41 protein-coding genes are annotated in these 44,068 nt (G+C 53.6%); 18 read left to right on the top strand and 23 right to left on the bottom strand.

The features are described 5' to 3' along the window. From IAE27_RS28025 to mdh, 9 genes are all read right to left on the bottom strand, one after another. On the bottom strand, positions 1–296 hold a 296-nt coding region (locus tag IAE27_RS28025; protein WP_196548453.1), incomplete at its 3' end, for a sodium ion-translocating decarboxylase subunit beta. Between the two features lie 15 nt (positions 297–311). Then, positions 312–2,087, bottom strand: coding sequence for a sodium-extruding oxaloacetate decarboxylase subunit alpha (gene oadA, locus IAE27_RS28020; RefSeq protein WP_200093236.1), 1,776 nt, complete (start codon positions 2,085–2,087; stop codon positions 312–314). 15 nt (positions 2,088–2,102) lie between these two features. Next, positions 2,103–2,357, bottom strand: coding sequence for an oxaloacetate decarboxylase subunit gamma (locus IAE27_RS28015; protein ID WP_004106216.1), 255 nt, complete (start codon positions 2,355–2,357; stop codon positions 2,103–2,105). Positions 2,358–2,630: 273 nt separating this feature from the next. Beyond that, positions 2,631–3,248 (bottom strand): L(+)-tartrate dehydratase subunit beta, encoded by a 618-nt coding sequence (gene ttdB / locus IAE27_RS28010; RefSeq protein ID WP_004106218.1) that lies wholly within the window; start codon positions 3,246–3,248, stop codon positions 2,631–2,633. Next, entirely contained in the window at positions 3,248–4,147 is a 900-nt protein-coding gene (gene ttdA / locus IAE27_RS28005) for a L(+)-tartrate dehydratase subunit alpha (protein ID WP_004106220.1), read from the bottom strand. Before ttdA ends, ttdB begins: the two co-directional genes overlap by 1 nt. 32 nt (positions 4,148–4,179) lie before the next feature. Then, positions 4,180–5,448: an SLC13 family permease gene (locus IAE27_RS28000; RefSeq protein ID WP_017145340.1), complete on the bottom strand. Its 1,269-nt coding sequence runs from the start codon at positions 5,446–5,448 to the stop codon at positions 4,180–4,182. Between the two features lie 211 nt (positions 5,449–5,659). Further along, the gene (locus IAE27_RS27995; RefSeq protein ID WP_070555392.1) at positions 5,660–6,325 is read right to left on the bottom strand and encodes a GntR family transcriptional regulator; all 666 of its coding nucleotides are present in this window, start codon (positions 6,323–6,325) and stop codon (positions 5,660–5,662) included. Next, positions 6,297–6,941: a GntR family transcriptional regulator gene (locus IAE27_RS27990; protein WP_004106223.1), complete on the bottom strand. Its 645-nt coding sequence runs from the start codon at positions 6,939–6,941 to the stop codon at positions 6,297–6,299. The genes IAE27_RS27995 and IAE27_RS27990 overlap by 29 nt, the downstream gene beginning before the upstream one ends. Before the next feature lie 132 nt (positions 6,942–7,073). Next, the gene (gene mdh / locus IAE27_RS27985) at positions 7,074–8,012 is read right to left on the bottom strand and encodes a malate dehydrogenase (RefSeq protein ID WP_070555395.1); all 939 of its coding nucleotides are present in this window, start codon (positions 8,010–8,012) and stop codon (positions 7,074–7,076) included. 411 nt (positions 8,013–8,423) lie between these two features. Here mdh and argR point away from each other — a divergent pair, with 411 nt between their 5' ends. From argR to yhcN-B, 3 genes are all read left to right on the top strand, one after another. Continuing rightward, on the top strand, positions 8,424–8,894 hold the full coding sequence (gene argR / locus IAE27_RS27980) for a transcriptional regulator ArgR (RefSeq protein WP_004106225.1): 471 nt from the start codon (positions 8,424–8,426) through the stop codon (positions 8,892–8,894). A 354-nt stretch (positions 8,895–9,248) separates the two neighbouring features. After that, the gene (gene yhcN, locus IAE27_RS27975) at positions 9,249–9,512 is read left to right on the top strand and encodes a peroxide/acid stress response protein YhcN (RefSeq protein ID WP_004106226.1); all 264 of its coding nucleotides are present in this window, start codon (positions 9,249–9,251) and stop codon (positions 9,510–9,512) included. Between the two features lie 102 nt (positions 9,513–9,614). Then, positions 9,615–9,881 (top strand): DUF1471 family stress response protein YhcN-B, encoded by a 267-nt coding sequence (gene yhcN-B, locus IAE27_RS27970; protein ID WP_004106229.1) that lies wholly within the window; start codon positions 9,615–9,617, stop codon positions 9,879–9,881. Positions 9,882–9,931: 50 nt separating this feature from the next. Here yhcN-B and IAE27_RS27965 read toward each other — a convergent pair whose 3' ends face one another. The 4 genes from IAE27_RS27965 to aaeX all read right to left on the bottom strand — a co-directional run bounded on the left by IAE27_RS27965 (position 9,932) and on the right by aaeX (position 13,466). Next, positions 9,932–10,210 (bottom strand): barstar family protein, encoded by a 279-nt coding sequence (locus IAE27_RS27965; protein WP_023321690.1) that lies wholly within the window; start codon positions 10,208–10,210, stop codon positions 9,932–9,934. Positions 10,211–10,349: 139 nt separating this feature from the next. Continuing rightward, entirely contained in the window at positions 10,350–12,317 is a 1,968-nt protein-coding gene (aaeB, locus tag IAE27_RS27960; protein WP_004106233.1) for a p-hydroxybenzoic acid efflux pump subunit AaeB, read from the bottom strand. A 5-nt stretch (positions 12,318–12,322) separates the two neighbouring features. Next, entirely contained in the window at positions 12,323–13,255 is a 933-nt protein-coding gene (gene aaeA / locus IAE27_RS27955) for a p-hydroxybenzoic acid efflux pump subunit AaeA (protein WP_004106235.1), read from the bottom strand. Between the two features lie 7 nt (positions 13,256–13,262). Next, positions 13,263–13,466, bottom strand: coding sequence for a p-hydroxybenzoic acid efflux pump operon protein AaeX (gene aaeX, locus IAE27_RS27950; protein ID WP_004106237.1), 204 nt, complete (start codon positions 13,464–13,466; stop codon positions 13,263–13,265). Between the two features lie 131 nt (positions 13,467–13,597). Between aaeX and aaeR the strand changes: the two genes are divergently transcribed. Then, positions 13,598–14,527 carry an HTH-type transcriptional activator AaeR gene (gene aaeR / locus IAE27_RS27945; protein WP_004106239.1) on the top strand — a complete coding sequence of 310 codons (930 nt, stop codon included), beginning with the start codon at positions 13,598–13,600 and terminating at the stop codon, positions 14,525–14,527. Here aaeR and fucR read toward each other — a convergent pair. From fucR to csrD, 9 genes are all read right to left on the bottom strand, one after another. Next, positions 14,524–15,270, bottom strand: a complete 747-nt coding sequence (fucR, locus tag IAE27_RS27940) for an L-fucose operon activator (protein WP_064373941.1) — start codon at positions 15,268–15,270, stop codon at positions 14,524–14,526. The two genes, aaeR and fucR, sit on opposite strands and share 4 nt — an antisense overlap. 58 nt (positions 15,271–15,328) lie before the next feature. Continuing rightward, positions 15,329–16,774, bottom strand: coding sequence for a metalloprotease TldD (gene tldD / locus IAE27_RS27935; RefSeq protein ID WP_004115906.1), 1,446 nt, complete (start codon positions 16,772–16,774; stop codon positions 15,329–15,331). Between the two features lie 88 nt (positions 16,775–16,862). Then, positions 16,863–20,660 carry an AsmA2 domain-containing protein YhdP gene (yhdP, locus tag IAE27_RS27930; protein ID WP_154022666.1) on the bottom strand — a complete coding sequence of 1,266 codons (3,798 nt, stop codon included), beginning with the start codon at positions 20,658–20,660 and terminating at the stop codon, positions 16,863–16,865. A gap of 78 nt (positions 20,661–20,738) precedes the next feature. Next, complete coding sequence (gene rng, locus IAE27_RS27925; RefSeq protein ID WP_004106246.1) at positions 20,739–22,208, bottom strand: ribonuclease G; 1,470 nt, start codon at positions 22,206–22,208, stop codon at positions 20,739–20,741. Positions 22,209–22,210: 2 nt separating this feature from the next. Beyond that, complete coding sequence (locus IAE27_RS27920; protein WP_154022665.1) at positions 22,211–22,792, bottom strand: Maf family protein; 582 nt, start codon at positions 22,790–22,792, stop codon at positions 22,211–22,213. 7 nt (positions 22,793–22,799) lie between these two features. Further along, complete coding sequence (gene mreD, locus IAE27_RS27915; protein ID WP_004106250.1) at positions 22,800–23,288, bottom strand: rod shape-determining protein MreD; 489 nt, start codon at positions 23,286–23,288, stop codon at positions 22,800–22,802. Next, complete coding sequence (mreC, locus tag IAE27_RS27910; protein ID WP_004106252.1) at positions 23,288–24,274, bottom strand: rod shape-determining protein MreC; 987 nt, start codon at positions 24,272–24,274, stop codon at positions 23,288–23,290. The genes mreD and mreC overlap by 1 nt, the downstream gene beginning before the upstream one ends. A 70-nt stretch (positions 24,275–24,344) precedes the next feature. Continuing rightward, entirely contained in the window at positions 24,345–25,388 is a 1,044-nt protein-coding gene (gene mreB, locus IAE27_RS27905) for a rod shape-determining protein MreB (RefSeq protein ID WP_002918653.1), read from the bottom strand. A 305-nt stretch (positions 25,389–25,693) separates the two neighbouring features. Beyond that, a complete protein-coding gene (gene csrD, locus IAE27_RS27900) occupies positions 25,694–27,634 on the bottom strand; it encodes an RNase E specificity factor CsrD (protein ID WP_154022664.1) in 1,941 nt (646 codons plus the stop codon). A 219-nt stretch (positions 27,635–27,853) separates the two neighbouring features. Here csrD and IAE27_RS27895 point away from each other — a divergent pair, with 219 nt between their 5' ends. The 11 genes from IAE27_RS27895 to fis all read left to right on the top strand — a co-directional run bounded on the left by IAE27_RS27895 (position 27,854) and on the right by fis (position 37,915). Further along, positions 27,854–28,828: an MDR family oxidoreductase gene (locus IAE27_RS27895; protein WP_004106258.1), complete on the top strand. Its 975-nt coding sequence runs from the start codon at positions 27,854–27,856 to the stop codon at positions 28,826–28,828. A 78-nt stretch (positions 28,829–28,906) separates the two neighbouring features. After that, on the top strand, positions 28,907–29,908 hold the full coding sequence (gene msrP / locus IAE27_RS27890) for a protein-methionine-sulfoxide reductase catalytic subunit MsrP (RefSeq protein ID WP_154022663.1): 1,002 nt from the start codon (positions 28,907–28,909) through the stop codon (positions 29,906–29,908). Continuing rightward, positions 29,908–30,507 carry a protein-methionine-sulfoxide reductase heme-binding subunit MsrQ gene (msrQ, locus tag IAE27_RS27885; RefSeq protein ID WP_004106263.1) on the top strand — a complete coding sequence of 200 codons (600 nt, stop codon included), beginning with the start codon at positions 29,908–29,910 and terminating at the stop codon, positions 30,505–30,507. The genes msrP and msrQ overlap by 1 nt, the downstream gene beginning before the upstream one ends. A 393-nt stretch (positions 30,508–30,900) precedes the next feature. Beyond that, positions 30,901–31,374 (top strand): acetyl-CoA carboxylase biotin carboxyl carrier protein, encoded by a 474-nt coding sequence (accB, locus tag IAE27_RS27880; RefSeq protein ID WP_004106265.1) that lies wholly within the window; start codon positions 30,901–30,903, stop codon positions 31,372–31,374. Between the two features lie 10 nt (positions 31,375–31,384). Further along, a complete protein-coding gene (gene accC / locus IAE27_RS27875; protein WP_004106267.1) occupies positions 31,385–32,734 on the top strand; it encodes an acetyl-CoA carboxylase biotin carboxylase subunit in 1,350 nt (449 codons plus the stop codon). Positions 32,735–32,844: 110 nt separating this feature from the next. Beyond that, positions 32,845–33,087, top strand: a complete 243-nt coding sequence (locus IAE27_RS27870; RefSeq protein WP_154022662.1) for a YhdT family protein — start codon at positions 32,845–32,847, stop codon at positions 33,085–33,087. Beyond that, positions 33,077–34,528 carry a sodium/pantothenate symporter gene (gene panF / locus IAE27_RS27865; RefSeq protein ID WP_004106270.1) on the top strand — a complete coding sequence of 484 codons (1,452 nt, stop codon included), beginning with the start codon at positions 33,077–33,079 and terminating at the stop codon, positions 34,526–34,528. The genes IAE27_RS27870 and panF overlap by 11 nt, the downstream gene beginning before the upstream one ends. An 11-nt stretch (positions 34,529–34,539) precedes the next feature. Further along, a complete protein-coding gene (gene prmA, locus IAE27_RS27860) occupies positions 34,540–35,421 on the top strand; it encodes a 50S ribosomal protein L11 methyltransferase (protein ID WP_004115921.1) in 882 nt (293 codons plus the stop codon). Between the two features lie 138 nt (positions 35,422–35,559). Beyond that, entirely contained in the window at positions 35,560–36,300 is a 741-nt protein-coding gene (locus IAE27_RS27855) for a carbonic anhydrase (protein ID WP_064343913.1), read from the top strand. Positions 36,301–36,628: 328 nt separating this feature from the next. Further along, entirely contained in the window at positions 36,629–37,594 is a 966-nt protein-coding gene (gene dusB, locus IAE27_RS27850; protein ID WP_016808190.1) for a tRNA dihydrouridine synthase DusB, read from the top strand. A 24-nt stretch (positions 37,595–37,618) separates the two neighbouring features. Further along, the gene (gene fis / locus IAE27_RS27845) at positions 37,619–37,915 is read left to right on the top strand and encodes a DNA-binding transcriptional regulator Fis (protein ID WP_000462905.1); all 297 of its coding nucleotides are present in this window, start codon (positions 37,619–37,621) and stop codon (positions 37,913–37,915) included. Between the two features lie 73 nt (positions 37,916–37,988). On the opposite strand, the gene envR is transcribed toward fis, so the two are convergent. Beyond that, positions 37,989–38,630: an acrEF/envCD operon transcriptional regulator gene (gene envR, locus IAE27_RS27840; protein WP_154022661.1), complete on the bottom strand. Its 642-nt coding sequence runs from the start codon at positions 38,628–38,630 to the stop codon at positions 37,989–37,991. 378 nt (positions 38,631–39,008) lie between these two features. Between envR and IAE27_RS27835 the strand changes: the two genes are divergently transcribed. The 3 genes from IAE27_RS27835 (at position 39,009) to IAE27_RS27825 (ending at position 43,774) form a co-directional block, all read left to right on the top strand. Beyond that, positions 39,009–40,148 carry an efflux RND transporter periplasmic adaptor subunit gene (locus IAE27_RS27835; protein ID WP_004115928.1) on the top strand — a complete coding sequence of 380 codons (1,140 nt, stop codon included), beginning with the start codon at positions 39,009–39,011 and terminating at the stop codon, positions 40,146–40,148. Between the two features lie 13 nt (positions 40,149–40,161). Next, on the top strand, positions 40,162–43,272 hold the full coding sequence (locus IAE27_RS27830; protein ID WP_200093233.1) for an efflux RND transporter permease subunit: 3,111 nt from the start codon (positions 40,162–40,164) through the stop codon (positions 43,270–43,272). Between the two features lie 280 nt (positions 43,273–43,552). Next, complete coding sequence (locus tag IAE27_RS27825; protein WP_004106283.1) at positions 43,553–43,774, top strand: membrane protein; 222 nt, start codon at positions 43,553–43,555, stop codon at positions 43,772–43,774. Positions 43,775–44,068: the final 294 nt, after the last annotated feature.

Raw genomic sequence — 44,068 nt, 5'->3', positions numbered from 1 at the left:
GCCAGCGCCTCTTTGATGGCGTGGACGTCCGGCGCGCAGTTGAGCTTCGCCGCAATCACCGCCAGCTGCCCGGCGTCGTGGTGGGCCAGCAGGCTTTCCAGCGCGGTCAGCGCCAGCCCGGCCTCCGGAATGTTCGACAGCAGGCCACCGAAGCCAATCGGCAGCAGCAGCAGCGGCTCGAACTTCCTGGCGATGGCCAGCCACAGCAGCAGCAGGCTCACCAGCAGCATGACGGCCTGGCCGGCGCCGAGGTGCATCAGCCCCATGCCCTGAATCAGGGCGTTCAGACTTTCCATTTCGCGTCCTCTTCCTTACGCCAGGCTCAGCAGGGTGTCGCCCACCGCCACCGCATCGCCGGATTTCACCGCGATACCGCGCACGGTCCCGGCCTGTGCGGCGCGGATTTCGGTTTCCATCTTCATGGCTTCCAGAATCAGCAGCACGTCGCCTTCGGCCACCGTCTGGCCTTCCGCGGCAATGACCTTCCAGATAGTGCCCGCCAGCGGCGCGGTCACCGGCGTGCCGGCACCTGCCGGGGCGGCCGCCTGAGCCGGGGCGGAAGAGGCAGCCGGCGCGGCCGCCGTCAGCTGGCTGATATCGCCGCCGTCGCTGACCTTCACCACAAAGGCTTTGCCCTCCACTTCCACGGTGTAGACGCCGGAGGCCGCCGGTTTAGCGGCTTTTGCCGTCGGTTTGACCTCTTCAGCCTGCGGCACCGGCTCGAACGCCGCCGGGTTATTGCGATTCTCCAGGAACTTCAGGCCGGGTTGCGGGAACAGCGCCACGGTGAGCACGTCATCGATGGCGTTCTCCGCCAGAACGATGCCCTTCTCCTGCGCCTGACGTTTCACGTCGGCTTCCAGCTGCGCCAGCTCCGGCTTCAGCAGGTCCGCCGGGCGGCAGGTGATGGCTTCTGCCCCTTCCAGCACGCGGGCCTGCAATGCCGCATTCACCGGCACCGGGGTGTGGCCGTATTCGCCCTTCAGAATGCCGGCAGTCTCCTTCGCGATGGTTTTGTAGCGCTCGCCGGTCAGCACGTTCAGCACCGCCTGGGTGCCGACAATCTGCGAGGTCGGGGTGACCAGCGGGATAAAGCCGAGGTCCTCACGCACGCGGGGGATTTCCGCCAGCACCTCATCCAGACGGTGGGCGGCGTTCTGCTGCTTCAGCTGGCCCTCGAGGTTGGTGAGCATCCCGCCCGGCACCTGGGCCACGAGGATACGGCTGTCGGTGCCCTTCAGCTGGCCTTCGAAGGCGTGGTATTTCCTGCGCACCTCGCGGAAGTACGCCGCGATGCTCTCCAGCCTGAGGATATCCAGCCCGGTGTCGTGCTCAGTACCCGCCAGCGTCGCCACCAGCGCCTCGGTGGCCGGGTGGCCGTAGGTGGCGCTCATGGAAGAGATGGCGGTATCAACGCCGTCAACGCCCGCCTCGATGGCCTTCAGCAGGGCCATCTCCGCCATCCCGGTGGTGGCATGAGCATGCAGGTGCAGCCTGACGTCATAGCGCTTCTTGATTTCGCTGACCAGCGCAAAGGCGGCCCCCGGGGTGAGAATGCCCGACATGTCTTTAATCGCGATGGAGTCGACGCCGGTCTCCAGCAGCTGTTCAGTCAGGTCAAGCCAGGTCTGCAGGGTGTGGGCCGGACTGGTGGTGTAGGAGAGCGTCCCCTGGGCGTGGGCGCCGTGGCTGCGCACCGCCTGCAGGGCGGCTTTCATGTTGCGCGGGTCGTTCATGGCGTCGAAGACGCGGAACACGTCCATGCCGTTTTTGACGGCGCGCTCAGTGAAGCGCTCCACCACGTCATCGGCGTAGTGGCGGTAGCCGAGGAGGTTCTGGCCGCGGAGCAGCATCTGCAGGGGGGTCTTCGGCATGGCCTTTTTGAGCTCGCGCAGGCGGACCCAGGGGTCCTCGCCGAGGAAGCGGATGCAGGCGTCAAAGGTGGCGCCGCCCCAGCACTCAAGGGACCAGTAGCCCGCGTCGTCGAGCTGAGCGGCGACGGGGAGCATATCGTCGAGGCGCAGGCGGGTGGCGAAAAGGGACTGGTGGGCGTCGCGCAGGACGACATCGGTAATGGCAACGGTCATGGATTCCTCCGTGAATTAAGGGTTAAGTCGGCGATGGTGGTGGAGAGCGGCGGCAATCACCGGCTTTAAGCGGGCGAAATCGTCAGCGTGCGCGGCGGCGGGCGCAGGTGCCGCCTTCGGCGCGACAGCCGGTTCGGGGAAGAAGCGGTTGACGGCGGCGGACATGCCCTGGATGGCGAAAATCAGCAGAAACAGAAACGCCAGCACGAACCCCATGCCGAGGAACATCAGGGTGAAGCCTTCGCCTAATAGCAGTGCTGCATCAGTCATAGAATAGCCTTCGAGCAGGAGGCACGATAATGATGTTATTTATCCCCGTCGTCTTTCAAGTTGCGTCTTTGTTGGCTACGTTCATTCACCCCAGTCACTTACTTGAGTAAGCTCCTGGGATTCTCTCTTGCCGTCTCAAAGCAACTCAAAATCCATGGGGTATATAACGAAAATAATAAGGGTGGATTTCCCTGAACCGCCCCGGTCAGAGTCCCTGTTTATTACCGTCATAAACATAACGCCATCATTATCGTGCGAATGATATAAATCAGATTATTTGATAAAACTTACGTTCTGGCATATTTCATCAGCGACAATCTCTTTACGCTGATTGAAAATAACTTTGTTCTGTTCAAACAGGTTATTACCATGCGTATCAATAGAAACAATTAACGGGCCAAACTCTTTCACCCGGCATACCCACAGCGTTTCCGGCATTCCCAGATCGCGCCACTGCGCATCTTCAATCTCTTCCACGCATACTGCCGCCACTACCGCACAGCCTGCCGGGAATACGCAGTGCAGCGCTTTATGCTCCGCACAGCCCTCTTCGGTGCCTTTCCCCATTCCGCCTTTACCAACGATTAATTTCACACCCGTTTTGGCAATGAATTCTTTTTCGAATTTTTCCATGCGCATACTGGTGGTTGGACCAACGGAGACCATTTCAAACTTATCGTCTTCGCCTTTAATTGGGCGGACGATTGGACCAGCGTGCAAAATAGCGCCACCGTTAACGTCTACGGGTAATTCGCGGCCACCTTCAATTAAGCGACGGTGCGCCACATCGCGACAGGTAACAATATGGCCATTGAGGTAAATAATATCGCCAGCTTTAATATCGGCTAAATCTTCATCTTTAATTGGCGTGGTAAGAATTTTTTTAGTCATCAGAAATTCACTCCGCTGTGAGACGTAATGGTGTAGTTCAAGTCTTTATCAAAAACGATATGCCCTTTACGGTGCGACCAGCAGCCGACGTTCACCGCCACTCCAATGGTGGATGGATGGCGCGCGGTGTTTTCAATATTCACGCCCATAACGGAAGTATTACCGGACATGCCCTGCGGCCCGAGGCCAATTTTATTGATGCCGTCTTCAAGCATTTTTTCCAGCGAAGCTGCACGCTCATTCTCATTATGCGAACCAATCGGACGCATCAGCGCTTTTTTCGACAGCAGCGCCGCCGTTTCAACGGAAGTCGCCACGCCCACGCCCACCAGCAGCGGCGGACACGCGTTCAGACCATAGCTGGTCATCACATCGAGGACAAAGCGAGTGACGCCTTCATAACCCGCGCCCGGCATCAGCACCATCGCTTTCCCCGGCAGGGAGCAGCCGCCGCCCGCCATATAGGTATAAATGCTGCACTGGTCGGAATCCGGGACAATCTCCCAGAATACCGTCGGCGTCCCTTTACCCACGTTTTTGCCGGTATTGTATTCATCAAAAGTTTCGACGCTGTTATGGCGCAGCGGAGAATCGACGGTCGCTTTGATCACCGCTTCACGCAGCAGCGCTTCCAGTTCGCCGATCAGCGGGAAGTTCGCCCCGCACTCCACCAGAAACTGAATCACCCCGGTATCCTGGCAGGAAGGACGATCCAGCTCTTTCGCCAGGCGCTGGTTCTCAATCATGGTCGTAAAGATGACGTCGGCCAGTTTACTGGTCTCTTTTTTATGCAAATCTTCCAGTTTTGCAGTGACGTCATCGGGCAAGACTTTGCCGGTGTATCCCACAAACTTGGCCATAATATTGGTCATATGGGATATCTGTTCACTTTTGCTCATAAATGCTCCTTAGTCAGAACAGCTTCCGTGAGTTACGGATGAAACGGGAAAAGGATTGGCAGCAGAATCAGGCTGACAATGGTGGAAACGATAATCAGAGGGATGCCGGATTTGGCGTAGTCGACAAACTTATATCCACCTGCCGACAGCACCATCATGTTGGCAGGCATACCGATTGGGGTGGCATAGGCGCAGGAACTGCCAATCACCGTGGCCATTAGCACGGCGCGCGGATCGGCCCCCATACCCGCAGCAATCGACAGGCTCACCGGTACCAGAAGCGCAACGGTCGCAGTATTGGACATAAAGTTGGTCATAACGACGGATAGAGCGAAAACCACCACCAGCAGCATGAATGGCGAAGAGTTGTTCCCCAGCATGCCGATAACCTGATCGGCAACCAGCTTTCCGGCACCGGTCATTTCCAGCGCTTTTGCTAACGCCAGGGTGCCGCCGAAGATAAAAATAGTTTGTGAATCAATGGCTTTATAGGCCTGCTTTTCGCTCAGCACCCCGGTGACTACCAGCACCAGCGCGCCAATACAGCCCGCTACCGCCAGGCTAATACCGGTCTGTTTTTCGAAAATCATGCCCAGGATCGTGGCAATCAAAACGACCAGCGACAGGATCTGCTTCCAGCGCGGAACATGGCTGTAATCGCGCTGTTCACCAATGCTGCCGACTTCGCTGCTATTCGGGTTATTGGGCAGAAACTTATAGCCAATCGTCAGGAAATAAATGATGCCGCAAACCAGCATCGGTAGACCCACTTTGGCATATTCAAAAAATCCGAAACCGCTGCCGATATTCTGCAACGCCGATTGTGCAATCAGATTGCCCGGCGCGCCGATCAGCGACAGGTTGCCGCCAAGCGCTGCGGCAAAAACCAGCGGCATCAGCAGACGAGAACGGGTAAAGCCAGATTTCGCCGCCACGCCGATGACGACGGGGATCAATACTGCGGCAGTACCGGTATTTGAAAGAAAGCCGGACATCACGCCGACCACCACCATAATCGTGAAAATCAGCTGCTTTTCAGTTTTGGCGAAGTGCGTAATCACGCCGCCAACTTTATTCGCCATCCCGGTTTCAAATAGCGCGCCGCCGACGATGAACATAGCGACGAAAAGAATAACGTTGGTGTCGATAAAGCCGGAAAAAGCCTGTTTGAGGTCAAGTACGCCGGTGAGAACCAGCGCTACGCAAACCACCATCGAAGTGACCGCAAGGGGTATTTTCTCCCACACGAACATGGCGATAGCAAACACCAGCAAACATAGAGTAATGGTAATCGGTTCCATATTTATAATTGTCCCATCAATGATATATGATATTGTATCCAATATTGACGAGAGGGAAATTATTCCCATGCAAAGAGTAAGTCAATGCGTTTTTCAGGAAAGCGTCAGGAGTGCGATCTTTATCAAAATATCGCAAAAGCAGTCACTTAGCGTAATTAATTGAGCAGATAAATAAGTAAGACGCCTGTAGCGATCGTACAGGCGGGGGGCGTCAAGCGCCGGGATCGTCAACGTAGCGCGTCAGCATATTCTCCATCGAACGGATAATATGTTCGCGCATTCGCAGGCGCGCCAGCTCTTCATCATGCAGCTCCAGAGCCTGTAAAATGCCCTTGTGCTCGCGTATCGAAATGGAAGCGTACTCTTCCTCAGTGACCTTATGTCCCATCGACAGCCCGTTCCACATATTGCTGAGCAAGAGCTTCATTTTAGCATTTCCGGCCGCATTCCATATCTCCATATGAAAGGCCTGATTCATGTCGGAATATTCAGCCGAGTTATTTTCGGCCAGCGCTTTTTCTGCCGAGTAGTGCACTTCGGCAATTCGCGAAATGTCCGTCCCGGGACGAGAGGCTTTAGCGACCGCTTCACTCTCCAGCAGCGCGCGAATCTCATAATGCTCGCGAATCGTTTGTTCGTTGATCCCCAGCACGACCGCCCCTTTATTGGGCCGGACTTTAATCAGCCCATCCGCGGCCAGAATCTGAAATGCTTCACGCACGGGCATACTGGAGACGCCGACCATGCTGGCGATCCCTTCAAGGGTAATTTCTTGCCCTTCAACTAAATCGCGCGACAGTATAGCTTTACGTAATACTGCCGCGACCTGCTCTTTCGCTGAAAGAAGCTTAATTTTCCCTAATCGAGGCTTCTGCACTTTCCCAATCCTTCATGTGTTGACGCATTATTTCTGCCAGAGAGAGGAAATAACGCTGCGTTTCCTGCGCGATCTCATCACCATCGCCCCGACGGATAGCGTCCATCAGAGAGCTGAGTATCTGCGCCGATTCCTGATTATCCTCTTTCAGATACAGAATGACATAGCTGATATAGCCATCCAAAAACTGCTGATAAATCTTTTGCAGATAGCGGTTATCAATATATGAAATTAGCGTCTGGTGGAACGCCAACTCCCGCGACCGCTCACCCGGATGCGCCAGCGCGCGCGCGCGCGCAGCGAGCGATTCGCCTGCCGCCGCGGGCACCAATAAAAAAAGCTCCGTGGCCATCACCGCAATTGCCCGAAAAATGTGGCTGACATGGTCAGGCTCCAGTTTCGCGACCTGCATATGGCGGTTTGGCAAGCGCACCAGAAACCCTTCCTGCTCAAGGGCCTGTAGCGCTTCCCGAACCGGCATACGAGAGAGCCCCAGCTGTTCCGCAATACTTTCCTGCGCAAGCTCCTCTCCGGGTTTCATCCCACCGGAAAGGATCTCATAACGGATCATCTGAGTAATGTGGTCCCTGGTCTGCTTTCTTTCAATTTTTTTCACGATGTCCTCATTTGTTGCCGCTTAAGACGCGGGGGAGTTTAGCAGATTTACCAGGCGGGAGAGTCATTCAGAGGCAGGAGAAAACCATAAAAAAGCCGGAACCCAGGTCCCGGCTTCTCTTTTTATGCCAGATTATTTATTCACAAAATCTTCGCCAAGGGCGATATCTTTCTGCAACGTATCCAGCATCCCTTCAAGCGCCTGTTGCTCAAACGCACTGAGTTTACCAATAGGCTGACGCTGCTCTACGCCATTTTTCCCCAGCAGTAGCGGCTGAGAGAAGAAACGGGCATATTGGCCATCACCTTCCACGTAGGCGCATTCCACCACCCCGTTCTCTCCCTGCATGGCGCGAACTAAAGAGAGACCAAATCGGGCTGCAGCCTGACCCATCGACAGGGTTGCTGAGCCGCCGCCAGCTTTGGCTTCAACGACTTCAGTACCGGCGTTTTGAATACGTTTAGTCAGATCCACCACTTCCTGCTCGCTGAAGCTCACGCCTGGAATTTGTGATAATAAAGGAAGAATAGTTACGCCTGAGTGGCCGCCGATTACCGGAACCTCAACATCGGATGAAGATTTGCCTTTCAGTTCCGCCACAAAGGTATTCGAGCGGATAATATCCAGCGTGGTTACGCCAAACAGCTTGTTCTTGTCGTAAACGCCGGCTTTTTTCAGCACTTCTGCGGCAATCGCCACGGTGGTATTTACCGGGTTGGTGATAATCCCGACGCAGGCCTGCGGGCAGGTTTTAGCAATTTGCTGAACCAGATTTTTCACAATACCGGCGTTAACGTTAAATAAATCGGAGCGATCCATACCGGGCTTACGCGCTACGCCCGCGGATATCAGCACCACATCCGCGCCTTCGAGTGCAGGGGTGGCGTCTTCGCCGGAAAAACCTTTGATTTTTACATCGGTAGGGATATGGCTAAGATCAACCGCCACGCCCGGAGTTACCGGAGCGATGTCGTACAACGAGAGTTCTGAACCTGAAGGCAGTTGGGTCTTAAGTAGTAGGGCAAGCGCCTGGCCAATTCCACCAGCGGCGCCGAGGACTGCAACTTTCATCCTAAACTCCTTATTATGGTTAAAATAATCTTTCGTTACTCCGTCGCCTGGACCTTAATTCACAAGATGAACAATTACAATAAGTATGGCTGAAGAATGCGTGGTCGTGCGCAGCGATGCAGCAGCTTCGCATTTTCCTCCCTGAGACTGACCATCCAGCAAAGTAGTACCGGATCGACTATTGGTTACAATACACCCAGCGTATTGAGCAGAACAACATCATTTAATAACATTTCATTTACTTTTGTAGCAACTCACACGCCGTGACGAAGGCATGTTCCTTATTAGAGTTTTTTGCTAAAATATGCGCCCTTCATAACATTATTTACGCTTCTCCCCTGTGGATTATTTGCATAAAAATGCATTGTTATGCATAATGATGTTGTTTTTACCACCATAATTGGGTGACTTATGCGAAGTTCGGCAAAACAAGAAGAACTGGTTAAAGCGTTTAAAGCGCTGCTTAAAGAAGAAAAATTCAGCTCTCAAGGTGAAATCGTCCAGGCACTACAGGAAGAAGGCTTCGATAATATCAACCAATCGAAAGTCTCACGTATGCTCACCAAATTTGGCGCTGTACGCACGCGCAACGCCAAAATGGAAATGGTTTACTGCCTGCCCGCCGAGCTTGGCGTCCCGACGACCTCCAGCCCGCTGAAAAATCTGGTGCTGGATATCGATTATAACGATTCAGTCGTGGTCATTCACACCAGCCCTGGCGCGGCACAGCTTATCGCCCGGCTTCTCGACTCGCTTGGCAAGGCTGAAGGCATCCTCGGGAGTATTGCTGGTGATGACACCATCTTTACCACCCCGGCCAGAGGTTTTACCGTTAAAGAGCTGCATGACGCCATTCTCGTTCTGTTTGAGCAAGAACTCTGATCCCCTCCCCTCTGGTTAACACCAGAGGGGAACCCTTCAAAAAATTATCATTCCTTTAACATTTTGTGTGTTTTTCCGCTTCTATACATTCATTTACTTGATGAAATTAACGTAAGCGCACAAAAGATCAAATTATCCTATCTTCATGATTTAAAAAGCTATAAAAGCAATCCATGTCGAAAAAATGACATTTCTAATACTTATACGTTATAAAAACGACGTTTCTTTGTAATTATTTACATGAACAACAATTAGCAAGGTATTAATATTTTCAGTTATTAGTGTATACTTGATTTTGTGATGAGGGTCACGAAACAAAAGACCTCAACAAAAAGATTCGACGAGGTGAACATCATGAAAATCAAAACCACTGTAGCAGCATTGAGCATCCTTTCCGTTCTCTCCTTTGGCGCCTTTGCCGCTGACTCTATCAACAGCGAACAGGCTCAGGGCCGTCAGGCAATCGGCACCGTTTCCGTCGGCGCGGTAAGTTCTTCCCCGATGGATATGCATGAAATGCTGAACAAAAAAGCGCAGGAAGAAGGTGCTTCTTCTTATCGCATTATTGAAGCACGTACCGGTGACCACTGGCACGCAACGGCTGAACTGTATAAATAAGATTTAACGATTGTCGGGCATTAACTAAACAGAATCTCTTCAGCGGCCTCAAGTTGATTACAACTTTCCGCCGCTGAAAATATGAAGGTTGGAGAAAAGATTATGAAAAGCGCAATTATCATCGCATCCCTGGGTCTGGCTTCCGTTCTCTCTTTCGGTGCAAACGCCGCCGTTAATCAAGTGAACGCAGAACAGGCGCAAAATTTACAGTCCATGGGCACCGTTTCCGTTTCTCAGGTAGGCAGCGCACCGATGGATATGCGTCAGGAGCTGGCGGCTAAAGCTGAAAAAGAAGGCGCCAGCAGCTACCGCATCATTGAAGCCCGTACCGGCGATAACTGGCACGCTACGGCTGAACTGTACAAATAAACCCTCGTCGTCTTATCCGACGACTTGCCCCCGCTCTGTCGGGGGCTTTTTTATGAATGCCGCACATTAAAACGAAGCTCTCCTTCCAGCTCCTCTTCCGCCTCATCAAAAAGCAGAATTAATGCGCCGAATCGGCGTCGCTGATTATCGCTTAAATGAATAAATTCAATCTCCAGCGGTAGCGGCAGCAACCCGGCGGTCACCGCATCCCATAGTGAATCAAGGTTGTTCACTTTCTCACGCTCTAAGTGAAAAGTACGTGAAAACTCGCGATAAAAATCCTGCTGCTCAGCTATTTCGTCAAAATCAAAGGTATAGGTAGTCGTCATTGCCCGCATCCTGTCCACACGTGCAGCTCGTCTTAGCCCGATATTCCGGCGTATCGTCCCACTCTGCTGGAGGAATTCGTTTTCTGACGATTAAGTATAGCGATAAAAAAACCGACGCTTCAGGCGTCGGTTATGGATGCTAGCTGTTGGTGAGTACGTGCTGATACTTATGCAGCATATCCACCAGCCTTCGTACCGGCTCGGTCACCTGGGAAGAGGCTTCCCAGTGCTGTAATTTTTGCTGATAGATATCCAGTTCATCAAGCAAACGGGCAAAATAGTAGCGACGCTTATCATCGCTCTTCGCGGAAATGACGCGATCCGCCGTGCGACGCAGCTGCCGGTGAAAGGCGGACAGATCGTCGTTTATCGGTACCGGTGCATCGCGCAGCCGCTGATGGGCAATAATCAGGGTTAATGCCAGACGAAAGCGCGCGATGTCGCCAGGAAACTTATTCAGCAATAAAAAAAGCTGACGATACAGAGCGGGCAAATGGTTCTCTTTACGTCGCGCCGTATTGGTGGTCAACGATGATACCGCTGCCGAGACAAACTGGTTAAGCAGCACGCGTCCGGTACGAGCCTGGGAGTTATCACGCACCAGCAGGATCACCATCAGCGCGAGGAAGCATCCTACGATCTGACCTAAGGCGCTATCAAGAAACTGGTTGAATTCAAACTTCATCGGGTTGTCAAGCACCAGGATATTAATCGTGCTGGCCAGCGCGCCCAACGACCCCAGGCGCCGCTTCTGTACCTCGATGCCGATAAAAAATGCCATCACCGCAAGGCTAATGCACAGCAGCAGCATACTTTGCTGCGTCGCAGGCATAATCACCAGGAAAAACAGCGCGCCCAGAGGTAAAGCCGCCAGCGTGCCGTAAAGGAAATCAATAGCCACCATCCGCGGATTTGGCAAACGCATCGCCAGAGCCGTAACAACCGCAATCATCACCATCGCCCCGCTTCCCGAAGTCCAGCCGGTCCATAGCCAGAACAACGTACCGAGGATACAAGAGATAGAAGTTCGCCAAAAGTTCACCATCGCATGATGGCGCTCGGCGGATTCTGCCTTCACCACCACTTCGCCCTGCAGTACTTCCTCTTCAATACGGCTGATTTTGGTATTGCCGACCACGCCCCGCTTCAAAAGCAGATAGCGCGTTGCAGCACCTACCCAGCTGTAGATCGTCACCGGCGTATTATGCTCCCCCTTCCAGGTCAAAAAGCGGCGCATACGTTTTAGCTGACGGTGCACGTCCTGCACGGTCTCAACCGGTTCAGCAAAGAGCTCCCGATAGTCATCCGTCACTATCTCAGGCCGGGTGTTCTGAATCAGAAAGGTTTCACAGGCCTGAGTAATCAGGGTCAAAGAGAGGGTGTTGATCGCCTTCAGGCGTTGATTCACTTTAGCCCAGCGCGAAGACTCCATGATCAGGTTGGCGCGCATCCCCTCCAACCCGTTGGTACGGCGGACCAGGGCGCTCCAGGCCTTATCGACCTCATCTTTATCGCCATGGGCCACGCAAAGCTGCATCAGGCGATATTGATCGATCAGCAGGTTATCCAGCTCAAGATCGATCTCTTTTTTTATCGATCGCGGAGAAAACAGCAGATCGGCCACAATGGCGCTGACGATACCGATGACAATCTCACTGCATCGTTCGACGGCGAACTGCGGCGCCAGCATCGGCTCTTCGTGAATAGTGATAATAATGATGAGCGCGGTATAACCCGCCAGACCCCACGCATAGGAGTTCTCAACCCGCACCAGCGAGGAGATCCAGGTACAGAAGCCCGCCCACAGGCAGCAAACCAGTACCATCAGCAACGGGGCGCGGATCATCAGGATGATAATCGCCAGTGCGGCGATACAGCCGATGAAGGTACCGACGATACGCAGCATCCCGCGATAGCGAATGGCGCCGGAGTAAGGCTCCCCGCCTGCGGCAAATGCCGGACCGGCAGCAACGATCGCTGCGGTAAGCACCGCCCAGCGCGGAGTTTCCAGCTGAAAATGAAAACCGACGAATAACGCCAGCACCACCGCGCAGGCTAACTTAACGGCGAAGCGGAGATGCCGGAGTTCGATGGTGAAGATCCCCATGGCGATTAACCGAACTCACGCAGGCGCATCGCCAGTTTCTGGAAGAAGTTTGCCTGACTGGTATCGCGATCCTCTTTACCCGTGATCACCACCGTCGCCGTGGTGCCCGCTGGCCAGAGATTGCCCTGCTGCTGATCAAGGCGAATACGTACCGGTACCCGCTGCGCCAGGCGCACCCACTCAAGATTAGAATCAATAGAGGCCAGCCCTTTTGAATCGCTGCTGCTGCTGGCATTGGTGACGCCAGCAGCGATGCTGTCGACGGTCCCCCTGAGGGTATGTACGCTTCCCAGAGGGGTAATTTCAGCACGAAACCCGGGGCGCACACCTTCAAGCTTGGTCTCTTCAAGATAGGCCATGACATAGAAGGTATTTTGCTTCACCAGCGCAACCGCGGTGGAACCTCGGGTGATAAACTCGCCGCGGTACACGTTCAGGTTGGTCACCCAGCCATCGGCCGGAGCGCGAATCACCGTCCGTTCAAGGTCAAGCTTCGCCAGATCGCGACTCGCCGTCGCTTTGGCTAATTGATGTTCAACGGTTTGCAGGACGTTATTCGCCTGGTCTATCTCTTCCCGGGACATGGCCTGGACGCCAAGACGGTTACGACGACCGGCTTCCACGCGCTTCTCCTGCGCCAGAGTCTGGTAATAGGAGACATCGGCTTCGGCCTCTGCTAACGCTTTCTGGTAACGCGGTTGGTCAATGACGAACAAAACCTGGTCTTTCTTAACCAGTTGGTTATCCTTGATATTCACCTGCGAAATCAGGCCGGAAACATCGGGAGCAATGGCTACAATATCCGCACTAAAGCGCGCATCGCGCGTCCAGGGCGATGCGGTGTAGTACACCCATGCGCGAAAAATCGCCATAAATGCAAGGATAACCAGTATCACAGTGATTGCGGTACGGAGGATATTTCTTGTTAGTGTTTTCACATCAACCTCAAACGAACAAACGTGATATCAGATAAAACAAGCAGCAATATAGCGCGGTATTGAACAGTGCCGGGTGCCAGACAAAATCATAGATGCCCGTTGGAACCAGCAGGCGGTGCACCAGCCAGAAGACGGCGAGCGACAACAGCAACTCAAAGAAGATCGGCGGAAACGACAAGCCGAAAATCACAATGACAGGAAACAGACTCATGATGACCTTGATAAGAAGCGTGCAGGTGATATGCGCAATGCGTTTATTATTTAGCTAACTATATAGTACCGTAACAATTGCAGCCTTATCTACAATGTGTGATCTAAATCACTTTTAAGCCAGAGTGAATAATGGAACGATTAAAACGCATGTCCGTTTTTGCCAGAGTGGTCGAATTAGGGTCATTTACCGCCGCGGCTCGCCAGCTCCAGATGAGCGTTTCTTCCATCAGCCAGACGGTAGCCAAACTGGAAGATGAGCTGCAGGTTAAGCTGCTCAACCGCAGTACGCGTAGCCTTGGCTTAACAGAAGCGGGAAAAATCTACTATCAAGGCTGTCGGCGAATGCTGTTCGAAGTCCAGGATGTCCATGAACAGTTGTACGCGTTTAACAATACGCCCATCGGTACCCTGCGCATCGGCTGTTCTTCAACTATGGCACAGAATGTCCTTGCGCGCATAACGGCGGACATGCTTAAAGAGCACCCCGGACTATCGATAAATCTGGTCACGGGCATCCCCGCTCCGGACCTGATTGCGGACGGTCTGGATGTGGTTATTCGCGTGGGGGCGCTGCAGGATTCCAGCCTCTTTTCCCGCCGCCTGGGTTCGATGCCGATGGTGCTGTGCGCGGCGAAAAGCTATCTCCAGCATGCCGGCTGTCCGGAAAAACCAGCAGATCTCGCCAGCCACTCCTGGCTGGAATACAGCGTCCGGCCGGATAACGAATTTGAAATCATCGCCCCGGAAGGGATCTCAACCAAACTGATCCCTCAGGGCCGATTTGTCACTAACGATCCAATGACGCTGGTCCGCTGGCTGACGGCAGGCGTCGGCGTGGCTTATGTTCCGCTGATGTGGGCGATCGACGAGATCAACCGCGGCGAACTGGAGATCCTGCTGCCGAGCTACCAGTCCGATCCGCGCCCGGTTTACGCGCTGTATACCGAGAAAGATAAGCTGCCTCTGAAAGTACAGGTATGCATTAATTATCTGACGGAGTATTTCGTCGGGGTGGCAAAAATTTATCAGGGCATGCACGGTCGGGGGATTGCCCGCTAGCCGTCCGAATCAGCCAAAGAGGGCATTAACTCATTATCAGGTCCGGCATCGGAAATGATTTGCGTCACTTCGCTGAGATTTCCGATGCGCACCTCGCCGGCACGATGAAATTTACTTTTGTCGATAAGCAATAGCGACTGCGCCGCCCGTTTCAGGAGCAAGGATTTGTACGCGGCATTGTTAACGCTGGAATCCCAGAGTACGCCATCGTTATCGATCCCTTCGCAGGAAAAAATAAACAGATCGATCTCCAGCGATTTGACCTGCGATAACAGCGCGGGGTTAACGTAATAGCCATATTGACGCAGAAGCTGACCACCGGCGCTAATTAACTGGATCCGCTCGCGGCGGCCAAGTTCAACGCAGACCGGGTGGCTATTGGTAAATACCGTCAGGTTAATATCCGGCAGCTGACGCGCCAGAAACCAACAGGTTGAGCTGGCATCCAGCGCGATCGTCATGCCTGCATCAATCCACGCCAGCGCCGTACGCGCAATATCGGATTTATGGGCATAGTGGCTTTTCACGCGACGATGAAAAGGCTTCTCGCCGTGATGATTATCGCGTTGAAGAACTCGCGCCCGCCCGTGACTACGCTGAATGCTCCCCTGCCTCTGTAGCTCACTCAAATCGCGGCGAATGGTCTCAATGCTGACCTGCAGAAGATGGGACAACGCTTCGGTGGTTAAAGTGTGATGCTGATTGAGTAACTCAACTATCTGCTGCTGACGCGCGGCTTTCATCGCGACCCCGCGGAGGTAATTTGCGCTTTCGCGGAATGCGAAAGCGCATGATGAGGGATCAGGCGGTACCGCCGACGGTGAGTTTATCCACTTTCAGCGTGGGCTGACCGACGCCAACCGGCACGCTCTGGCCCTCTTTACCGCAAACGCCGACGCCGCTATCCAGCTTCAGATCGTTCCCCACCATCGAAATCTGCTGCATCGCTTCAATGCCGGAGCCGATAAGCGTTGCCCCCTTCACCGCTTTGGTCACTTTCCCTTTCTCAATCAGGTAGGCTTCCGAGGTAGAGAAAACGAATTTCCCGGAAGTGATATCTACCTGACCGCCGCCGAAGTTCGGCGCATAGATACCGTAATCGACCGATTCGATAATTTCCTGCGGCGTGGATTTACCCGCCAGCATGTAGGTGTTGGTCATACGCGGCATAGGCAGATGCGCGTAGGATTCGCGGCGACCGTTACCGGTTGGCGCCACGCCCATCAGCCTAGCGTTGAGCTTGTCCTGCATATAACCTTTCAGAATCCCGTTTTCGATCAGCACGTTATACTGCCCAGGCGTACCTTCATCGTCAATGGCGACGGAGCCGCGACGGTTGGCCATGGTGCCGTCATCCACAACGGTACATAGCTCAGAGGCCACCAGTTCCCCCATATGACCGCTGAACACCGAGGTTCCGCGACGGTTAAAATCGCCTTCCAGGCCGTGACCAACGGCTTCATGCAGCAGCACGCCAGGCCAGCCAGCACCCAGAACAACCGGCAACATCCCGGCAGGCGCTGCGACGGCGGTCAGGTTGACCAGCGCCATACGCACGGCTTCTCTCGCCCAAACATCAGCGCGCACTTCTCCCTCCAGCGAGGCCAGGAAATAGTCGTAGCCAAAGCGGCCGCCGCCGCCGCTGGCGCCGCGCTCGCGTTTGCCGTTTTCTTCCACCAGCACGCTGACGGAAAGACGAACCAGCGGACGAACGTCAGCCGCTAGCGTGCCGTCGGTGGCGGCAACAAGAATTAACTCATAGACACCGGTCAGACTGGCGGACACTTCCTGCACGCGTTTATCGGCCGCGCGGGCGGTTTTATCGACCCGGCGCAGAATATCCAGCTTCTCTTCGCGGCTCATGCTCTGCAGCGGGTCAATGCTGGTATAGAGGGAGCTGTACTCCACCGCTCCAAGAGTATGAACTTTACCATCACCGCGATCGCGCACGATGGTGCGTGCCGCCTGCGCGCTCTGTTCCAGCGCCAGCCGGCTAATCTGATCAGCGTACGCAAAGCCGGTTTTTTCCCCGCTCACCGCGCGAACGCCGACGCCCTGGTCGATATTGTACGAACCATCTTTAATGATGCTGTCTTCCAGAACCCAGGACTCGTGATAGCTCGACTGAAAATAGAGATCGCCGTAATCCAGACGACGCTCGGCCAGCTGGCCAAGAATGGTAAACAGATCCTGATGATTCAGGCCGTTTGCCGACAGTAATTGTTCACTTACCAGGTTCAGACTCATCGTTATGCTACTCGTTTGTTGCCGCCTCTCGGGCGGAAATAAAAAACGCTATCTATTGAGAGTGCGGTAATTCCCCGCAATCGTCAAATCATTGCTTTTTGTCGCTCCGCGCCTGGCGCAGCACTTCGTTAATTTGCGGCTGATCGATAGGACCGGTGATGCGATAGCGCAAAATAGAGACCTTATTCCATAGCGGTCCCAGCACCTTACTGGCGGCAAAGACCGCAGCACCGATTATCGGGTTAACGGCAAAGGCCGCCGCAACGCCTACGGTCGCGGAGATTTCCGGCGCGACCACGGCCTGCATATCCAGCTGGCGGCGAACAAGATCCACCGAGCCTTTCATTGCGATATCCGCTTCCAGACCATCGACCAGCGTATCATCGGTATGCAGAACGCCGTCTTTAATCCATGCCGTGCTGCGAATCGAATCGAAGTAGAACCCTTCGCTGAACGTATCGCTAAAGTCGAAGCGCAGCTTGCGCAGCAGTGCATCAACGCTCAGCAGGCGCAGAAGCTGGCCGGCGTGTCCGGTGCTGATATCGGTAAACTCTCCCTTCCCGAGACGGCTTTTAAGAATGCCGTTAAGCGAAGCAACGTCCGGCTGCCACGGCGGCGCGCGCCAGTGTAGATCGTAATCAATATCGAACGACGATCCTTTTACCGGTGTGGACACGCCGAAGAAGTTTACAAAATCATCGGTTTTATTCCCGTGCAGCTTACCTTTTAATGAGGTCCGTACGCCGCTCGGGGCGCTAACCCATACGCCATCGCTCGTCAGACGGCCAAAACCGGTATCCACCAGCCCGTTCGCCAGGGTCAGGGTATCGCCGCTGATCGTAAAATCGCCGTCGATACGACCATATTTTTGCCCCCACAGCCAGCACTCTGCGCAGCGAAGCTGGAGATCGGGCCAGCCGTGGAAATCTACTTTTGTCTCGGTCAGCGGAGCGCTGCTATTTTCCGTCCCACTGCTTTTCGCCGAAGTTGGGTTGTAATAGAGGTAGCGAATGGCCGCCAGCCACGGGGCATTTTTGCGCATCGTCAGGGTAGCGTTGACTTCACGCCCCTGAGCTTCAATCTTCGTTCCCCCTGCATCGGGCCGGGAGACCAGGCTGACGTTATTCCAGCTCTGACCCGCCATCGTTAACGTCGGCGTACGCAGCGTGACCTGCTGCGGGAAGACAATACTACTGCTGACGTCAGTTGCCGCACCGCGCTGGAACAGCGCCAGCCACTGCGCGCCATCCATCGGCGGCATATTCAGCTCGACGCCTGACTGCGCAGGCAGCGGAGATACGGCTTTACTGTCAGAAGTTAAAATCGCGCGATCTAGTGTGAGCTTATTGCCCAGCAGCCAGCGGCTATTAATGTGATTCTTCGTCCCCATGGAGCCGGTCAAATTAAAGCTGCTTAATCCGCCATCAACCTTAATTTTTACCGGTAAAGGCTCACCGGCCTGCTTATCAACCGGAGCAGGTAAGTGACTACTTACGTTTTTCAGCTCACCGTTAATATCGACTTTATAATTTGCGCTGCCGCGGTACGGAAGCTCAATCGCCACTTTACCGTCCCAGGGCACGCTGCCGCTCAGGCTGTTCTCCAGCGCTTTCGGCAACAGACCGGTACGCGCAGGCTCCCAGTTGGCGTTCATCCCGACGTTAACCAGGAACGCTTTCTCGCCCTCGGTGGTCGAGAAATCAACGTTCAGCGGCTGATTAAACCAGGTCGCGCTCATCGGTTCGCTTTTCAGATCGCCGTTTACAAAGCTGAATTTACCGCTCAGGTTTTGCAGCGTGGTATCGATAGGCTTGATAAACAGACTATTATTCTTCAGTTGGACGTCGCCTTTGGCGGTGGTCATCTCGCCGTCCAGCGGGATGTTCAAATGTAAGCGAGCGCTCACATCCCCATCCAACTGAAGCTCGTCCAGCGCCGCGCCCAGCGTCTCTTTCAACGGCGTCTCGTTAAAGTAAGGACCAACCTCTTTACCCGGGCCGTTAACATCGGCATCAATCAGCAGTTTTTCTCGCGAGTAGTCCGGTATCACCGCGTCCAGATTACTGGCCGTCACTTTGCCGAGCATCGCCTTATCGGCCTTCATCCACAGCCCGTCATTGATAAAGTTAAGATCGATATTCAGGCCGGTGAGCGCTGGCCAGTCAGGCTGAAAGGCGAAGGTGGCGTTTTTTAGCGGCACCGAGACCTGAAACTGACCTTCATTGTGCTTGTAAGGGAACAGATGGGGATTACCGCCGTAAGCCAGCGTGGCGTCGGTGGCCTGGCCGCCTTTAATCGCCCCGCTAAGATAATCCACCAGCTCTTTACCCATCAGATTTTCAGGGAAGTAGCGCCATGCCTGACCGCCATCATTGGTACTGATTCCGGCCAGAATACCGAGCCAGGGTTCATCACCCTGCGGTTGCAGATAGCGGAAGCCGCCGCGGGCGCGAACGCCGGTAGCCTGCACGTCAACATCGCGACCGTCGAGCATAAAACCTTTGTCGTTCTTTATCCAACTGAGCGTCGCATCGCCTTTAGCGATCTCCAGCGGCGCGCGAAATACCGTCTCATAAGGCATTTTTGCCTGCTTTATGCTGGCATGCAGGATACCGTTCTCCACGCTCCCGGCAATGCTGCCGGAAAAATGCTCCGCGCCGGGCAACATCTTCCACTGCTTCCAGGACATGTCGCTCCAGTCCGCTTTGAAACGCGTTTTCTCCGCCATCTGGAGCGGAATATCGAGCGCCAGAAGATTGATCTTGCCATCCGGCTGCGTTGTACGCCAGATTTCACCCAGCGACGGCGCCAGTTTATCCGCCATCGGCTGCAGCCCGGTCAGGCCGCTAAGATTAAGGTTGCTGGCGCGTATGCGCAGCTCATCGCTGCGCTGAGCATTTGTTCCGCCGACATCCTGGGCAGGTATCCACGCCATCGCCAGCGCGCCGCGCGGCCAGGGTTTATCATCCATGGAGATACGCGTGTCCGGGATGCGAAAGCCCCAGCTGTGGTTATCGCGATAGATGTGCGCGGTCAGATTATCGACCGACAGATGATGCTTATCTTTATCGCCCTGCCAGCTGGCGCCGCCTTTTTTCAGCCACACATCTCCGCTGGCGACATCGCCTTTGTCGATAGTCATCCAGCCTTCCAGGCTAAACTTCGCGCTCTGTAGGGCGATGTTGTCCTGCATCCAGCGTCCAAGCCAGGGCTTAACGTCGATGTCATCGGCCTGAAGCCAGACGCGCCCCTTATTGAGCAAACCGTCTTCGTCGCGCAGATCCATTCGCACCTGCATCACGCCATGCTGGCCGGTCAGGCTACTGAGGCTAAGCTGTCCTTCCGCGCGATGGCGATTTTTACCGTTCAGCCAGGTAAGCTGCGGAATCGTAAGTTCTGCCCGCTGACCGGAAATCGTCAGGAAGCTCAGATGACTATCGCGAAGGGTAAAGTGATCGAACTGGCGGAGGAAAAGATCGCTGATGCGGTCAGTTTTCAGACCTTCGCCGCTGTTATTGGTTTGGATCGGCGTGTTGGTATGAACCTGTAGCTGCCAGAAGGTCAGGTCGCGAAACTGCCAGCGCATATGCAGCAGACTTTGCCATACGTCGAGCGCCAGAGTGACGCGTTTGACGGAAAGCTCACCGCCGTCGCTCAGGCCTGCCTTGATATCACGGACATCAAGCGTCGGGCCAAACGTCTGCCAGCTGGCGGTAATTTGTGAGGCATCGACCGGTACACCGGCAATCGCCGATACTTTTTCCAGCACCTGCGGACGCCAACTGTTCAACTGCGGCAGTACGAGACGCAGACCGCTCACCAGCAGTGCGACGACAACAATCACTGTTGCCGCGGTGAGCAGTAAAATCCCGGGCAGTCGCCTCACGCATCTCTCCTTGTCAGCCTTTTACGCGCCATCCTTTTACCTGCCCCTGTCCTGAAGTGAGCCAGGCAAAACGGATGATTACATCATTACTACATCAAACTGCTCTTGATTATAGAGCGGTTCAATTTGTACTTTGACCTGCTTACCGACAAAGATCTCGACTTCCGCCAGTGCATGCGACTCTTCCCCTTTCAGCGTTTCCGCTACCGCAGGAGAAGCATAGACCAGGAATCGGTCGGAATCGTAGGCGTGGTGTACGCGCACGATTTCACGCATGATTTCGTAGCACACCGTTTCTACCGTTTTCACCGTGCCGCGGCCATGGCAGGTCGGGCACTCATTGCACAGCACGTGCTCCACGCTTTCGCGGGTGCGCTTGCGGGTCATCTCCACCAGCCCAAGCTGAGAGAAGCCGTTTATGCTGGTTTTTACCCGATCCTTGCTCAGCGCCTGTTCCAGCGAATGCAGCACCCGCCGACGGTGATCCTCATTATTCATATCAATGAAATCAATGATGATAATACCGCCAAGATTGCGCAGACGCAGCTGACGGGCAATGGCCTGGGTCGCCTCAATATTGGTATTAAAAATAGTATCGTCAAGATTACGGTGACCGACGAATGCTCCGGTATTGATATCGACGGTAGTCATCGCTTCCGTCTGGTCGATGATCAGATAACCGCCTGATTTCAGTTCAACTTTACGCTCCAGCGCGCGCTGGATTTCGTTTTCTACGTCAAAGAGATCGAAAATCGGCTGGCGGCCGCTGTAGTGCTCCAGCTTGCTGGTCATCTCCGGAATATATTCGGCGGTAAACTCAAGCAGCGATTCGTAGGTCAGACGGGAGTCTACGCGAATACGGTCAAGATGCGCATCGGCGAAATCACGTAGCACGCGCTGCGCCAGGGCCAGTTCACCGTACAGTTGATAACGCGTCTGCTGGCGCTTTTTGCGCTCCATGACTTTTGTCCAGACGCGCTTGAGGTAGGCGGCATCTGCGGCCATCTCCTGCTCATGTACCCCTTCAGCCGCGGTACGAATAATGAAACCGCCCTGTTCGTCACAGTATTCAGACACCACTTTTTTCAGGCGCTCACGTTCCGCTTCGCTTTCAATACGCTGAGAGACGCCGACGTGCGAAGCGCCTGGCATAAAGACCAGATAGCGAGAAGGAATGGTGATATCGGTGGTGAGACGGGCGCCTTTGGTACCCAGCGGGTCTTTCACCACCTGCACCATTAAATCCTGCCCCTGGCGCACCAGTTCGGAAATATCGCGAACGGTGAACTGTTTTTGCTCTTCACCTGCCACACATTCGGTGTGCGGCATAATATCGGAAGCGTGCAGAAACGCGGCTTTATCGAGGCCAATATCTACAAAAGCCGCCTGCATTCCCGGCAGCACCCGACTGACACGACCTTTGTAGATATTGCCTACTATTCCGCGTCGCGCTTCACGCTCAATATGAATTTCCTGAAGAATACCGCCATCAATATAAGCGACGCGCGTTTCCGATGGCGTTACGTTAACTAATAATTCAGCAGTCATCTTTATCCCTTTTCTTCACGCAGTGAGTTAAAGTTACTCAGCAACTCATACGTTTCCACCAGCGGTAAGCCCACTACGGCGTGATAGCTGCCATTTATCTTCCTGACAAAACAGCCACCCAACCCCTGAATACCGTATGCACCTGCTTTATCTAAAGGTTCGCCGCTGGCAACATAATCGGCGATATCCTGTACTGAGAGCACACGGAAAGTGACCTCCGTGACCACCAGGCAATCCAACGTCTGCTGCTTATCGGCCAGGGCCACGGCGGTCATCACCTGATGGGTTTTCCCGGAAAGCACACGCAGCATTTCGGCGGCGTGGCCGGCATCGCGCGGCTTCTCCAGCACTTCACCATTAAGGATGACAATGGTATCCGCTCCCAGTACGGGGAGATCAAGCGGCGCTAACGCCACTCCAGCCTGAGCCTTCTCACGCGCCAGACGTACAACATACTGCTGCGCGCTCTCCTGGGGACGGCGCTGTTCCTCAATACCGGGAATCACGCGTTCAAAAGAGAGACCGAGCTGAGTCAGCAGTTCCTGCCGACGGGGAGAGCCTGAAGCCAGATACAGAGTCGTCATATCAACCTTATTGCACCGCAAACTGCTGACGCACTTTACGCATTAGCAGGAAAATCCATGGCCAGAGCACACCGTTTACTACACTACTCCAGAACACTTCCGGGCGGAAAGAGACGTTGATCACTAAAAACTCTGCCCAGAAAACAATGATATCCACGGCGAGGGATAACATGACTACCACCAGCGCCTGTTGCCAGAGCGCCAGATTGCGGAACAGCTGATATTTCAGCGCAACCAGATAAGCCACAATACTTAATGATAGTGCGCGAACGCCAAGCGTCGAACCGCTAATGAGATCGAGGATTGCGCCCATCACAAAGCCTGTGCCGACGTTAACCCGATGGGGCAACGCAAGAATCCAGTACAACAGGATGAGAAATACCCAGTTTGGCCGGTAAACGCTAATGTCCGCCGGCCAGGGCATAATCTGCAACAAGAGTGCAATAAGGAACGAGAGCCAGATAACCCAGCGTCCCTGGCTACGGTAGCTTGCCACTATTGCCCCCCTGCAGGCAGAGGCTGCTGTGGCATACCGGTTGCTGGCGCCGGCATCTGCGGCCCCATCGCATCCGGCGCAGGCAGAACCTGCGGCATCATCTGCATCAGGCGCTCGTTCGCTACGCGATGAACCTCTTCCGGCGTCATGGGATTAGCTCCGTTGCGATCGGCGCCCCACAGCAGCAGCAGATAGCGCAAGCGCTGCAGACCGGCTGTCGGACGGGCCTGAATCACCGTGTACGCGCGCTGCGTATCCAGCTTAACGGAAGAGACCACGCCCACCGGATACCCTTCCGGGAAGCGGCCGCCGAGCCCCGAAGTCACAAGGACGTCGCCGACGCGAATATCAGTATTGGCCGGCAGATGTTCCAGCTGCAGATCGTCAGTACAACCGTTGCCTGCCGCAATCACGCGAATATCGTTACGCAGCACCTGAATCGGTAACGCATGAGTGGCATCGCAAATCAGCAGCACGCGGCTGGTCAGCTTCGCCACCGCGACCACCTGGCCGACGACGCCTTTATCGCTGATGACCGGCTGACCTTCATATACGCCGTTAACGCTGCCTTTATCGATAACAACCTGATCGCTGTATGGGTCGTTAACCGTTGAGATGACCTGGGTCACCATTTTTTGCTCGTCCTGACGCAGCGGAGAGCCCAGCAGCTCGCGCAGACGCGCGTTCTCCTGTTTATACTGACCCAGCATCAATAGATCGCTGTTTTTTAACAGCAGTTCCTGGCGCAGCGCGCGGTTTTCCAGTTCGAGCTGGTCGCGGGTGGCCAGCGTTTGCGAAACGCTATCCAGCAGTTCCCGGGGACCATTAGAGACAAAGTAGAAAGGGCTGACGGCAGTATCCATGTACGTTCGAATCTGGCTGAACGTACCCAGGCGGCTGTCGGCGATTATCACGCCAAGCGCCACCAAAACCGCCAGAATAAGGCGAATCTGTAGCGACGGGCCACGGCTAAAAATTGGCTTCATAGGCTATGCGTATTCTCGTGTCAGTTAAGACCGGGGCAGCCGTAAGCCAGCTACCCGGATCTCAGGCTGACTACTCTTCGCTGAACAAGTCGCCGCCGTGCATATCGATCATTTCCAGTGCCTTGCCGCCGCCACGAGCGACGCAGGTCAGTGGATCTTCTGCAACTACGACAGGAATTCCTGTCTCTTCCATTAACAGGCGGTCAAGGTTGCGCAGCAGCGCGCCGCCGCCGGTCAGAACCATACCGCGTTCGGAGATATCGGAAGCCAGTTCCGGCGGGCACTGCTCCAGCGCGACCATCACCGCGCTAACGATGCCGGTCAGCGGCTCCTGCAGCGCTTCGAGGATTTCATTGGAATTCAGCGTAAAGCCGCGTGGTACGCCTTCAGCAAGGTTGCGCCCGCGAACTTCGATTTCGCGAACTTCATCACCCGGATAAGCGGAACCGATCTCGTGTTTGATACGTTCTGCGGTCGCTTCGCCGATCAGGGAGCCATAGTTACGACGCACATAATTAATCACCGCTTCGTCAAAACGGTCGCCGCCGATACGTACGGAAGAGGAGTAGACCACGCCGTTCAGGGAGATGACCGCCACTTCAGTCGTCCCGCCACCGATATCCACAACCATCGAACCGGTTGCCTCGGAGACCGGCAGGCCTGCGCCGATCGCAGCCGCCATCGGCTCTTCAATCAGGAAAACTTCACGGGCGCCAGCACCCTGTGCGGATTCACGAATCGCGCGACGTTCAACCTGAGTCGCGCCAACCGGCACGCACACCAGCACGCGCGGGCTCGGACGCATAAAGCTGTTGCTGTGCACCTGTTTAATAAAGTGCTGAAGCATTTTTTCGGTAACGAAGAAGTCGGCAATAACGCCGTCTTTCATTGGGCGAATAGCTGCAATGTTGCCCGGTGTACGCCCAAGCATCTGCTTCGCTTCATGACCCACCGCTGCGACGCTTTTCGGCGATCCGGCACGATCCTGACGAATGGCCACCACGGAAGGCTCATTCAATACGATGCCTTGTCCTTTTACATAAATCAGGGTATTCGCGGTACCCAGGTCAATGGACAGGTCATTGGAAAACATGCCACGAAATTTTTTTAACATACTAAGGGATAATCCTGAAAGCTGGGGCGGAAAACAAAATCCGCTTACTTTACCAACCACGCGCAGCAGCGACAAGGCGCAAAAATCATCTGCTGCGGTGAAAATTAGTGCAGTTCGTTACCTTTGTTACAAATTTGACTGAGTCCGTCCGATGCCGAAATCTTCAGCAGCGCTCCGCGCTTGAATCTGCAACCTGTCAAAGGTCATTCACTGGCATTTACATTGCGACAATCCGGCAGGTAGACAAGCACACCCCCATCACTATGGCGCGCATTATTCTACGTGAAATCACGCTAAACGGCAGATCAAACAGAGTATCTTTGCGAATATTTTTTCACATTTGTGTCAAGTGGCTGTGAGGCGGCAAAAAATTCCCCCTGACCGCCGGTGACACCGCATTGAGACAGCACCTGCCACTCGCTACGGCTGAGCACGCCGGTTGCGAAAACCTGAACCGGCATTCCCTTACAGGCTTCAACCAGACTCTGCACCAGCAGCTGATTCTCACTGCGTTTTTCTATATTGCGCGATAACCCCGAATGCAGCTTGATAACCTCAACGTCGAGCTGCTTAATCCAGCTGGTTCCAACCAGCGTCAGACCAGCCTGAACTACGGCAACTCGAACACCTAAAGCATTAACCAACCGCATAACCGGCTGCAGGCGGCCGATATATTGACAAACATCCGCCTCTGCAAGTTCAAAAATAATACGCCGACGTTGCGATTTTTCGCATTGCATCAAAGTATCGCGCAGCCAGCGCTGGAATCGGGGGCGAATTAATGACTCAACCGTCACCTGTAGCGCGAGATTTTCTTCCGGCCAGAAGCCTAAAAACGGCAGCAACCGGGTGACTTGCAGGCGGTCATACTCTTCCGCCAGCCCGAACTGCAGTACCATCGGCATATATTCCGCCGCGATAACTTCTTCCTTGCCATCGTAAAGACGACACATTAGCTCGCGGTGGTGTACGCGACCGTCACGCGTTACGGCAGGTTTCTGGTAGAGACGCGGTCCGCCGCGGCTGAGCATTTGCTCGATAAGCGTGCGCCAGCGGACGTTGCCGCGCCCCTTTTCCGGGAGAGAGTCATCGTAGACGGCCCAGCTGTTGCTACCCTGCAATACCGCATTGCGCGTTGCCGCTTCCGCATGCTCCATCACCTGGGCTGCCGTTTGTCCGCTACGGAAGGCGCAGATCCCGATATGCATCATGTCGTCACGATCGAGAATTCGCGTTGGCGGCAGGGCATCCATAGCCTTCAATAGCAATCCGGCGATGCTATCCGCCTCTTTTAACGTGCGATGAGGGAGCAGAACGGCAAAATCGCTTCGGTGATAGCGGGCCAGCAGCGCGCCGGGATAACGCATAATAAAGGTGGAAAGCATGTTGATCAGCGTAAAGTAATGCTCTTCAGTCGCTGTACGCCCCCAGTTATCGCGCAGCAGGTCGAAATCCGGCAGGCGGATCATCATAACAATACCGTACGACCCCACCTTCTCCTGATCTTCAAGCAGCGTCGACAGCTGATTATCAAAGAACAATCGGTTACTTAGCCCGGTTTTTGAATCCTGCGCAACGTAAGAACGAATCAGGGTATCCATGCGGCTTCGCTGATCGCTGGCAAACTGCAGTTCTGATAGCAGCGTATCTAACGCACTGCTGGTGTTGACTGGCCATTCATGTACCGACCCGCGCACCTGCGGGCCGCGTTCGCCGTTAAGAATACGCACAGAGCGAAGCTCCAGTAGCTCCTGGCCCGCCAGCTGACGACGGATCCAGCGCACGGAAAAAAAGATAATCAGCACCATGAAACCAATGGCGATGGAAAGCGGCGCGGTAACGTGCAGCGAGCGGAAATAATTGGCCATCGGATCCAGATAAACCAGATGGATAACCATGCCCGGGTGCTTGAGCGACGGCACGGTGATACTACGGAACTGATTGCTGCTGCCTAACGGACGATAGTTATCGTTGCGGGAATGGCTATAGACCGATTTGCCATTAAGCTGAAAATCAACGTGCACGACTTCGACCGGCGTCATCAGCTCATCCATCTGCGGTTCTAACTGGTCAAAAGATATAGAGACCAGGCGGTTATCCAGCATCGTCGCCACCGCCTGAACGCGGTTGGTCATTTTTATCTGAATACCGTTATAAAAACTCAGCGAAGCGCCAATCAGCGTGACAAAGATAGTCAGGCTGGTGAGTAACGTGACAAAGGCTGAGAATTTCGTCGTTAATCGCATCCCTGTGTTAACTCCGCGAGTGAATGAGTGCCCGATAAACATCCGGGCTCCAGTGCTGGCGCCTAAACTAAAGTAAGCACTAACTTTCTAAAGAGCGACGCATACTACCAAAGCTGGCGTATCTGGCAATTTATTGCGTTACATCGGTGTAATAATGCCGTTAGCGAGTATAGTCTGCAGAAAAATTTTTCCAATCATCCAACCTACGAGGACCGGCGCATGCAGGCTTTAATCTTAGAACAGCAGGATGGCAAAACTCTCTCTTCGGTGCAAACCATTGACGCCAGCCAGCTGCCGCAGGGCGATGTGACAGTGGATATCGAGTGGTCCAGCCTTAACTATAAAGATGCGCTGGCGATCACCGGTAAAGGAAAAATCATCCGCAACTTTCCGATGATTCCTGGCATCGATTTTGCCGGTTCGGTCCACAGCAGCGAAGATCCTCGCTTTCATGCGGGCCAGCAGGTGCTGCTCACCGGATGGGGCGTTGGCGAAAACCACTGGGGCGGTCTGGCGGAACGCGCTCGCGTTAAAGGCGACTGGCTGGTAGCAATGCCTCAAGGGCTGAATGGGCGTAAAGCCATGACCATTGGTACCGCGGGCTTCACCGCCATGCTGTGCGTGATGGCGCTGGAAGATGCCGGAATTCGTCCTGAAGATGGCGAAATTGTAGTTACCGGGGCCAGCGGCGGCGTCGGCAGCACCGCAGTCGCTTTGCTGCATCAGCTGGGGTACAAGGTAGCGGCGGTTTCCGGGCGCGAAAGCACCCATGAATATTTGAAAGCCCTCGGCGCGCAGCGCATCCTTGGCCGAGATGAGTTCGCCGAAACCCGCCCGCTGGAAAAGCAGCTGTGGGCCGGCGCTGTTGACACGGTTGGCGATAAAGTACTGGCAAAAGTACTGGCGCAAATGAACTACGGCGGCTGCGTTGCAGCCTGCGGCCTCGCTGGCGGATTTGCGCTGCCGACCACCGTGATGCCGTTTATTCTGCGCAATGTACGCCTGCAGGGCGTTGACTCGGTGATGACCCCGCCCGCCCGCCGGGCTGAAGCCTGGCAAAGGCTGGTTCGCGATCTGCCGGAATCGTTCTATGCGCACAGCGCAACCGAAATCACCCTCGCCGAAGCCCCTGAGTTTGCTGAAAAGATTATGACCAATAAGATTCAGGGCCGCACGCTGGTTAAAATCGCCTAATCTGCAATTTTTCGTGACATATTCGCAATAACGCCTCGCCTCCGTCATGCTTAGAAAAAACGCATGACGGAGGATGCTATGAAACCCAAAAAACTGACAGAAGCCGACGTTACGGCAGAATCCGTTTTTATGCTGCAACGTCGCCAGGTCCTGAAAATGCTGGGCATCAGCGCGACCGCCCTTTCCCTTACCCCCTCCGCGCAAGCCGATCTGCTGGATTGGTTTAAAGGCAACGATCGCCCGCCGGCGCCGGCGGGCAAAGCGCTAACGTTCGAAAAACCGGCGCAATGGCAAAATAACCTGCCGCTCACGCCGGAGGATAAAGTTGCTGGTTACAACAACTTTTATGAGTTCGGTCTGGATAAAGCCGATCCGGCGGCGAATGCCGGCAGCCTGCGCACCGATCCCTGGACGCTGGCGATCGGTGGCGAAGTGGCAAAACCGCTCACGCTCGATCATGACGACCTGACCAGCCGATTCCCGCTGGAAGAACGAATTTATCGAATGCGCTGCGTAGAAGCCTGGTCGATGGTGGTTCCGTGGGTCGGTTTCCCGCTCCATAAGCTGCTGTCGCTGGTCGAACCCACCAGCAATGCTCGCTACGTTGCATTTAAAACGCTTTATGCTCCTGAGCAGATGCCGGGTCAAAAGGACCGTTTTATCGGCGGCGGTCTGGCGTATCCCTACGTTGAAGGACTGCGGCTCGATGAAGCAATGCATCCTCTGACGCTGCTCAGCGTGGGCGTGTATGGCAAGGCGCTGCCCCCGCAGAACGGTGCGCCGGTTCGGCTCACCGTGCCCTGGAAGTACGGCTTCAAAGGGATTAAGTCCATCGTCAGTATTGAGCTCACCCGTGAGCGTCCGCCCACCACCTGGAATCTGGCCGGGCCCGAAGAGTATGGCTTCTACGCCAACGTTAATCCGCATGTCGATCATCCCCGCTGGTCGCAGGCGACTGAGCGTTTTATCGGCGCCGGCGGCGTACTCGACGTTAAACGCCAGCCAACGCTGCTGTTCAACGGCTATGCCGAAGAAGTGGCGTCGCTCTATCGGGGCCTGAATTTGCGGGAGAACTACTAGTGCGCCTGAATGTAAAGCAGATAACCTGGCTGAAAGTGCTTCTCCATCTGGCTGGCTTTTTGCCCGTTGTCTGGCTGTTCTGGGCCGGGCAGCAGGGCTATTTCAGCGCCGACCCGGCAAAGGATATTCAGCACTTTACCGGTAGGATGGCTCTTAAATTCCTGCTGGCTACCTTGCTTGTTTCGCCGCTAGCGCGCTACGCTAAACAGCCGTTATTGATACGCACCCGGCGCTTACTTGGCTTATGGTGCTTTGCCTGGGCTACGCTGCATTTAACCAGCTATACGCTGCTCGAACTCGGGATTAACAATCTGGCGCTTTTGGGTTCAGAAGTTATCAGCAGGCCTTACCTGACGCTGGGTTTACTCAGCTGGCTGATTCTGCTGGCGCTGGCGGCGACCTCCACCCAGGCGATGCAGCGGAAATTAGGCCGCCGTTGGCAAACATTACATAACTTCGTCTATGTTGTCGCGATCCTTGCGCCGATTCACTACCTGTGGTCGGTGAAGATTTTATCCCCGCAGCCGATCATTTATGCGCTGCTGGCACTGCTGCTTTTAGCATGGCGATACAAGAAGTTTCGCCAGTGGTGGCGCTGATTCCGGATATGTGCAGTTTCCCGCAGTTCTTTTATCAACCGCCCCACTTTACACGATAGCGGTTGATAATCTTCCCTGATAAGACCAGTATTTAGCTGCCAAATGCTACGAAATCGTTATAATGTGCGACTTTGGTTTTCCTTACGGGCTTTTTGAGTCCCGAAAAGGTGACAATCGCGTATCGAAGGTATATTTTGTTTTTTACCCGAGAATGGCAGAAGATGGCCGCATGTTGGCCGGTAAGTTTCGCTTTTTGCTTTCGGGCAGCCGGAGCGTAACCTGTCGACTTATGCCCAATGGCGGCGTCATGAATCAGCAGTAATTCATATGCTTTACAGACGGTGCTAACACGCCTGTCACAATCACACTAAACAAAGAGTACGGAACCCACTCATGGATATTCGTAAGATTAAAAAACTGATCGAGCTGGTTGAAGAATCAGGTATCTCCGAACTGGAAATTTCTGAAGGCGAAGAGTCGGTACGCATTAGCCGTGCCGCGCCAAACGCAGGTTTCCCGGTGATGCAACAGGCTTATGCCGCACCGATGATGCAGCAACAGCCGGCTCTGTCTAACGCAGTCGCAACTGCGGCCACTCCAGCAATGGAAGCCCCTGCGGCAGCGGAAATCAGTGGTCACATCGTACGTTCCCCAATGGTTGGTACTTTCTACCGCACCCCGAGCCCGGACGCGAAAGCCTTCATCGAAATCGGTCAGAAAGTTAACGCGGGCGATACCCTGTGCATCGTTGAAGCCATGAAAATGATGAACCAGATCGAAGCCGATAAATCCGGCGTGGTGAAAGCCATTCTGGTCGAAAGTGGTCAACCGGTAGAATTTGACGAGCCACTGGTCGTCATCGAATAACGAGGCGAACATGCTGGATAAAATTGTTATCGCCAACCGCGGCGAGATTGCATTGCGTATCCTGCGTGCCTGTAAAGAACTGGGCATCAAGACCGTTGCTGTGCACTCAACGGCGGATCGCGATTTAAAACACGTATTGTTAGCGGATGAGACGGTCTGTATTGGCCCGGCTCCGTCCGTAAAAAGTTACCTCAATATCCCGGCTATCATTAGCGCAGCTGAAATCACCGGCGCGGTGGCTATTCACCCGGGTTATGGTTTTCTGTCCGAAAACGCTAACTTCGCTGAGCAGGTTGAGCGTTCCGGCTTTATCTTTATCGGTCCGAAAGCAGACACTATCCGCCTGATGGGCGACAAAGTCTCTGCCATTACCGCAATGAAGAAAGCGGGCGTTCCAACCGTACCGGGCTCTGACGGCCCGCTGGGTGAAGATATGGACGTTAACCGCGCCCATGCCAAACGCATTGGCTACCCGGTGATTATCAAAGCCTCCGGCGGCGGCGGCGGTCGCGGTATGCGCGTCGTGCGCAGCGATGCTGAGCTGGCTCAATCCATCTCCATGACCAAAGCGGAAGCAAAAGCCGCTTTTAACAACGACATGGTGTATATGGAGAAATACCTGGAGAATCCTCGCCACATCGAGATCCAGGTACTGGCTGACGGTCAGGGCAACGCTATCTATCTGGCTGAGCGCGACTGCTCCATGCAGCGTCGTCACCAGAAGGTCGTCGAAGAGGCACCGGCGCCGGGCATTACTCCGGAACTGCGTCGCTATATCGGCGAGCGTTGCTCCAAAGCGTGCGTCGATATCGGCTATCGCGGGGCGGGTACTTTTGAGTTCCTGTTCGAAAACGGCGAGTTCTATTTCATCGAAATGAACACCCGTATTCAGGTAGAACACCCGGTAACCGAGATGATCACCGGCGTCGATCTGATTAAAGAACAGCTGCGCATCGCTGCTGGTCAGCCGCTGTCCATCAAGCAGGAAGAAGTTATGGTTAAAGGCCATGCGGTGGAATGCCGTATCAACGCCGAAGACCCGAACACCTTCCTGCCGAGCCCGGGTAAAATTACCCGCTTCCACGCGCCGGGCGGTTTTGGCGTACGCTGGGAGTCTCATATCTACGCAGGCTACACCGTACCTCCGTACTATGACTCAATGATCGGCAAGCTGATCTGCTATGGTGAAAACCGTGATGTCGCGATTGCCCGCATGAAAAATGCGCTGCAGGAGCTGATTATCGATGGCATCAAAACCAACGTAGATCTGCAGATCCGCATCATGAACGACGAACATTTCCAGAATGGTGGCACCAATATCCACTATCTGGAGAAAAAACTCGGATTGCAGGAGAAGTAATTCTCTTACTGCTGCAAAAGGCCGGATAATCCGGCCTTTTTTCTTTTTCTCTCCTCTCCGCTTTTCCATGCGGTACAATCCCCGCTTTCTTCATCCTCAAGGGACAAAAAATGGACAAACGTTTTGTTCAGGCCCATAAAGAGGCGCGCTGGGCGCTGTGGCTAACCCTTCTTTATCTTGCGGCCTGGCTGGCTGCCGCCTATTTGCCGGGCGCCGGTATTGGCATAACCGGCCTGCCGCACTGGTTTGAAATGGCCTGCCTGCTGGTACCGCTGGTGTTTATCCTGCTGTGCTGGGCAATGGTAAAACTGATTTATCGCGATATTCCTCTGGAGGATGACGATGCAGCTTGAAGTCATACTGCCGCTTGTCGCCTACCTGCTGGTGGTGTTTGCTCTCTCCATCTATGCGATGCGTAAGCGCGTAACGGGTTCCTTCCTGAACGAGTATTTCCTCGGTAGCCGCTCGATGGGCGGCATTGTATTAGCCATGACGCTTACGGCTACCTATATCAGCGCAAGCTCGTTTATAGGCGGCCCCGGCGCGGCCTATAAATATGGTCTCGGCTGGGTACTGCTGGCGATGATCCAGCTTCCTGCTATCTGGCTCTCGCTGGGAATTTTGGGTAAGAAATTCGCCATTCTGGCGCGACGTTATAATGCCGTAACGCTGAACGATATGCTCTTTGCCCGCTATCAAAGCCGCCTGCTGGTCTGGCTTGCGAGCCTGAGCCTACTGGTTGCTTTTGTTGGGGCAATGACGGTGCAGTTCATCGGCGGGGCGCGCCTGCTGGAAACCGCGGCGGGCATCCCCTACGAAACCGGCCTGCTGATTTTTGGCGTCAGTATCGCACTTTATACCGCGTTCGGCGGTTTTCGTGCCAGCGTCCTCAATGACACCCTCCAGGGGATGGTAATGCTGATAGGAACGATTGTTCTGCTGGTTGGCGTCGTGCATGCGGCTGGCGGGCTACATAATGCGGTAGAAACGCTGCAAACTATCGATCCTAAGCTGGTCTCTCCGCAGGGTGCTGATGATATTCTTTCTCCCACCTTTATGACCTCTTTTTGGGTGCTGGTCTGCTTCGGGGTGATTGGCCTTCCGCACACCGCCGTTCGCTGCATCTCCTATAAAGACAGCAAAGCGGTTCACCGGGGAATTATCATTGGCACAGTAGTCGTCGCGATCCTGATGTTTGGTATGCACCTTGCCGGAGCGCTCGGCCGCGCGGTGATCCCGGATCTGACGGTGCCGGATCTGGTCATCCCTACCCTCATGGTGAAAGTATTGCCGCCATTTGCCGCCGGGATCTTCCTCGCTGCGCCAATGGCCGCCATTATGTCGACGATCAACGCTCAACTGCTGCAAAGTTCCGCTACGATCATTAAAGATCTGTATCTGAATCTGCGCCCCGAGCAGATAACAAATGAAACCCGGTTGAAGCGGATGTCGGCAACGATCACCCTGCTGTTGGGCGCTTTACTGCTGCTGGCAGCCTGGCGTCCGCCTGAGATGATTATCTGGCTCAACCTGCTGGCGTTCGGCGGCCTGGAGGCCGTGTTCTTATGGCCGCTGGTGCTGGGCCTGTACTGGGAACGAGCGAACGCGAAAGGCGCATTGAGCGCGATGATCGTCGGCGGCGTACTCTATGCCATACTCGCCACTTTTAATCTTCAGTACCTGGGCTTCCATCCGATAGTGCCCTCGTTACTGTTAAGTTTATTGGCTTTCCTGGTCGGAAACCGCTTCGGAACCTCCGCCCCGCAAGCCGCCGTATTGACTACTGATAAATAAAGAGTTTTGCCATGCCATGGATCCAACTGAAACTGAACACTACCGGCGCGAACGCGGAAGAACTGAGCGATGCACTGATGGAAGCGGGTTCCGTTTCCATTACTTTCCAGGATACGCACGACACGCCGGTATTCGAACCTCTGCCGGGCGAGACCCGTCTGTGGGGCGATACTGATGTTATCGGCCTGTTTGACGCTGAAACAGACATGCAAGAAGTGGTCGCGATTCTGGAGCAGCATCCGCTGCTGGGCGCCGGTTTCGTGCATAAAATCGAACAACTGGAAGATAAAGACTGGGAGCGCGAATGGATGGATAACTTCCACCCTATGTGCTTCGGTAAACGCCTGTGGATCTGCCCGAGCTGGCGGGATGTGCCGGATGAAAACGCCGTTAACGTGATGCTCGATCCGGGCCTGGCGTTTGGTACCGGTACGCATCCCACAACGGCAATGTGCCTCGAATGGCTGGATGGACTCGATCTCGCAGGCAAAACGATCATCGATTTTGGCTGCGGCTCAGGCATTCTGGCCATTGCGGCCTTAAAGCTGGGCGCAGCGAAAGCGATTGGTATTGATATCGATCCGCAGGCGATTCAGGCCAGCCGCGATAACGCCGAGCGCAACGGGGTCTCTGAACGCCTGGAACTGTATCTGCCTAAAGATCAGCCAGAGGCGATGAAAGCCGATGTCGTGGTCGCAAACATTCTGGCTGGCCCATTACGCGAGCTAGCCCCGCTTATCAGCGTGCTGCCGGTTACAGGCGGTCTGCTGGGGCTTTCCGGCATCCTTGCCAGCCAGGCGGAAAGCGTTTGTGAGGCATACGCCGACCTCTTTAATCTCGATCCCGTCGTGGAGAAAGAGGAGTGGTGCCGGATTACCGGTATTAAAAAGTAATCTCTCCTTGTGGCCTCATCGCAGGCCACAACTTTTCGCGTTTTCTGTACAAAATCATTCGCCCAATAAGAATAAGATGATGCGGTAACATATTGTAGTTACCAATAAAATCATCATCTTATTCATTGGACGAATTATATGAAAACATCTTTAGGCAAGGCGGCATTGTTGGTGTTAAGCATGATGCCCATTACGGTTTTTGCTTCCCATTGGGGCTATGAAGGCGAAGGTTCGCCGGAGCACTGGGGAGCGCTCAGTGAAGAGTACAAAACCTGCCAGAGCGGCATGAACCAATCTCCCATCAACATCGATACCACGTTCAAAGCGCACCTGTCACCGTTGGAAACCCACTATATTGATGGCCCAATTACGCTCATCAACAATGGTCACACCATTCAGGCCGGGTTAAAAACTACCACAGCGGACACCATTACAATTGACGGTACGCCATTTACCCTTCAGCAGTTCCATTTCCATGCCCCGAGCGAAAATACCGTTCACGGTAAGCACTATGCGATGGAGATGCACCTGGTCCATACCAACGCTCAAGGGGCCATCACTGTCGTAGCGGTGATGTTTGACCAGGGGGCGGAAAATAGCGAGCTGAACAAACTGTGGGCTACTATGCCGGAAAAAGCGGAGCAGAATGCGAAGGTCAGCACGCAAATGGACCTCAACGCCCTGCTTCCTGCGGACAAGACATACTGGCGATTCAGCGGCTCTCTGACTACTCCGCCCTGCTCTGAAGGGGTAACCTGGATTGTCCTTAAGCATCCGCTAACGTTGTCTGCCGCGCAGCTGGCAAAATTTAGCCACACCATGCATCACGATAATAATCGTCCGGTGCAGCCGCTGAATGGTCGCGTCGTCATTGAGTAAACATCAGATACGCTTCACGATCATGTACTGAAATGAGAGCTAACTCACATAAAGCCAAGATAATTTGCTGATTAATTCAGCAGATTATCTTGTCCACACCCCGGGCCGGGAAGAAAAAATGAGAAGTTATGCAAAAATATATGTGTAGATAAATTCATCACATATTTTTAATGCAATGATTTATAAAGCTAATTATTCATGAGTATCGACCTGGACGGCGATTCTTTGATCCACCTCAGTGGATTGCTCAAAGTTTGGCCTTTCATCTCGTGCAAAAAATGCGTAATATACGCCGCCTTGCAGTCACAGTATGGTCATTTCTTAACTCATGCGCATCGGACACTACCAGCTCAGAAATCGACTTATCGCAGCGCCTATGGCTGGCATTACTGACAGACCATTCCGGACGCTGTGTTACGAGATGGGAGCAGGGTTGACCGTATCCGAGATGATGTCCTCCAACCCGCAGGTCTGGGAGAGCGACAAGTCCCGCTTACGGATGGTGCACGTTGATGAGCCCGGTATTCGTACCGTGCAAATCGCCGGCAGCGTGCCGGAAGAGATGGCTGCAGCCGCCCGTATTAACGTGGAAAGCGGCGCCCAAATTATTGATATCAATATGGGATGTCCGGCTAAAAAAGTGAATCGTAAGCTTGCAGGTTCAGCCCTCTTGCAGTACCCCGACCAGGTGAAGTCGATCCTGACGGCGGTCGTCAAAGCAGTGGACGTTCCCGTAACTCTCAAGATTCGCACCGGTTGGGAACCGGAACACCGTAACTGTGTAGAAATTGCCCAACTGGCTGAAGAATGTGGCATTCAGGCTCTGACTATTCACGGACGCACCCGCGCCTGCTTGTTTAACGGAGACGCTGAGTACGACAGTATTCGGGCAGTTAAGCAGAAAGTTTCCATTCCGGTTATCGCGAATGGCGACATTACTGACCCGCTTAAAGCCAGAGCCGTGCTCGACTATACGGGGGCTGATGCCCTTATGATAGGCCGTGCGGCTCAGGGAAGACCCTGGATCTTTCGGGAAATCCAGCACTATCTGGACACTGGAGAGCTGCTGCCCCCGCTGCCCCTGGCAGAGGTTAAGCGCTTGCTTTGTGCACACGTTCGGGAACTGCATGGCTTTTACGGCCACGCAAAAGGGTACCGAATCGCACGCAAACACGTATCCTGGTATCTGCAGGAACACGCTCCAGATGACCAGTTTCGGCGCACATTCAACGCCATAGAAGATTCCAGCGAACAGCTGGAGGCGTTGGAGGCATACTTCGAAAATTTTGCGTAATAGAAATAAAGAGCTGACAGAACTATGTTCGAACAACGCGTAAATTCTGACGTACTGACCGTTTCTACCGTTAACTCTCAGGATCAGGTAACTCAAAAGCCCCTGCGTGACTCGGTTAAACAGGCACTGAAGAACTATTTTGCTCAACTGAACGGTCAGGATGTTAATGACCTGTATGAGCTGGTACTGGCTGAAGTAGAACAGCCCCTGTTGGACATGGTGATGCAATACACCCGCGGTAACCAGACCCGTGCTGCCCTGATGATGGGCATCAACCGTGGTACTCTGCGTAAAAAGCTGAAAAAATACGGCATGAACTGATACTAATCAGTTAAATGTTTGATATAAAAGGCGCTCTTCGGCATGGGGAAGCGCCTTTTTTATTACATCCGCTTTAATGATTGACTATCGCCTGTAGCCCGCGGGTTCCGCAAAGGACCGACATAATATTATCAACCAAAGCGGGAGCCTGATGATACAGGTCGAATTTTCCGGGCTCTACGAGCCAGTTTTTAATAATACCGACAAATGCGCTATGTAATACAATTAATGAAATTTCAATGTTGGTTTCCTCTGGTAATAATCCGTTACGAATGCAGAGCTGTAAAACACTGCGAATAACGGGATAGCTAAAACCAATTTTTTTGCGAATCTCAGCCTCGGATATCATCTCGCTGGAAAACTCACACTTCTGATACAGAATTTGCATTAGCGCACGTTGACGGGGATTAATGGCGATATATTGCAGACCGATAATAAATTTTTCTCGTAGCCTGCTGAGCGGGTCCTGAGCGTGTGAAGAGGTAAATTCATGTTTAAGCAGATCACGTAACGGAAGCTGCTGTTGCCACATTTCATTAAAGAGTTCCGCTTTGCTGGAAAAGTGCCAGTAGACTGCTCCCCGCGTCACGCCAGCAGCATCAGCGATATCGGCTAACGTTGTACCGGTCACGCCGCGTAGGGCAAACTGTTGAATGGCTGACTCAATCAAAAGCTGCCGCGTCTTTAACGCATCTTCTTTCGTTCTTCTAGGCATACGGTGCTCCGCTCTACGCCAGATTAAGAGTGTGGGAAATAAGTGAATACGTATAAACCTAACATCTGACAATGAATATTGTTTAGCAAAAATACAGATAAGTTAAATCTCAAGTGAAATGCAAATAAATACACCACAAGAATAATTAAAAGAAATTTATTCACCGATTAAATATCAGTGTAAGCAAATTTTAAATTGAGATCATTCTCAAAACATAATCACCGATATTTTGTTTTTGCGTGCCTTGCTGATGGCTAAAAAATAACTATTTCTTACATCCACCGTTTTTTATTTGTAGGATACCAAACCGCATTTTAATTCATTATTTCTTGCACAGATTCGTGGCCAAGCCTGGCTCAAAATCTATAAGGAACAGCAATGACACGTCACGTCAGGGTTACACTTTTATCCAGCCTCATCATCCCGGCCCTCCTGCTCAGCGGCTGTGATGATTCAGGCGATCGGCAACCGCATGCGCAGATACCTCAGGTCTCCGTTTATGTGGTGAACAGCGCGCCGCTGTCCGTGACCACGGAGCTACCTGGCCGGACATCAGCTTACCGCGTAGCGGAAGTTCGCCCGCAGGTTAGCGGCATTATCCTGCATCGTAACTTTGTCGAAGGTAGCGATGTCGCCGCTGGACAGTCTCTCTATCAAATCGATCCGGCGACCTATCAGGCAGCTTATAACAGCGCAAAGGGTGATGAAGCGAAAGCAGAGGCCGCAGCGGCTATCGCCCATTTAACGGTCAAACGTTATGCGCCTCTTCTCGGCACAAAATATATCAGTCAACAGGAATACGATCAGGCAGTAGCGACGGCCCGCCAGGCGGATGCCGATGTTATCGCAACAAAAGCCGCCGTTGAAAGCGCGCGCATTGATTTGGCGTACACCAAAGTGACTTCACCTATCGGCGGTCGCATCGGCAAATCCAGCGTAACCGAAGGCGCACTGGTGACAAATGGTCAGGCTGATGCAATGGCGACGGTACAGCAGCTCGATCCTATTTATGTCGATGTTACCGAGTCCAGTAATGATTTCATGCGCCTGAAGCAGGAGAGTCTGCAGCAGGGCAGTGGAACTAAAAGCGTGCAGCTGATTATGGAAAACGGTCAACCTTATGCGCTGCGGGGCACCCTGCAGTTCTCCGATGTTACGGTAGATGAGAGCACCGGCTCTATTACGCTGCGCGCGATCTTCCCCAACCCACAGCATGCTCTGCTGCCAGGAATGTTTGTTCGCGCTCGCATCGACGAAGGTATTTCACCAGACGCTATTCTCGTTCCTCAGCAGGGGGTAACCCGTACGCCGCGCGGTGATGCCAGCGTGATGCTCGTCAATGACAAAAACCAGGTTGAAACGCGGCCAGTCACCGCCTCGCAGGCGATTGGCGATAAGTGGTTAATCACGAGCGGTCTGAAAGCCGGTGAAAAGGTCATTGTCAGCGGTCTGCAGAAAGTGCGTCCCGGCGTCACGGTGAAGGCCGAAGAGGATACCGCGACGACTGTCGCGCAATAAGGTACGAATCCCTATGTCTAAGTTTTTTATCCATCGCCCGGTTTTCGCCTGGGTGCTGGCAATTATCATGATGATTGCCGGCGGCCTCGCGATTATGCAGCTCCCGATAGCACAATACCCGACCATCGCACCGCCTGCGGTCGCTATCTCCGCCACCTACCCTGGCGCGGATGCCCAAACCGTACAGGATACGGTGACTCAGGTTATCGAACAGAACATGAACGGTATTGATAACCTGATGTATATGTCCTCAACCAGCGATTCTGCCGGCGGCGTGACCATTACGCTGACCTTTACCTCGGGTACGGATCCGGATATTGCGCAAGTTCAGGTACAGAATAAACTCCAGCTGGCAACGCCGCTACTGCCTCAGGAAGTACAGCAGCAGGGGATTAGCGTCGAGAAATCAAGCAGTAGCTTCTTAATGGTCGCTGGTTTCATCTCCGATAACCCCAGCACCACTCAGGATGATATCTCTGACTATGTGGCCTCGAACGTCAAAGATACCATCAGCCGCCTTAACGGCGTGGGTGATGTACAGCTCTTCGGCGCACAGTATGCAATGCGCATCTGGCTGGATGGAAACCTGCTGAATAAGTACAATTTGACGCCTGTTGACGTCATTAACCAGCTTAAAATCCAAAACGATCAGATTGCTGCAGGGCAGCTTGGCGGCACTCCGGCCCTTAAAGGCCAGCAGCTAAATGCATCCATCATTGCCCAGACGCGATTGAAGGACCCCGCAGAATTTGGCAAAGTAACTCTGCGAGTGAACGCCGACGGGTCAGTCGTGCATCTGAAAGATGTGGCACGCATTGAACTGGGCGGAGAAAACTATAACGTCGTCGCAAGAATCAATGGCAAGCCAGCTTCAGGCCTGGGAATTAAACTTGCGACCGGCGCTAATGCCCTTGATACCGCCGCGGCGATAAAAGCGAAGCTTGCCGAACTGCAGCCGTACTTCCCACAGGGGATGAAGGTCGTCTATCCTTACGACACCACGCCGTTTGTGAAAATCTCTATCCACGAGGTGGTGAAGACGCTATTTGAAGCCATCATCCTCGTCTTCCTTGTGATGTATCTGTTCTTACAGAATATCCGGGCTACTCTGATCCCCACTATCGCGGTTCCGGTCGTTCTGCTTGGCACCTTTGCCGTGCTGGCAACATTCGGTTACTCCATCAATACGCTAACGATGTTTGGCATGGTGCTGGCAATAGGCCTGCTGGTCGACGATGCTATCGTGGTAGTGGAAAACGTCGAACGCGTGATGGTAGAAGAGAAGCTCTCCCCAAAAGAGGCGACGGAAAAATCGATGTCGCAAATCCAGGGGGCATTGGTGGGTATTGCCATGGTGCTATCGGCGGTGTTTGTCCCGATGGCCTTCTTTGGCGGCTCTACGGGGGCGATTTATCGGCAGTTTTCTATCACCATCGTCTCCGCGATGGCGCTGTCCGTACTGGTGGCGCTGATCCTGACCCCCGCGCTTTGTGCCACCTTACTGAAACCCGCATCAGCCGATCATCATGAGAAAAAAGGATTTTTTGGCTGGTTTAATGCGAAATTCGATCGTAGCGTGAATCACTACACCAACAGCGTGAGTGGGATCCTGCGCTGTACCGGGCGCTATCTGAGCATCTATTTGCTAATCGTTGTGGGTATGGCGGTATTGTTTATGCGCCTGCCCACCTCTTTCTTGCCGGATGAGGATCAGGGGGTATTTATGACCATGATCCAGCTCCCTTCAGGCGCAACGCAGGAACGCACGCAGAAGGTTCTTGATACGGTTACCGATTACTATCTGCATAAAGAGAAGGCGAACGTTGAAAGCGTCTTTACCGTTAACGGCTTTAGCTTTAGCGGTCAGGGCCAAAACTCCGGTATGGCGTTTGTCAGCCTGAAGCCATGGGAAGAGCGCAGCGGCGCAGAGAATGGTGTTGAGGCAATCATCAAACGGGCTACCGTTGCCTTTAGTCAGATTAAAGATGCTATGGTCTTTCCTTTCAACCTGCCGGCAATTATCGAGCTGGGTACGGCTACCGGTTTTGATTTTGAGCTTATCGATCAGGGTAACCTGGGCCATAGCGCATTAACCCAGGCCCGTAATCAACTTCTGGGTATGGTGAGAGAATACCCTGACCAGCTGGTACGCGTTCGCCCCAACGGGCTCGAAGACACGCCGCAATTCAAGCTTGATGTCGATCAGGAGAAAGCTCAGGCTCTGGGTATTTCGCTATCCGATATCAATGAGACCATTTCCGCGGCGCTAGGCGGCTACTACGTTAACGACTTTATTGACCATGGACGCGTGAAAAAAGTCTACGTTCAGGCCGATGCTAAATTCCGTATGCTGCCGAGCGATATCAATAATATGTACGTTCGCAGCGCGAACGGCGAGATGGTCCCGTTCTCCGCATTCGTGACCTCGCGCTGGGTTTATGGTTCACCGCGCCTGGAGCGCTACAATGGTTTACCCTCTATGGAAGTTTTGGGGGAAGCGGCGCCGGGGAAAAGTACCGGTGATGCGATGATTTTAATGGAACAGCTAGCCAGCAAGCTTCCTGCCGGTATTGGTTACGACTGGACGGGAATGTCCTATCAAGAACGTTTATCGGGTAATCAGGCGCCAGCCCTGTATGCCATTTCGCTGATTGTCGTCTTTCTGTGTCTTGCGGCGCTTTATGAAAGCTGGTCGATTCCCTTCTCTGTCATGCTCGTCGTACCATTAGGCGTTGTTGGAGCATTACTCGCGGCGTCGTTACGCGGGCTTAATAATGACGTTTATTTCCAGGTAGGTTTATTAACCACTATTGGCCTCTCTGCGAAAAACGCGATTCTTATCGTAGAGTTTGCCAAAGACCTGATGGATAAAGAAGGCAAGGGCATTATCGAAGCCACACTGGAAGCATCCCGTATGCGTCTACGTCCTATCCTGATGACTTCCCTGGCTTTTATTCTAGGTGTTCTGCCTCTGGTTATTAGCCATGGCGCAGGCAGCGGAGCTCAAAATGCAGTAGGTACCGGAGTTATGGGCGGAATGTTGACGGCAACATTGCTGGCTATATTCTTTGTCCCGGTCTTCTTTGTGGTAGTAAGGCGGCGCTTTACCAGGCACATAGGCTAAATATTCTTTCCAGGGCACCCATCCGGTGCCTTTTTTCTTGCCTGAAAATAAATATCTATCTCACTGATATTAAATGCATTTATTATTCTTTAACATCCCCTCGCTCCGCAATACACATTATTTACTCATAATCATCTGTCTTTCTTAATAATATTTACGTTAGTCATAAATTGAGATTATTTACTCTGGCGGCCAACTATATTTCTGATGATAAAATAAGCTGTTCCGTATGTACGTGGGTTCGCCACTACAGCGAAGCGGATTATTTAGAGGTAACATCATGAACAAATTTATTATAGTGGCATTGCTGGCTACGCTACTTGCCGGCTGTGCACATGACTCTCCGTGCGTACCGGTTTATGACTCTGAAGGTAGACTCGTCCATACCAATACTTGTGTGAAAGGAACAACTCAGGATAACTGGGAAACCGCTGGCGCGATTGCCGGCGGCGCAGCTGCGGTAGCTGGCCTGACGCTCGGTATTGTAGCCTTAACCCGTTAACGCCTTCTTCTCTGCCATAAAAGGTGCCGGAGGGTTATCCGGTACCGCTTCCCCGAAGGTAAGTTCCGCGATGCTTAACGGTATCACCCGCGACTAAAAGCCGGGCAAAGCCCCTCCCCTCAGATAACGTCAAACGGATAAATTGCCATTACCAGCCAGGAAAAAGGATATTTACGCAGGAGCGAAAACGCAAAAAGCCCATCCTGACGGATGGGCTTTTTACTTGTTTGATGCCTGGCAATGCCCTACTCTCACATGGGGAGACCCCACACTACCATCGGCGCTACGGCGTTT

It is taken from the genome of Klebsiella sp. S69, from assembly GCF_016516145.1.
Lineage (GTDB): Bacteria > Pseudomonadota > Gammaproteobacteria > Enterobacterales > Enterobacteriaceae > Klebsiella > Klebsiella oxytoca.
Note: the sequence above shows the minus strand (reverse complement) of the source record. Positions and strands in the feature narration are given on the sequence as shown.

Bases quoted from the DNA above. Each gene is read 5' to 3' on its own strand.
- oadA (WP_200093236.1), bottom strand. From the start codon at position 2,087: ATGACCGTTGCCATTACCGATGTCGTCCTGCGCGACGCCCACCAGTCC.
- IAE27_RS28015 (WP_004106216.1), bottom strand. From the start codon at position 2,357: ATGACTGATGCAGCACTGCTATTAGGCGAAGGCTTCACCCTGATGTTC.
- ttdB (WP_004106218.1), bottom strand. From the start codon at position 3,248: ATGACTAAAAAAATTCTTACCACGCCAATTAAAGATGAAGATTTAGCC.
- ttdA (WP_004106220.1), bottom strand. From the start codon at position 4,147: ATGAGCAAAAGTGAACAGATATCCCATATGACCAATATTATGGCCAAG.
- IAE27_RS28000 (WP_017145340.1), bottom strand. From the start codon at position 5,448: ATGGAACCGATTACCATTACTCTATGTTTGCTGGTGTTTGCTATCGCC.
- mdh (WP_070555395.1), bottom strand. From the start codon at position 8,012: ATGAAAGTTGCAGTCCTCGGCGCCGCTGGTGGAATTGGCCAGGCGCTT.
- argR (WP_004106225.1), top strand. From the start codon at position 8,424: ATGCGAAGTTCGGCAAAACAAGAAGAACTGGTTAAAGCGTTTAAAGCG.
- yhcN (WP_004106226.1), top strand. From the start codon at position 9,249: ATGAAAATCAAAACCACTGTAGCAGCATTGAGCATCCTTTCCGTTCTC.
- yhcN-B (WP_004106229.1), top strand. From the start codon at position 9,615: ATGAAAAGCGCAATTATCATCGCATCCCTGGGTCTGGCTTCCGTTCTC.
- IAE27_RS27965 (WP_023321690.1), bottom strand. From the start codon at position 10,210: ATGACGACTACCTATACCTTTGATTTTGACGAAATAGCTGAGCAGCAG.
- aaeB (WP_004106233.1), bottom strand. From the start codon at position 12,317: ATGGGGATCTTCACCATCGAACTCCGGCATCTCCGCTTCGCCGTTAAG.
- aaeX (WP_004106237.1), bottom strand. From the start codon at position 13,466: ATGAGTCTGTTTCCTGTCATTGTGATTTTCGGCTTGTCGTTTCCGCCG.
- aaeR (WP_004106239.1), top strand. From the start codon at position 13,598: ATGGAACGATTAAAACGCATGTCCGTTTTTGCCAGAGTGGTCGAATTA.
- fucR (WP_064373941.1), bottom strand. From the start codon at position 15,270: ATGAAAGCCGCGCGTCAGCAGCAGATAGTTGAGTTACTCAATCAGCAT.
- tldD (WP_004115906.1), bottom strand. From the start codon at position 16,774: ATGAGTCTGAACCTGGTAAGTGAACAATTACTGTCGGCAAACGGCCTG.
- rng (WP_004106246.1), bottom strand. From the start codon at position 22,208: ATGACTGCTGAATTATTAGTTAACGTAACGCCATCGGAAACGCGCGTC.
- IAE27_RS27920 (WP_154022665.1), bottom strand. From the start codon at position 22,792: ATGACGACTCTGTATCTGGCTTCAGGCTCTCCCCGTCGGCAGGAACTG.
- mreC (WP_004106252.1), bottom strand. From the start codon at position 24,274: ATGAAGCCAATTTTTAGCCGTGGCCCGTCGCTACAGATTCGCCTTATT.
- mreB (WP_002918653.1), bottom strand. From the start codon at position 25,388: ATGTTAAAAAAATTTCGTGGCATGTTTTCCAATGACCTGTCCATTGAC.
- csrD (WP_154022664.1), bottom strand. From the start codon at position 27,634: ATGCGATTAACGACGAAATTCTCAGCCTTTGTCACGTTACTCACCAGC.
- IAE27_RS27895 (WP_004106258.1), top strand. From the start codon at position 27,854: ATGCAGGCTTTAATCTTAGAACAGCAGGATGGCAAAACTCTCTCTTCG.
- msrP (WP_154022663.1), top strand. From the start codon at position 28,907: ATGAAACCCAAAAAACTGACAGAAGCCGACGTTACGGCAGAATCCGTT.
- accB (WP_004106265.1), top strand. From the start codon at position 30,901: ATGGATATTCGTAAGATTAAAAAACTGATCGAGCTGGTTGAAGAATCA.
- accC (WP_004106267.1), top strand. From the start codon at position 31,385: ATGCTGGATAAAATTGTTATCGCCAACCGCGGCGAGATTGCATTGCGT.
- IAE27_RS27870 (WP_154022662.1), top strand. From the start codon at position 32,845: ATGGACAAACGTTTTGTTCAGGCCCATAAAGAGGCGCGCTGGGCGCTG.
- panF (WP_004106270.1), top strand. From the start codon at position 33,077: ATGCAGCTTGAAGTCATACTGCCGCTTGTCGCCTACCTGCTGGTGGTG.
- prmA (WP_004115921.1), top strand. From the start codon at position 34,540: ATGCCATGGATCCAACTGAAACTGAACACTACCGGCGCGAACGCGGAA.
- IAE27_RS27855 (WP_064343913.1), top strand. From the start codon at position 35,560: ATGAAAACATCTTTAGGCAAGGCGGCATTGTTGGTGTTAAGCATGATG.
- dusB (WP_016808190.1), top strand. From the start codon at position 36,629: ATGCGCATCGGACACTACCAGCTCAGAAATCGACTTATCGCAGCGCCT.
- fis (WP_000462905.1), top strand. From the start codon at position 37,619: ATGTTCGAACAACGCGTAAATTCTGACGTACTGACCGTTTCTACCGTT.
- envR (WP_154022661.1), bottom strand. From the start codon at position 38,630: ATGCCTAGAAGAACGAAAGAAGATGCGTTAAAGACGCGGCAGCTTTTG.
- IAE27_RS27835 (WP_004115928.1), top strand. From the start codon at position 39,009: ATGACACGTCACGTCAGGGTTACACTTTTATCCAGCCTCATCATCCCG.
- IAE27_RS27830 (WP_200093233.1), top strand. From the start codon at position 40,162: ATGTCTAAGTTTTTTATCCATCGCCCGGTTTTCGCCTGGGTGCTGGCA.
- IAE27_RS27825 (WP_004106283.1), top strand. From the start codon at position 43,553: ATGAACAAATTTATTATAGTGGCATTGCTGGCTACGCTACTTGCCGGC.